Genomic DNA, 55,311 nt, shown 5'->3' with positions numbered 1-55,311 from the left:
GACCCATGGGAGAGCATCAACCGGCCCATCTTCCGCTTCAACGATACGATCGACACCTATGCGCTCAAGCCTTTGGCGCAGGGTTACCAGGCCGTCACGCCACAGTTTCTGGAAGACGGTATCCACAACATGTTTCGTAACATCGGTGATGTTGGCAACCTGGCCAACGATGTCCTGCAGCTCAAGCCTCGTGCTGCCGGGGTCGATACCGCACGGCTGATCTTCAACACCACCTTTGGCCTTGTCGGTTTCTTCGATGTGGGCACCAAGATGGGGCTGGAGCGCAACGATGAAGACTTCGGCCAAACGCTGGGTTACTGGGGCGTAAGCAGCGGCCCATACGTCGTATTGCCATTCCTGGGCCCAAGCAACGTCCGTGATGCCATTTCCAAGTACCCGGACACTTACACCGAACCCTTCCGTTACATGGGCCATATCCCGACCCGTAACACCAGTATTGGCGTTGATGTAGTGGATACCCGTGCCAGCCTGTTGTCAGCCGAGAAGATGATTCGTGGCGACAAGTACACCTTCATCCGCAACGCCTACCTGCAAAACCGTGAGTTCAAGGTCAAGGATGGGCAGGTCGAAGACGACTTCTGATCCGCAGAAGCGCTAAAAGGCGTCCCGGCCGCCGTCGGCCGATACGCAGCGCGTGCATCGCTGGCAAGACCCGCTCCTGCACCGTGGGAGCACGCTTGCCTGTGATGGTATCGCTGCTGCTTAGCAAGCGTGCACCTCTTTCCTGGGCGTGGCTCAGTGCATTTCGATGATGCGCAGGCCCAGTTTCTGCTGGCCTTCGGCCTGATCGGCGATCCACACGACCCGGGTACTGGCCTCCAGCCCTTTGAGGGCGGGGTGATCAGACTCGATACGCACCTCAAGCGCGTCACCGACCTTGAACGAGCGGGGGGCCTGAACCTGCAGGCCGCTGCTTGAAAGATCCAGACATACAGCGGCGATGACCTGGTCGGCGTGGATCAGGCTGACATCCTTGTCCACTTTCATTCGAATGAAATCGCGCTTTTCGCTGTAGTCTGCGTGGATTCGACTCATACCTGCATCCTTCCATTGGGTTGCGGTCAAAGCCGTTTTTATAACTCCCGGCTCTTTGCGCTGTAAAGAGCGTCAGCGACCATCGGCGTGAGCTTGAAACACCCGGCAGATGGGAGTACCGTCTGCGCCTTACAGGGCACCTCTGATATTTGCTGGGCAGGTCATCTTGTCCTACAACTCATAGAAGAGAGGCTAGAAGTGAATCCAGTAAGTGCGCTCCGGCCCGACCGAGCCGCCTACCCCAACCTATTTCTGGCGCCGTTTGCCCACATGCAGAAAACCAGTGCAACGCTGCTGATAATCGACGATGACGACGTAGTACGTGCCAGTCTCGCCGCCTACCTCGAAGACAGCGGTTTCAATGTCCTGCAAGCGAGTAATGGCCAGCAGGGTCTTCAAGTCTTCGAGCAGAACCAGCCCGATCTCGTGATTTGCGACCTGCGCATGCCGCAGATGGGTGGCCTGGAGCTGATTCGCCAGGTGACTGAGCGCACGCCTGATCTGCCGGTCATTGTGGTGTCTGGCGCCGGGGTCATGAATGACGCCGTCGAAGCGCTGCGGCTGGGTGCTGCCGATTACCTGATCAAGCCTCTGGAAGACCTTGCAGTACTTGAGCACTCGGTGCGTCGAGCACTGGACCGTGCGCAACTGGTACTGGAAAACCAGCGCTACCGGGAGAAACTTGAAGCGGCCAACCGCGAACTGGAAGCCAGCCTGCACCTGTTGCAGGAGGACCAGACAGCGGGTCGTCAGGTGCAGATGAACATGTTGCCGGAAAGCCCCTGGGTGGCTGGTGGCTTTTCATTCGAGCACCAGATCATTCCGTCGCTCTATCTCTCGGGCGATTTTGCCGATTACTTCCGTGTCGACGAGCGCCGTATTGCCTTTTACCTGGCGGATGTTTCCGGCCATGGGGCGTCGTCCGCCTTCGTCACGGTGCTGCTCAAGTTCATGACCACGCGCCTGTTGTTCGAGTTCAAGCGCAGTGGCACCCTGCGTGATTTCAAACCCTCGGAAGTGCTCGGGCACATCAACCGAGGGTTGATCAACTGCAAGCTGGGCAAACATGTCACTATGGTAGGTGGCGTGATCGATGAAGACACCGGTCTTCTGACCTACAGTATTGGCGGGCACTTGCCGTTGCCGGTGTTGTATACCCCAGGCCAGAGCCGCTACCTCGACGGTCGCGGGCTGCCGGTGGGGTTGTTCGAGGAAGCCACCTACCAGGACCTGGTCATGGAGTTGCCACCAGCATTCAGCCTTACGCTGCTATCTGATGGCATTCTGGACCTTTTGCCTGGCAGCACACTCAAAGATAAAGAAGCCGCCTTGCCGGAAATCGTCAAGGCAGCGGGCGGCAGCCTGGATGGGCTGCGGCAACGATTCGGATTGGCTACGCTTGGGGAGATGCCGGATGATATCGCCCTATTGGTGTTGAGCAGGAACCTTCAATGAGTACTGGTAGAATCCAGTTCGCCGAGCAGAATGGCACCTTCGTTCTGAAGTTCGTCGGTGAAGTACGCCTTACCCTGTGTTCGGCGTTGGATGCGACTATTGAAAAAATCTTCACCGCGCTGAATTTTTCGGCGATCGTGATTGATTTGACCGAAACCCAAAGCATCGACAGCACCACCCTGGGCCTGTTGGCCAAGCTGTCGATTCTCTCGCGGCAGAAGGTTGGGCTGCTGCCGACCGTGGTCACCACCCACGCCGACATCACCCGGCTGTTGCAGTCGATGGGTTTCGATCAGGTATTCAACATCGTCGACCGGCCGATCCCGTGCCCGGAATGCCTCACCGACCTGCCGTCTCAGGACCAGAGCGAGGACGTGGTACGGGCCAAGGTACTTGAGGCGCACAAGATCCTCATGGGCCTGAACGATTCCAATCGCGAAGCTTTCCACGACCTGGTCAACGCCCTCGAGCGAACCTGATCGTGCCCAGGGGCGCGTTTCTGCGCTCCCTGGTAACTTCCCTGACTACTGGCGTTGCCCGCGAGGAAACTCTGTGGGCGGCGAGCCGTCTGCGTTGAGCTGGAAAACTCGCTCCGGCTGCCCCTGCGCGTTGAAAAACACCTGACCCAGGCCTGCGCTGTTCCACAGTCGCTCGCCAGCCTTGCTGTGTGTCGGGGTGCGCGGAATGACTTCCATACGCCGACGCTTGGTCAGCCAGTTCAGTGGCGAACGGGGTGAATACAGCCAGCGGTTGAGGCGGTCGAAGGTCTCCAGCAGGCGCCGTGGAAACTGGTTCTTGATACCGCTGCTGGTGATCTGCCAGAGGTGTGGGCTGCGTTGGCGGTGACGAATCAGCACTTCGTAGACAAACGAGTAATGCACATCACCCGAGAGGATCACGTAATGCCCGGGTGTGCGTGAGTGGCGGAAAATATTCAGGATCACCTGCGCTGCCCCCCGATGAGCCATCCAGTTCTCGGCATCCACCAGCAGCGGATAGCCTAGCCAACTGAATACCCGTTGTACGGTTTCAATCAGCTTGACGCCGAAGATCGGCGCCGGCGAGACGATAATCGCTGAAGGGTGGTCAAGCAGGGCCTGTTGCAGTTCGCTGAGGGCTTCCCAGTCAAGCAAGCCTGAAGGGCGCTTGAGGTTGCTCTCGCTGCGCCAGCGGCGGGTGCGGGTGTCGAGTACCAGCAGCGCTGGGGTGCTGGGCAGCGCATAGTGCCAGTTCTGGAAACGCAGCAGCTCACCGATCAGCGCATCCTGTTGCGGTCTGTTCAGGTAGCGGTCGTTCATGGCGCCGTCGGCCAGGCCCTGCCAGCTTGCCAGTAACCGCGTGAATGCGTCCGGATTGTTGCCCCAGCCCTGGCAAAGCAGGTAACCGATCAGTGCATTGCCGATGATGCGTCGCGAGAAGGGGTGGCCATAGGCACTTTCCTCCCACTGCGCCGACAGGTTCCAATCGTCGGTAATGTCGTGGTCGTCAAAGATCATCAGGCTCGGCAGGTGCGCCAGCACGCGGGCAACCTGGCCAAGGCCTGCGACGAACCTGCGAATCACGGCTTGCTCATCGTCGTAACGTTGTTGGCGCTCAGGCGTCAGTGCTGGCGGTTGCGGATCGATCAGCGTCCAGCAGACGGGCGACCACACCAGCAGGTACATGGCCATGACTTCAGCGAAGGTGACCAAGTGATTGTCGGCATTGCTGCTGGTGAAAATAGGTTTGCTGGCACCGCCGAAAAACCGCTCGCGCAGGGTTTCGTTGCTCTTGATTTCAGGCAGCAGGTCAGCGCGGTGGTAGTAACTGGCAGGGTGCTCGTACAGCGCGGTGCTGTCCTCGACCACAGCGCCCTCCAAACGCTCCTCGAACAGCGCCAGGCGAGCAATCAAGGCATGGATAGCACGCAGCATGGGCCCAGCGACATCGTCGGCGTAGATCTGGTCGCCGCTCATCATCAGCAGTGCCGGGCGTGCCTGCGCAGTGTGCTCGGTCGCCAGCAGTCGGTCGGCGCAGAGCAGGCCGTCTGCCGCGTCGAAGTGCGGTTTACGGCAAGAGCCATGCAGCACGTTGTCCAGTTGTGCACGCAAAACGAAGTCAGGGCGTTGCTTGCCGTCATACAGCAGGTGCGGTGCCCAGTCGGCGATACGCTGCGGCTCGCTGGCGCCGTGAATGATCAGGTCATAGCCGATCGCTTCATCGACGGGCAAGGGGGTGTCCAGCTTCACGTCGATCAAGTGCACAAAGGCATGGCGGCCAATTGGCACAATGCGACAACGCTCGCCTTCCAGGGGCAGTTCAATGGGGGCTGTCCCCGTGCAGTACAACAACAGATCAGGCTGTAGCGGCTGTGAAGCGACCAGCCACATCACCAACCGCGAAGGTTCCAGGCGGCGTAACAACGGGCCAGCCAGCACCAGCGGCAAGGTAGGGTTTTCGGGCATCGGCAACTCAGGTCAACTCAGGCGGGGAGTGGCATGCGCGGGGAGGGCGTCGAAGCAGGCGAACCTGCTTCGGCAGCGCATTGCCTCAGGCTTTTGCGGCCAGCAAGGCTTCAAGCTTTTCCTGGTCGCGGGCGAACTGGCGAATGCCTTCGGCCAGTTTTTCGGTGCCCATCGCGTCTTCGTTCATGGCCCAGCGGTACTGGCTCTCGCTCAGGTGCTGGCGCGGCTCGCCAGCATGGCCCGGGCTGAGTTTACGCACCAGTTCGCCTTGGTCGTCGGTCAGTTGCTGCAGTAGCTCCGGGCTGATGGTCAGGCGGTCGCAGCCGGCCAACTGTTCGATCTGGCCGATATTGCGGAAACTGGCGCCCATGACCACGGTGTCGTAGCCATTGGCCTTGTAGTAGTTGTAAATGCGCGTGACCGACTGCACGCCCGGGTCTTCGGCACCGACATACTCCTTGCCGGTGGACTTCTTGTACCAGTCATAGATCCGGCCTACGAATGGCGAGATCAGGAACACCCCGGCATCGGCGCAGGCCACAGCCTGTGCGAAAGAGAACAGCAGGGTCAGGTTGGTCTGGATACCTTCGCGTTCGAGCTTTTCGGCAGCGCGAATACCTTCCCAGGTCGAAGCCAGCTTGATCAGTACGCGGTCACGGCCAACGCCGGCCTTGTCGTACAGCTCGATCAGTTGGCGCGCCTTGCTCAGCAGGGCCGGCTCATCGAACGACAGGCGTGCATCCACTTCGGTGGAAATACGCCCTGGAATGACTTTCAGGATACCGCTGCCGACGGCCACCGCGAAGGCATCGCAGGCCAGCCCCAGGTCGCCTTTGCTGTTACGCACGGCCTGGTCGAGCAGCTCGGCGTAACCGGGCATCGCCGCAGCCTTGAGCAGCAGCGACGGGTTGGTGGTGGCATCGACGGGCTTGAGGCGGCTGATTGCATCAATATCGCCGGTATCGGCAACCACGGTAGTGAACTGCTTGAGTTGGTCCAGCTTGGAAGTCATGAGCGTGCTCTGTCCTGTGCGATTCCTACGACATTACCCGAGCCCTGCCAGCCGCTCAAGGGCCGTGCTGGCAGGCAGGAGGTCGATAACCCTTCGAGTCGTAAAACGTTTACAGGTTCCCGGCTTAGCGCCCTTGCAAAAGCTGGCTGGCCTGATCGAGCAGGCCTAGAGGATCCTGGGTCTTGTGGATGTCCACCGACAGCAACTGGCGGAACTTGCGCGCCCCCGGGAAACCTTGGCCGAGGCCGAGAACATGCCGGGTGATATGGTGCATCGCACCACCTGCCGCCAGGTGCGCCGCGATGTACGGACGCAGCTTGGCCAGCGCGTCACTGCGCGAAATCACCGCAGCCGTGCTGCCGAACAACTGTTGATCGACTTCGGCCAACAGGTAAGGGTTGTGATATGCCTCGCGGCCCAGCATCACCCCGTCGAACGTCTGCAGGTGCACCTTGCACTCATCAAGCGTCTTGATCCCGCCGTTGAGGATCAGCTCCAGGTCGGGGAAGTCCTGCTTCAACTGCGCCGCCACGTCATAGCGCAGTGGCGGGATCTCGCGGTTCTCCTTCGGCGACAGGCCTTCGAGAATCGCGATACGGGCATGCACGGTGAAACTGCGGCAGCCGGCCTCACGCACCTGGCCGACGAAATCGCACAGCTCGGCATAACTGTCGCGGCCATTGATCCCGATACGGTGCTTGACCGTTACCGGAATATCCACCGCATCGATCATCGCCTTCACGCAATCGGCAACCAGCGCCGGATGCCCCATCAGGCAGGCGCCGATCATGTTGTTCTGCACACGGTCGCTCGGGCAGCCGACGTTCAGGTTCACCTCGTTATAGCCCGCGCCCTGCGCCAGGCGCGCACAGGCCGCCAGGTCCGCCGGAACACTGCCGCCCAACTGCAACGCCAACGGGTACTCAGCCTCGTCATGACGCAGAAAACGCTCCGCATCACCGTGCAGCAACGCACCGGTGGTGACCATCTCGGTGTAGAGCAGGGCGTTTTGCGACAGCAGCCGCAGGAAGAAACGGCAGTGGCGGTCAGTCCAGTCCATCATCGGCGCAACAGAAAAGCGCCGAGAAGGCTCTGATGTAATGGTTTTGGCGGTGTTCGAGGGCATTGGGAGTGTCTGTAGAGGTACGATTGGGGCGATTGCGGCTGTCGTGGAGTTTATCAGGAAAAGGGTGGTTTCGGCTGCGCAAGGGCTGTTTTAATAATCGGCGTGCGATGAACTCGACCAGAAACACGCGACTACATTCAGACCATCCCTATACCTCAACGCCAACGAATAACTTCAAGTCGGTTGGGAGTTTCTGACCTAAAATTTCTGAAATCCGTGCTACCTGCTCACTAGTTAACAGCCATTCGCCTTCTGCCATTGCGTTAATGCTTTTATGACCGAGAGCTTGAACGATTTGATCGTTAAAAGAATGATCTACATCAAGCTCAAACTTAATCAAGTCATCCTCTGGATCGTTAGGTAAAAAACCACTGATACACAGGTACATACACACTCCTATTTTTCTACTTTTCGGCCCGGTTTTGCAGGTTTTGTTTGCTCGCCAGTTTCAGGGTCAAACTCACCTAAATGCTTGCCTTGCTTATCGTAAATTTCAACGGCTCCATGCTGACTGTCCCATTCATAAATACGACCCTTACGGTCCTTCCAACGCCTACGAATTGCTCCCCCGCCATGCACTCTGGTTTTAGCATCTGCTTTTACAGCATCAGGGAACGCCGTCAGCCCTTTAGGTGGTGGATGATAGCTATGGTCACCACCAAGCGGTTTTGCGTACACCACATACAGCGACTTCAGGCCAGTATCAGCAGGAAAGACCAGAATACATTCGTCGGTTGTAATGTCATCGCCGGGAAGACCTTCAAGCTGACTGTCCGTGTTCTCCGGGATCGGGTGTACGAGGATGGTGTCCAGTTGCTTGCCGCTTTCGTCAGGGTAAGTCAGTGGAGGCATTCTTGACGAGCTGTGTGGTGGCGTCCAGAGGATGGTGATCCCATTTAGTTCGGCCTCCAACGCAGTCTTGGTTGCGTTCCACTTCACCTGCACGATGCGTACTGAGTCATCACCTGACGCGCCGGTGTGAATGCCGTAAATCTGTAGTACGCCTTCGGCATCACGTCGGAACTGAAAGCGCACCCGTGTTGTGGCCTTACTCATGCTCCGCAGTTGCTCGTCAGTATGGAGTGTGCCGTCCCCCATTTTCGTGGGGAGCATGCCCAAGATAAAAACGCTAACCGGTCCTCCCGTGCCCCGTATTGCCCAGGTCATACGTTTTTGCATAATACCGCCACCCGCAACACGGGCGAGTCCGGCATCAGCCCCGATGGCCATTGCAATGGCATCTGACGCGGAAGGCAAAAGCATGGAAGCGACCACCATGACGTTGCCGAAGTTGGAGGCTGGCTCGGTGGCCGTCCCCGCATCTGTGTTGCACCAGTTTTCAGCAACGCAGGATTTGGCGAAGACCAAGTCAGTACGTTGCTTGGGAGGTGGCCACTCATCTTTTGGCATGTACACCGGCTCTGGCGCAGCCGGTTTTTGCCATGCAGCCCATGAGGCACCACCGTTTGGGCGTTTCGGTTTCCAGGATGGCTCGAAAAAAGGGTCGTCTTTACCGTCCTTCTTCATGGGAAGTGCCTGTCAGTTAATTTGAAGCATGAAGGTTGCAGCTGAGTCTGAGGCCTGGTCAATTTGACCTCTTAACCGTGTATTTTTGTGGGTGGATTGCAACAGGGTATTTAGGTCATGCGGCTCGGCAGGCTATGGCATGCCTTGAGCAGCGCCAAGGCGGTTGTTGGCGCGTTAGGCTGTGTGCCTTGCATTTATAACAAAGCACACAGTGTGTAAGTATGTGGCTAGGCTTTTTCTAAAATATCCAGTACTTGAGATACTGTGTCGTCGATGCCTTGATCGATGTTGTTTAGTTTTTTAACTACCTCTTCGTTGTCCAGAATTTTCGTGGCTGGAAGTTTTTGCTTGGCGTGCCAGGCGACGATAATGTAGTTGACGACGCTGCCCCGTGATTTTAATTTTGCATGTTCGCGCGCGGTGGCGATTGTTGTTTTTACAAAGTTCTGGCGTTCTTCAGTGTTCACGCCATTGAATGTGCTTGGAGCTGCTCTGTAAATATCTGCCGAAAATATCATTGCTTCGTTTTTCAGGCCTTGTTCAAGTACAGATTTTTTGCTGGTGACCGTTTTTTCGAGTGTGCTGTATAGTTTTTCGCCCGCTGAAATTTGTTTGGGGGTCATAAGGCTTTTTAGAAAGTCTGTAGTGTCTGCATTGTTGTTGAATATTTTTGTCCAGGCGTAACTCGCGGCCAAATCACCTTTTTCTTCGTAACGAAAGGCTAGTGTTCTTTGTGCCTCGGGGTCTCCAAGCTTGGCCGAACGTTCTAGCCATCGCAGTGCTAGTGTTTCATCACGCTCTTGGCCGCGTTGGCCGTATAGATAGGTCTGGTACATGCCGTACGCTGCGCATGAATCATTTTTTGATGCGGAGTAAGCCATGTAGTTGAATGCTTTAGTGTTTCTTTCGCTTTCGGGTTTTGATTGGTCTTGCTCGGCCATGCTAGATAAATAGCAAAGTGCTCTTTTGTGTTTGGGTGCGGCCATAATAAGGCAGCTTTCGGCTAGTGCATATATTTTGGCGTCGTATAAGAATTGGCCGGTTCCATAGAGGATGTCGCTATCCATCGTGCTGTTGCAGTAATCGTTAGGTGCTGCGGTAGGGAGTAATGTTTGTAGCGATAGAGTGGGGAGTGTGCTGTTCAGGTCGGGCTCATCTGGTGTTGTTGAGCAGCCTGTGAGCAGCGTTGCTGTGATTAGCAATAGGAGGTTGTGGTTTTTCAAGTGGTATCCCAGGTCGGTGTTGGTCTTATTGTTGGTTGGTTTTTAGTGTGTCGTTGAGTGATTGAGTTGTCTGGAGGTACTACTAGCAAGTGCTGGGGGGCTGACTTGTATGAAAGTTTCCGATTTTTACACAGTGTACTCACCTCGGCATTCGTCAGTTTCCGCACTTCGCGTCAGGAATTTCACAGTCTGCTGTAGGTTTATTGCTTAATGCTTTGTAGTATTTTTCTGTAGCGACCTGGATGCTCTTTGTCACGCTGCACCATCCCTTGTGCAGCATGTGCGGTCATGGCGAGGTGTGCAGAACCCCAGCTGTAAACCGGGTTGCAGCCTGCGGTCAGGCTCGGTATGGTTCGCCCGTCGCTGACTCGTCAGCGAAAGTCACGGTCAATCCCGTGGCCGGGCGTAGGAACCCGTTGGATAACTTGGCGCACATCGCGTCTCCATAGCGATTGCACGCATCTTTTTTGAGCGTGTGGTTCGCGTTATGGCGGCTGTGTGTGGGCAGGCTTCGGCCTGGCCGGGTTCCAAGTCTCCCGGTATTCCTACCCCATGCACAGCTGCCACCCAATCCCGTAGGAAGGATCGTGGCAGCTCCAGAGCAAACTTGGAGCCCATCATGCAGATATTCAGCCTCTCCCATCCCCACACCCTCATGCCCAACGCTTGCCCGCCAGCCAGGCAAGGCGGTGCCCAATGACGCCTGAAGAGCGGCAGAGGTTCGTTATTAGTACCGGCCGAGGTGCGTTGTTTCATGGCACTGGCGACGCAGCAAAGCAGGGCAAGTTGTTCGCTGTTGTGCCCGGTGTCGCCATGCCTGATGCGCTGGAGAGTGTGTCTGAATTGCTCGGTACGATGCAGGGCGTGCTGTATGACGCGGCGATGGGCGACGTGCCGCTGCAGGGCAATGCTGCCTGGCTGCTTCGGCATACCTTGAGCAGCGCCAAGGCGGTTGTGGATGCGTTGATCGAGGGTTGCGGCGAGGCTTTTTAAGCCAAAGACAGTGCATGTTGCCAACGATGCAGGCGCTGCGAACGCACTGATACTCCACCGACGCCATCGCAGGCAAGCCAGCTCCAACAGAGCCCGCGCCAGCTGTAGGAGCCGGGCTTGCCCGCGATGCAGGCGCCGCGCACTCACGGACACCGCACCGAGGCCATCGCAGGCAAGCCAGCTCCAACAGGGTCCGCGCCAGTTGTGGGAGCGGGTCTTGCCCGCGATGCAGGCGCCGCGGGCTCACTGACGCCCCACCGACGCCATCGCAGCATCTGCATACCTAATCCAAACGGCCGTGTTTTGATCGCGGTACGGCGCCGTATCATGGCACGCTAAAGCGAGCGGCTTTAGGCGGTTATCGGTATGGTGGCGATAAGCCAAAAGGGAGTTGAGCTATGAAGCTTGGTCGGATGCAACGCGCTGTTCGTGTTCCTCTCGTGTGTGCAGTGCTGGCATTGATGATGCCGAGTGCTGCATTCAGCAGCCCACCCACCTCCAATGCGCTGGAGAGTGACCCAGCCAAAATGGGCTGGATGGTCGGGTCGCCACCCCCACCCGAGCGTATTATTCGCTTCGAAGATGGCAGTTACTTCCAGTATCCGCAGTGGCGTTGGAGTGTCGCGCACTTCAGGGAGTTGATGCCGACGATTAATGTGTCGCGTGGCATTGGTGCACCCAACACGCTCGAGCGTGAGCTGCAGGCGGGCATTGATGAGGTGAGTTTTGTCCCGATGGGCGGCGACCGCTCGATGACCTGGCGCGATTCGTTGTTGGCGAACTACACCGATGGCATCGTCGTGCTGCACAAAGGGCGCGTCGTGTACGAGCGCTATTTCGGCGTATTGAAGCCCGAAGGGCAGCATGCAGGGATGTCAGTGACCAAGACGTTCATCGGCACGCTGGCGGCGATGATGGTGGCCGAGGGCACGCTTGATCCTGAGCGCAAGGTGGTTGAGTACGTGCCAGAGCTGGGCAAGTCGGCGTTTGGCAGTGCGACCGTGCGCCAGTTGATGGACATGACCGCGGGCATACGCTTCAGCGAGAACTACGCCGACCCCAAGGCTGAAGTGTGGGCGCATGCTGCCGCCGGTAGCCCTCTGCCTAAGCCGAAAGACTACACCGGCCCGCGTTCGTACTATGAGTTCCTGCAAACCGTGCAGCCAGAAGGTGTTCACGGTGAGGCGTTCCATTACCGCACGGCCAATACCGATGCCTTGGGCTGGGTGTTGGCGCGGGTGAGTGGTAAAAACGTCGCGCAGCTGCTTTCCGAGCGTATCTGGAGCAAGCTTGGGGCGGAGCAGGATGCCTACATGACGGTCGACTCGACGGGTACGCCGTTTGCGGGTGGTGGTTTCAATGCGGGGCTGCGTGATTTGGCCCGGTTCGGTGAAATGATCCGCAACGAAGGGCGGTACAACGGGCAGCAGGTCGTGCCTAAGGCTGCCGTGGATGACATTCGCCGCGGTGCCAGCAAGGAGGCCTTTGCCAAGGCCGGCTACGCCACATTGGCCGGCTGGAGCTACCACGACATGTGGTGGAACACCCATAACGAGCATGGTGCCTTCATGGCGCGAGGAGTCTATGGCCAGGCACTCTATGTTGATCCAAAGGCCGAGGTGGTGATCGCACGGTTCGCCAGCCATCCCGTCGCCGCCAACGCGGCCAACGATGCGACATCGTTGCCGGCCTACCATGCCGTGGCCAAGTACCTGATGAGCCGGTAGCGCCAGACCGCTATTCAATTGACGCTGCACCCTCTGTTGGGCAGTCTGGTGTCAGCGCCGTTGAATAACTCATAACACGTCGGAGCCCATTACCCCTCATGCCCGTTACCAGCCCCTCTCTCACGCTCGCCCTGCTACAGGCCCGCGAAGCAGCCATGGCGTTCTTTCGGCCATTGCTCAACCAGCACGGTTTCACCGAGCAGCAATGGCGGGTCATCCGCATTCTGCGTCAGCAGGGCGAGATGGAAAATTATCAGTTGGCGGAGCAGGCCTGCATTCTCAAGCCGAGCATGACCGGGGTGCTGGGGCGTCTGGAGCGCGACGGTATCGTCAGCCGGCGCAAGCTTGCCCATGATCAGCGGCGGGTCATGATCAATCTGACGGCAAAGGGGCAGCAGTGCTTCGTGTCCATGATTGACGAGGTGGAGGCGAACTATCGGCGCATTCAGCAACAGATGGGCGAGGAGAAGCTGCAGCAACTGCTTGGCTTGCTGGAAGAGCTCAAGCAGATCAAGCCCTGAGTGTGTCGCACCTGCCCAGGGTTGCGGGCAGGTGCGCGTCAAGCTTAGAACAGTGCCAGCGTGTAGCCGAGGATGATGCGGTTTTCGTCGATTGCGGTTTTCAGGCCGTCACCGGAGCGGAAGGTCGCGTTACGCAGGCGTATGTTCAGGCCTTTCAGTGAGCCGTCCTGGAAGGTGTAGACCAGGTCGGTATCGCGTTCCCACTCTGTGCCGCCCTGCACGGCGGCAGTCTCGACGTTCTTGGCGTTGACGTAGCGGGTCATGAAAGCCAGCCCGGGAATGCCCAGGCCCGCGAAGTCATAGTCGTAACGGGCTTGCCAGGCGTCGGTCTCGGCTTTGGTGAAGGCGTTGTAGGTCACCAGGTTGACCGAGTACGGGTCTACGCCCGGGAACGCGAAGTCGCCATCTCCCGACAGGTTCTGGTAGCCCAAACCGAATTTATGCGCACCCACCGCCAGGGTAGTCATGCCGTTGAAGAAGCGGTTGTCGATGTGCCCGCCATTGACCCGTGCCGCACCGCGAAAGCGTTTCTCGCCGTCTTCGCCGGTGCTGAAGTAGCGCAGGTCGGTTTTCAGGCTGACGCCTTCGCCCAGTTTCCAGGTGTGTACCAGGCCGGCGAAGTGCTGCTGGTAGATGTCTTCCATCTTGGCGAAGTAGTAGCTCGCCGTCAGGTTCGGGGTGAGGTTGTAGCTACCGCCGGCCAGGTCGAGGTGATCGCTTTCCACGCCGCCGTAGTTCATCTCATCGTTGCTCGATGAGTCGCGCAGGTTGATCTTGTCCAGGCGCCCGGCGTTGAGGGTCAGGCCGTCGATTTCCTGCGAGGTCAGCAGGCCGCCGGAGTAGGTGGAGGAGAGCAGGCGCGTGTCGTTATACGAGACTACGGGCAGGAGGGGCTGCAACGTCCCCACCTTGAGCACGCTTTTCGATACCCGCAGTTTTGCGGTCATGCCCAGTTCGCTGTAGTTGTCTTCCGGCTCCAGGCTTTGCCGGCCATAGGGCAGCAGGCCGGTATTACGGCGGTCACTGCTGGAGTCGAGTTTGATCCCGACCTGGGCGAGTGCATCCACCCCAAAACCCACCGTGCCTTCGGTGAAGCCTGACTCGAAGCGGCCGGTCAAGCCTTGTGCCCACTCTTCGGCTTTGGCCTGAGGGGCATTGTCCTGACGGAAGTCGCGGTTCATGTACATGTTGCGCGCTTCGATGCGTACGGTGCTGTCACCGATGAAATCGGCCAGTGCGACGCCGCTGAAACTGCTGGCGATGGCACAGGAGAGCAGGGGCAGTGAGCCCAATTTCCTTATCATTATTGTTATCTCTAGGCATTTTTGTTTTTGGAATGAAGGCCCCTTTGCGCGGCAGGGGCTTGCAGCTGAAAGTTAGCTACTTGTTAAGCTGTTAACAACATTTTTTTAGATTTTTAGCCGAAGGAGCTTCATTTGAAAAGCTGAGTAATCAGGCTAATTCACTGATTTTTAAGAGTTATTAAATTTTTTGTCGGGATTTTTGGTAGCTTCAGCTCATTTTCAGGCGTGACGAGCTGGTTGATAAAATTAACCTGTTAACGTATCAATGCCTCCCATGCCGGCGCGAACCACGGCTGCGCACACGACTACAAAAACAAAACGGAGCTACCACAATGAAGAAAATCAAAGCTGCCGCCCTGTGCATGGCGATGACAGGTGCCCTGTCTGCTCATGCCGAGACCTACACCCTCAAGGTCGCGCATTTCCTGCCGTCCACCTCCAACGTTCAGGTCAACATCATCCAGCCGTGGTGCGATCAACTGCGCCAGGAATCCCAGGACCGCCTGCAATGCCAGCTCTATCCGTCGATGCAGTTGGGCGGCACACCGGCCAAGCTCGCGGATATGGCCCGTAACGGGGTCGCCGATATCGTCTGGACCGGCCCGTCGTACTCCGCCGGCAAGTTCCCGCGGGTCGAGGCGCTGGAACTACCTTTCGTGCTGCCTTACGGCGGCAAGGTTGGTAACCAGATCATCTGGGATTACTACGAGCAGTACGCCAAGGACGACTTCAAGGACTACAAGGTGCTGGTGATCCACGGTGACGGCGGCATGAGCCTGCACACGCGCGGCAAGGCGGTGCAGAACCTGGCGGATCTGACAGGCCTGAAACTGCGCGCTTCCAGCCGTACCGCCGCCAAGACCATCGAAAGCCTGGGCGCTACGCCGGTGAGCATGCCGCCCGCGCAGATGACTGAAGCCATTTCCAAAGGTGTGGTGGATGGCGCCCTGGCGTCCTGGGAAGTGGTGCCGGCGACCAAGCTCAATGAAGTGACCCAGTACCACAGCGCCACGCCGGCCGGGCAGCCGGCCTTCGGTTACACCGTACTGGCCATGCTGATGAGCCAGCGCAAGTTCGACAGCCTGCCTAAGGACCTGCAGGCGATCATCGAGCGCAACAGCGGCAAGGCGTTGTCCGAACGCTTTGCCAACTCCTGGGACAACGCCATGGACCGCGCCCACGACGCTACCCCGGCTGAAGGCCTGGTCGAAATCAATGGTGCGGCCTACGCCGACATGCAGGCGGCGGCTGCGCCGGCGGTCGATCAATGGGTCAAGGAAGTGGCCGGCAAGGGGCTCGACGGCCAGGCGCTGGTGGACGGCGTGCGTAAGCTCTCCCGCGCAGCGCAGTAACCGCCCATGAACGAATCCTTGGACTTCAACGTCGCCTCGGACGTAACACAGGGGAGTGGCCGAAGGGCCTTGATGCAGCTGGCCCAGGGCTTTGCCCTGGCCGGCGGGCTGACGTTCATGGCATTGATCGGCATGTCGCTGGTTTCCATTGTCGGGCGCAAGCTGTTTTCGGCGCCGATCCGGGGGGACATGGAGTTGATGGAGGTGGGTGCCTCCTTTGCCATCGCTGCGTTCCTGCCGTTGTGCGAGCTGCGCGGTCAGCACATCAAGGTCGATGCGCTGACCCAGTGGTTGCCAGCACGGGTGCGTGACCTGCTGGATGTGTTGGCACACCTGCTGTGCTGCGCCGTGGCGTGGATTATGGCCTGGCGCACCACACAGCAGATGTTCGACAACCATGAGAACGGCGATGTCACCACATTGCTGTCGTTCCCGCTGTGGATTCCGTTAATGCTGATCGTGCCTAGCCTGGTGCTATTGGGTGTGTGCGCGCTGGCGCGTATTGCCGACATTTTCCACCGTATGGGAGGTCGCGCATGAGCGGTCTGAGCCTGGGTCTGATTGCGCTGTCCATTACCATGGTGCTGTTGTTGCTGCGGGTGCACATTGGCATCACCATGCTGATCGGTGGCGCGGCCTGTTTCTGGGCGGTGAACAACGGCGATCTGTCGAGCCTGTTGTTCACCCTCAATGATCTGGCCTATTCGCGCCTGTCCAACTACGACCTGGCAGTCATCCCGCTGTTTGTGATGATGGGCCAGTTCGCCACCCACGGTGGCCTGTCACGTTCGATCTTTCGCTGTGCGTCGGCGTTCATCGGCCACTGGAAGGGCGGCATGGGCATGTCGGCGATTGGTGCTTGCGCGGGTTTCGGGGCGATTTGCGGGTCGTCCCTGGCGACGGCGGCGACCATGAGCCATGTGGCATTGCCCGAGCTGCGCCGGCACAACTATTCCGGTCGTCTGGCGACCGCGACCGTTGCTGCCGGTGGCACCCTGGGTATCCTGATTCCGCCGTCTGTGCCGTTGATCATCTATGCCGTGCTGACCCAGGAATCGATCGCCAAGCTGTTTGTGGCGGCGATCGTGCCGGGGGTTGTTGCCATCATCGGTTACATGATCGTGTTGCGGATCATGGTCTCCCGTGACGAAAGCCAGGCCACGGTGTCGCCGAAGGCAACGCGGGTGGAGCGGCTCAAGGCACTGGTTCAGGTGTCGCCAGTGATTGGCGTTTTCCTGGTGGTGATCGTCGGCATCTATGGTGGTTGGGCCAACCCCACCGAAGCGGCTTCGATCGGTGCGGCGGCCTGCGGCATCCTTGCGGTTCAGCAAGGTGGCATGCGCTGGGACGGTATTCGGGCGAGCCTGTTGGGTACGGCAGAAACCTCGGCGATGATTTTTCTCGTGCTGCTGGGCGCAGACCTGCTCAACTCCGGCCTGGCCCTGACCCAGATGCCCACGGAGTTGGCCGCGTGGGTGATCAACAGTGGTCTTGCACCGATGCTGGTGCTGGTCGTCATCCTCGGCCTGTACCTGCTGCTGGGCTGTGTGATGGATTCGTTGGCGATGATTCTGCTGACCATCCCGATCTTCTATCCGATGATCATGGGCCTGGATTTTTATGGCCTGGACGCCTCGGAAAAATCGATCTGGTTTGGCATTCTGGCCTTGATGGTGGTGGAGATCGGGCTGATTCACCCTCCGCTGGGCATGAACCTGTTCATCGTCCAGCGCACCGCGCGCGACGTGCCTTACAGTGAAACCGCGATAGGTATCGTCCCGTTCCTGTGTTCGGACCTGCTGCGCATTGTGTTGCTGGTCGCGTTCCCCGCTCTCAGCTTGTGGTTGTTGAGTTTCTAACGGCTACCTGTTGGCGCAGGCTTGCCTGCGATGGCGTCGGCGGGGTGCCAGTGAGTGCGCGGTGTTTGCATCGCGGGCAAGCCCGGCTCCTACAGCTTTGCGCGGGGTCTGTTGGAGCTGGCTTGCCTGCGATGGCGTCGGCGGTGTGTCCGCAAGTTCGCGGCGTCTGTATCGCGGGTAAGCCCGGCTCCTACAGCTTGCGCGGTCTTTGTTGGAGCAGGCTTGCCTGCGATGGCTTCGGCGGGGTGTCAGTGAGTTCGCGGCGCCTGCATCGCGGGCAAGCCCGGTTCCTACAGCTTGCGCGGGCTTTGTTGGAGCTGGCTTGCCTGCGATGGCGTCGGTGGGGTGTCAGTGCGTTCGCGGTGGCTGCATCGCGGGCAAGCCCAGTTCCTACAGCTTGCGCGGGCTTTGTTGGGGCAGGCTTGCCTGCGATGGCTTCGGCGGGGTGTCAGTGGGTTCGCGGTGGCTGCATCGCGGGCAAGCCCGGTTCCTACAGCTTGCGCGGGCTCTGTTGGAGCTGGCTTGCCTGCGATGGCGTCGGTGGGGTGTCAGTGCGTTCGCGGTGTTTGCATCGCGGGCAAGCCCGGCTCCTACAGGCTGCGCGGGCTCTGTTGGAGCAGGCTTGCCTGCGATGGCGTCGGTGGGGTCTCAGCGAGTACGCGGTGGCTGCATCGCGGGCAAGCCCGGCTCCTACAGCTTGTGCGGGCTTTGTTGGAGCAGGCTTGCCTGCGATGGCGTCGGTGGGGTGTCAGTGGGTTTGCGGTGTCTGCATCGCGGGCAAGCCCGGCTCCTACAGCTTTGCGCGGGGTCTGTTGGAGCTGGCTTGCCTGCGATGGCTTCGGCGGGGTGTCAGTGGGTTCGCGGTGGCTGCATCGCGGGCAAGACCCGCTCCTACAGCTTTGTGCGGGGTCTGTTGGAGCTGGCTTGCCTGCGATGGCTTCGGCGGGGTGTCCGTGAGTTCGCGGTGTTTGCATCGCGGGCAAGCCCGGCTCCTACAGCTTGTGCGGGCTTTGTTGGAGTAGGCTTGCCTGCGATGGCGGCGCCGGTATCGTGATCAGAAGGCCAGTTTGTAGCCAATCAGCAGCAGCATGCAGGCCAGGCAAGGGCGCAGTACGTTGTCGGAGATACGGCCGGTCAGGTGGCTGCCGATGTAGATCCCGGGCAGCGAGCCAAGCAGCAGGTAGCCCAGCAGGGTCCAGTCCATGTTGCCCATGCTGGCGTGGCCGAGGCCGGCGACCAGGGTCAGGGGCACGGCGTGAGCGATTTCGGTACCGACCAGGCGACGGGTAGCCAGGTACGGGTAGAGCAGGAACAGTGCCACGGTGCCCAAGGCGCCAGCGCCGATGGACGTCAGGGAAACCATGATGCCAAGCACGATGCCGGTGATCACGGTCAGGATGTTCAGGGTCTTGTCGCTGAGGTGGTAGTGGTCGCTGGCGTGTTTGCTGGCGAAGGCCTGCAAGCGGCTTTTGAACAGAATCGCCAGTGCCGTCAGTACCAGTACCACGGCCAGACCCTGCTTGATCACCGCGTTCAAGGCCTGGGTGTCAGTGTGCAGGGTGGTGAGGAACCAGAGTGTCAGCGCTGCGGCTGGAACACTGCCGAGCGCGAGCCAGCCGGTGATTTTCCAGTCGATGTTCTTGTTCTTGCCATGAACCCAGACGCCACTGCCCTTGGTGATGGCAGCGTAGAGCAGGTCGGTGCCTACCGCCGTAGCCGGGTTGATGCCGAACCAGAGCAGGATCGGAGTCATCAGCGATCCGCCACCAACGCCGGTCATGCCGACGATGAAACCGACAACCAAGCCTGCAACGGAAAAACCTAAGTAACCTGCATCCATAATCTATCTAAGCACCAGACGAGCTGTGAGCGGGGCGCGAGAAGCATAACGGCTTTTTTTATAGCCAAATATAATTATGTGCTATTAGGTTATAACCAGATGTTGAGTGGGGCATTGGAGTCAATGCCCCTGTTGCTGCGTCAGGTGATGGCCGCGGCCGTTACCACAGCGCGATGCTGTAGCTCAGGATCAGGCGGTTCTCGTCCAGCTTGTTGCCAAAGTGGCTGGTACGCACGGTAGCGTTGCGCCATTTGATGCCGAAGTTTTTCAACGTACCGCTCTGGACCACATAGCCGATATCGGTATCGCGCTCCCATTCCTTGCCTTCAGGCTTGCCGGCGCCGAGGTCGATGTTGTCGCCCTGCAGGTAGCGGGTCATGAAGGTCAGGCCGGGAATGCCCACGCTGGCGAAGTTGAAGTCGTAGCGCGCCTGCAAGGACTGTTCGTCCTTGTTGGCGAAGTCACCGATCTGTACGAAGTTCACCAGGTACGCGTCGGCGCCGTTGATGTAGGCAAAGCCGGTGTCGCCGCTCATGCGCTGGTAACCCAGGCCAAAGGCGTGGCCCTGGATACCGTAGGTGAACATCGCGCCAAATGCCTTGTTGTCGACGTTGCTGCCACCCTCATCAAGGGAGCGGGCGAAACGCAGGTCGCTTTTCAGCGATTGCCCTTCACCCAGTGCCAGTACGTGGTTCAGGCCAAGGAAATGCTGGCGGTAGAAGTTGTCCAGCCCGCCGTAGCCATAGGTGGTGTTCAGGCTGTCGCTCCACTTGTAGGTGAGGTTGGCGAAGTTGAACTGGTCGCTGGTGGTGCTGCGGGCCTTGATGTTCTTCGCCCCACCGGTGGTGATGGCCATGTCTTCATAGTCGGTGGAGTCGCGCTGGTTCACCTGGCGCACCTGACCGAGGTCGACGTTCAGCTTGTCGATTTCCTGTGAGTTCAGTTGCCCGCCCTCGAAGGTTTGCGGCAGCAGGCGGGAGTCGTTGGCCATCAGCACTGGCAGTTTGGGTAGCAGCGTACCGGCTTTCAGTACGCTCTTGGAGACGCGTACTTTGGCGGTCATGCCCAGTTCGCCGTACTCGTCCTGAGCGCGGCGTGGTGCTTCGCGGTCACGTTGCAGCAGGCCGCTGCCGCTGCGATCCGGGCTTGAATCGAGTTTGACCCCGAGCAGGCCGATGGCATCGACGCCGAAGCCGACCGTGCCTTCGGTGAAGCCGGACTCATAGCGCAGCAGAAAGCCCTGGGCCCATTCCTCAGCCTTGTTCTGAGGCGCGTCGTGCTGGCGGAAGTCGCGGTTGAAGTAGAAGTTACGCAGCTCCAGGTTGGCTTTGCTGTCCTTGAGAAACTCTGCGTTGGCAGGTGCGCAGAGGCCGGCCAGCGTTGCCGAAACCAAAAGGCGGGTAGCGATGGGATGCGTGCGGTACATGGTAAAGCCCTTTTATTGTTATTGAATGGGGGACGGCATGGCCTGCACCGGTCGCGGTTGCGATCGGTGCAGGTGGTTGCAGGTGATGCGGTCAGCGGTTTACGCGGATCAATGGGCGACTGCCGTGGCGGCACCCAGGCCGGTTTGGGCACGTACGAACTGGTCGTCGAATGCGGCACGTTCGCGGGCGGCTTGCGCACTGCGGTCGAGCTTGGACACCAGCACGATCACCAGGAAGGCCAGTGGCATGGAGAACAGTGCCGGGTGGTCATACGGGTAGATCGCCTGCGCATTGCCAAGCACCGACACCCAGACCGCAGGCGACAGGATCACCAGGGTCAGGGCGGTGATCAGGCCGACGAAGCCACCGGCCAGGGCACCCTTGGTGGTCAGGTCTTTCCAGTACATGGCCATGATCAGTACCGGGAAGTTGGTGGAGGCGGCGATGCCGAAGGTCAGGCCAACCAGGAAGGCGACGTTCTGCTTCTCGAACAGGATGCCCAGCAGGATGGCGATGATGCCCAAGCCGACCGTGGCGATACGGGTTACGCGCATCTCGTCTTTTTCGCTGGCGGTACCTTTCTTCAGTACGGTGGCATACAGGTCGTGGGAGATCGCCGACGCACCGGCCAGGGCCAGGCCCGACACGACGGCCAGGATGGTGGCGAAGGCCACGGCCGAGAGGAAGCCGAGGAACAGGTTGCCACCCACGGCCTTGGCCAGGTGCATGGCAACCATGTTGCCGCCGCCGATCAATGCGCCTTTGAGGTCGCCGCCGACATAGAACTGCGGGTCAGTGCCGACGATCACAATCGCGGCATAACCCAGCACCATGACCACGAGGAAGAAGAAACCGATGAAGCCGGTGGCAAAGAACACCGACTTGCGGGCTTCCTTGGCGTTCGGCACGGTGAAGAAACGCATCAGGATATGCGGCAGGCCGGCAATACCGAACACCAGGCCAAGCGACAGCGAAGCCGCGTTGATCGGGTCGGCGAGCATCGAGCCGGGGCCCATGATGTTCCAGCCCGTAGCGTGGGCTTCAACCGCGCGGGTTGCCAGGGTTTCAAAGCTGAAGCCGAACTCGGCCATGGCCAGCAGGGCCAGGGTCGTGCCGCCAGCCAGCAGCAGTACAGCCTTGATGATCTGTACCCAGGTGGTGGCGATCATGCCGCCGAAGATCACATAGACCAGCATCAGCACGCCAACCACCATCACGGCAGTGGAGTAATCCAGGCCGAACAGCAGTTTGATCAATTGACCCGCGCCGACCATCTGCACGACCAGGTAGCAGCACACCACGGTGAGCGAGCCGAAGGCTGCGAAGGTGCGGATTTTGGTCTGGTCCAGACGGTACGAGACGATGTCGGCGAAGGTGTAGCGCCCCAGGTTGCGCAGGCGCTCGGCCATCAGAAAGGTGATGATCGGCCAGCCGACGAAGAACGCCACCGTGTAGATGAAACCGTCATAGCCTTTGGCGAAGACCAGGCTGGACAAGCCCAGCAGGGTGGCCGCCGACATGTAGTCACCGGCAATCGCCAGGCCGTTCTGGAAACCGCTGATGCCGCCGCCAGCGGTGTAGAAGTCCGAGGTCGACTTGGTTTGCCGTGCAGCCCACCAGGTGATCATCAAGGTGCCAAGGACGAACACGAAGAACATACCGATGGCGTGGAGGTTGATCGGCTGTTTTTCCGCCACGACGAGGGGGGCGGCAAAGGCTGCGGCCGGTGCCAGCAGCAGGCTGGCAAGGCCAAGGGAGGCGAGGCGACGGCTCATTTCAACTCCTCCAGCAGGTCGGCACTCAGTGCGTCGAAGCGGGTGTTGGCGCTGCGCACGTACCAGCCGGTGAGCAGCCAGGACAGCACGATGATCGCCGCCGCGACCGGGATCCCTACCGTCAGTTGGCGGCCTTCGGCCAGAGGGGCATGCAGCACGTGCGGGTAGAACGCGACCACCAGCATGAACAGGTAGTAGGCGCCCAGCACGGCGGCACTCAATGACCAGGCCAGGCGCGAACGGCTGCGAACCAGGCGTTGGAATTTGGGGTTGGCGCGGATGCGGTCGCAACTCTGCGCATGGGACAGCTCAGCGTTTTTCATCGGTGTGGCTCCTTGTTTTTTTTATTGCCTGGTGTGCCCTGCAGCCGTTTTTTGGGTGCACGGCGTCGTGGCGATGGGCAGCAGCCTTTCGCCAGGAAAAACGGGTAAGCGTCGAGTGCTGTGTTACGCCGGCGGAATCATGTCGCGCAGCGTTTCAGCTCACTCGGAATCGACTGATCAAAACGGGGGAATGTGGGAAAAGCCGGCGCCAGGTTCGCTCGGGTAGAGCGTATTGAAGGTAATAAGACGCGCGCGTGCAGGGACTGGTCCCTGTGTGAAGATCGACATAACTGGCACCCGGTGGCTGATTATTAGCTCTTGATGTTTGCTGCACCCTTGTCGGTGGGAAGCAGCGCAGATGGCTCCGCGCACCTTATATAACAATGTCGGTCAATTATGGAAGTACTACCTGCGTTGTATAGTATTAGTACTATATATTTTGCCTCGAAAATTCAGGGTTTACGGCTTCCGCCCGGCACGTGCTGTCTTGCTGCAAACACATGGGCTTGCTGTTGTCTCACATACAGTGGATCAACAAGGTGTCGCCGGTTACACAGGCATTCGATCGTTTTGTTTGTATAAGTTATTGATAATAAAGAACTAAGTAGCTGGCATGGTTTGTGAGACGTACTCGGCAAGAGCGCCTGATGTGGCGTAGAACCTGTTGCGTACTGGAGAACCCCCATGCCCCGTGAAATTCGTTTGAATGCTTTTGAGATGAACTGCGTCGGTCATCAATCTCCTGGCCTGTGGGCGCATCCCCGGGACCGTTCCTGGCAGTACAAGGACCTGGAGTATTGGACCGACCTGGCCAAGTTGTTGGAGCGCGGCCGTTTCGACGGCATTTTCATCGCGGATGTCATCGGTATCTACGATGTGTTCAACGGCAATGGCGATGCGGCGATCCGTCAGTCGACCCAGGTACCGGTCAACGATCCGCTGGCGCTGATCACCCCGATGGCGCTGGTGACCGAGCATCTGGGTTTCGGTCTGACCGCGTCGTTGAGTTTCGAGCACCCCTATCCGTTTGCCCGCCGCCTTTCCACCCTCGACCACCTGACCAAGGGGCGTATTGGCTGGAACATTGTCACCTCGTACCTGGACAGCGGTGCGCGTAACCTCGGGCAGAAAGCCTTGAGCGATCACGATGCCCGTTACGACTATGCCGACGAGTACCTTGAAGTGCTCTACAAGCTGTTTGAGGGCAGTTGGGAGGAGGGTGCGATACAGCGTGATCGTGAGCGGCGTATCTTCAGTGACCCGAGCAAGATCCATGGCATCAAGCATGCCGGCAAGCATTTCCAGGTTCCGGGCATTCACCTCTGCGAGCCGTCGCCCCAGCGCACCCCGGTGTTGTATCAGGCGGGAGCCTCCAGCCGTGGCAAGCAGTTCGCGGCGGAGCATGCTGAATGTGTGTTTGTTGCATCTCCGTCGAAAATCTTGTTGAAGAAGACCGTGGCGGACATTCGTCGACGTGCTGCCGAAGCCGGTCGCGATCCGCGCAAGGTGCTGGTCTTCAACCTGCTGACGGTGATCGTCGGCGAAACCGATGCCCAGGCCCAGGCCAAGTGGCAGGACTACAAGTCGTACACCAGTTATGAAGGCGCTTTGGCCCTGATTTCGGGCTGGACCGGCATCGACTTTTCCGAGTACCAACCGGATCAGGTCCTCAAGCACATCCATACCAACGCTATTCAGTCGGCGGTCGAAACGTTCTCCACGGCCGACCCGAACAAGCAATGGACCGTAAAAGAGTTGGCCGACTGGGTGGGCATTGGCGGCTTTGGCCCGCTGTTGGTGGGCAGTGCGCAAACGGTGGCGGACGAGTTGCAGGCATGGGTTGAGGAAACCGACGTGGATGGTTTCAACCTGGCCTATGCCCTGGCTCACGAAACCTTCGCCGATGTGGTCGAACTGTTGGTGCCAGAGTTGCAGAAGCGCGGTGTCTACAAGACGGAGTACGCCCCTGGCACCTTGCGCGAAAAACTCTTCGGCGAAGGCCCGCGCTTGCCACAGAATCATCCTGCTGCCGATTACCGCGATCTCGCCGCGTTGGCAGCACGTGAAGAAGACACTTCAGTACTGGCCTGATCCCGGCGGGATAACAGGCCACGATGATTGAGCCGCCCCCTCGTCGATGTGACGAGGGGGCGTTTGCATTAGCCCTGTTTAGCACCACCACCGATCTGCCAGACATACGGTGGTTCGGTGCCGTTGATCTCCCAGTCACCGATGATCCGTTCCTTGTAGATCAGTGGGTTGTGCGAGGCGGCGGTGCGGGCGTTGCGCCAATGACGGTCGAGCAGTTTGCTGGTGCTGGTGGCCGAAGCGCTGAGGGCGTTGAACAGGTCGCTGGTGGCGCGCAGGACCAGCTCGGCAATGACGACCTGGCCTTGAGCCGACTCCAGCTCGGCGGCGATGTTGGCTGCGCGCTCAGCTTCAGCATCATTGCCAAAGTGGCTCTCGTAGGCGCGCTGCGCGGCAGCGGCAGCACGCAGTGCCGTGGCTTCGGCGGCATAGGCCTGGGCCGAAGCCTTGCCGACCACCTGCTGAACCTGGGCATCGTCACTGGCCGCTGCAGCATTGCCCGTGCTGAAAATGCGCGTGCGTTTGCGCACTTCTTCGGCGATGTCGCGTACGGCTGCGCGACCGGAGCCCGCCAGTACCGCCAGCAGTACCAACTGATAGAACGCTGTCTGGTACTTGAAGCGGGTGGCGAAGTCGAACAGGTTTTCGTCTTCGACCACAACGTTATCGAACACCGAGGTGCCGCTGCCAGTGGTGCGCTGGCCAAAACCGTCCCAGTCGTCGCTGAGGGTAATGCCGGGTTGCTGGACACGAACCGCAGCGATTACATCGCCGCCAGTGTCGTCACGTTGGGCATAGAGGTCGATCCAGTCGGCAAAGATACTGCCGGTGCTGTAGTACTTGGTGCCATTGACCCGCCACTGATCGCCTTGGCGCGAGACGCGGGTAATCACCTGTCCCAGTTTCACGGCGCCTACTTCGGTCCAGGCATTACCCACCAGATCACCGTCCAGAAAGCGTTTGAACCAGACGTCCTGTGGCGTGTTGGCGTGAGCGTTGAGGCGATCTTCGACAAAGGCGAAGTGGCCGCGCAGGGCTTGCGGCAGGTTGGAGTCGGCTTCGGCCAGTTCGATCAGCAGTTGGAACAATTGTGGCAATGAGGCGCCGGCGCCGCCGTATTGCACCGGTACGCGCACGGCGCCAAAGCCGGCTTCCTTGAGCCATTTCACCGGCTCATAGGGCAGGCTGCGGGTGCGCTCGCGTTCGAGGGCGCCAGCGGCGATGCGGGTGAAAATCGGCCGGAATCGCGCGGCCAGTTGTTCATAGTCGGTTCCGGTGGAGAGGGGGTGCGGAATGTGCTGTTGCTGGGCAGTCATGCTGTCGCTCCTGTGAGGGCATTAAACAAAGCCGCGAACCGGTCTGGTCGCTGTCTTACGGTGTAATGCACAGGCCATGCCCAGCATGGAAGGCCCCATAATCCGTGGTGTCTGGCACGTTTTGGCTGCTTTTTGATGTCGGCTGGCGGGCACGTTGTGGAACTGCTGCTGCCCAGGCAACAGCTGTGGCAGGAGGCTGTGCAGGCATGACTGCCGTGGCCTGCTGCGCGCAAGTGTTTGCCCTGCAACAGATGATCAGCAGCTTGCCTGCTGCGGTACATCGAGCGATGTTCGCTGATTTATGTTAAGTCATTGAAATATAAGAAATTAATACAGTGGCACAGTTGCTGCTATAGCCCTTGTGTGGATGCCGCGGTGGCATGTCCAGGCAGGGGTCGATCAATGAGCAGAATACTGAAAGTCGTCGCAGTCTCGGGGAGCGTGCAACAGCCCTCACGCACCTTGGTGCTGCTTAACGCGCTGGTGGCAGAGCTGGCGCAACAGGTGCCCATTGAGCTGCAACTGATTGAGCTGGCCAAGGTCGGCCCGCAATTCGCCGGTGTGCTGCGCCGTGAGGATTTGCCCCGCCGCGGTACAGGCAGACCTGCAGGCCATCGAAAGCGCCGATTTGCTGATTGCGGCAACCCCGGTGTACCGCGCGTCCTATACCGGCCTGTTCAAGCACCTGTTCGACTTTGTTCATCACGAGGCCTTGAAGCAGGTCCCTGTGCTGTTGGCCGCCACCGGTGGTTCGGAGCGCCATGCCCTGATCATCGACCATCAGCTACGACCGTTGTTCGGCTTTTTCCAGGCGCTCAGCCTGCCAGTTGGCGTGTACGCCGCAGAAGCCGATTTCGATAACTACCACATCAGTAACACGCAGCTGCGCGAGCGTATCGAGCGGGCGGTCGAGGCTGCGGTCGCAAGCCTCGGCCCACGTTTTCAGCGCAACGCCAGCGCAGCCTGATTCAGCCCTTTCAACTCAATGGAGTACCTGCAATGAGCCAAGAACAGATCAAGTTTGCCTATTGGGTGCCTAACGTCAGCGGTGGTCTGGTGGTCAGCAAGATCGAACAGCGCACCAGCTGGGACATCGACTACAACCGCAAGCTCGCGCAAATCGCCGAGAACGCCGGCTTCGAGTATGCGCTGTCGCAAATCCGCTTCACCGCCGGTTATGGCGCGGAGTACCAGCATGAATCGGTCACCTTCAGCCATGCACTGCTCGCCGCCACCACGCGCCTGAAGGTGATTGCTGCGGTACTGCCAGGGCCTTGGACTCCGGCGTTGTTGGCCAAGCAGATTGCGACCATCGACCACCTGACAGGTGGGCGGGTGGCCATCAACGTGGTGTCGGGCTGGTTCAAGGGTGAGTTCACCGCGATCGGCGAACCGTGGCTGGAACACGATGAACGCTACCGTCGTTCGGAAGAGTTCATCACTGCACTGAAAGGTATCTGGACCACCGACAACTTCACCCAGCGCGGTGACTTCTATCGCTTCCATAACTACACCTTGCAGCCCAAGCCACTGCAGCAGCATCCAGAGATCTTCCAGGGTGGCAGCTCGCGGGCCGCTCGCGATATGGCGGCACGGGTGTCTGACTGGTACTTCACCAACGGCAATACCGTCGAAGGCATCAAGGCTCAGGTGGATGACATCAAGGCCAAGGCTGCGGCGAATAACCATACGGTCAAGGTCGGTGTGAACGCATTCATCATCGCCCGCGACACTGAGGAAGAGGCCCGCGCGGTACTCGCCGAGATTATCGACAAGGCCGATCCGGAAGCGGTCAACGCCTTTGGCGATGCGGCGCGGCAAGCCGGCAAGGCCAGCCCGGAAGGCGAAGGCAACTGGGCCAAGTCCAGTTTCGAGGACCTGGTGCAGTACAACGATGGCTTCAAGACCAACCTGATTGGTACGCCGCAGCAGATCGCCGAACGCATCGTCGCCCTGAAAGCCGTGGGGGTGGATCTGGTGTTGGGTGGTTTCCTGCACTTCCAGGAGGAAGTCGAGTACTTCGGGCGTAAGGTACTGCCATTGGTCCGTGAACTGGAAGCCCGACGTTTGGTCGACAAGGCCGTTGCCTGAAGCGGGAGTCGTTATGGTTCAGTTTGCGCAGCACAGCCCAGATGCCCCTGGCACCTTGCCTGAATGGTTGCAGCGACAGGCGGCTGACCACGGTACACGTCTGGCCCTGCGGCACAAGCATCTGGGTGTCTGGCAGGTGCGTACCTGGCAGCAGTTGGCGGATGAAGTCCGTCGCTTGGCCTCGGCGCTTCAACTGCGTGGTTTTACCGAGGCGAACACCCTCGTGGTGTTGAGCCGTCCACGCCCGGAAGCCCTGATCGCAGCACTCGCTGCGCAATGGTTGGGCGGTGTCGCGGTGTTGTTCGATCCGTTGCAGGGCGGTGCTGCTCAGGTTGAGTTGTTGCGTGAGCTGAACCCGGGTTACTTCTTTGCTGAAGGCGCTGAGGAACTGGCGCAGGTCGGTGCGGCGAATCTGAATGCTGCTCTGCTGTTTTATGCCGATGGTCGAGGCTTGGCCGCCGAGCATGCAAAAACAGCGCTCGATTATGCCGTGCTTGTGGCACGGGCGGCCGACCCGGCGCTCAAGCTGAAGGCGCGCACGGAGCGCAGCGCCTTCATCTTCTACCGTTTGCATGAGGGCCAGCACATCGAATTGCAGCGCATCAGCCATGCAGAGCTGGTGCGCGAAGGGGCGCGTCTGGTGCAGCTCGAACACCTTGGGCCGGGCGAGGAAGCACTGGCTGCGCGGGCCTTTGCCGCCAGTGGTCAGGCGCGCTACTTGCTGGCGCCTTGGCTGATTGCCGGGTTTCGCCTGAATTTCCCCGAGAGCCTGCACACCCGTGACCGCGATCGCCGTGAGCTGGGGCCAACCTTGGTGGCCGGGACCCGGGAGACCTATGGCCGCTTGTACCAGGAGGTGCTGGCACGCCTGCCGGATGTGGGCACTTGGCAGCGGCGGCTGGTGGATTGGGCGCTGGCGGCGCAGCCGGGCGTACTCAGGCGTGCGCTCGGTTACTGGCTGGTGCGGCGTGCGCTGCGCGACATCCTTGGCTTCAGCCGCATACAGGCACCGTTGTTGGTCGGGGAGCCGTTGGCAGAACCAGCGCAGGCCTTTTTTGCCGCGCTGGACATTCGTGTGCGGACCTGGCCAGACCCCGCACGTTGGCAGGTGGCGCCGAGTGAGCCTGCCAGCCGTATCAGTGGTTGGATTGACGACCATCCACAATTGGCTTGATGAGGAGAGCGAACGATGTCCACAAGCCACTCTGCTGTTCCGGCGCCGCTACTGGCGCTGGACAATATTTCCCTGTCCTTCAAGGGCGTCAAGGCGGTTACCGGCATCAGCTTTTCGGTCGCGCCCGGTGAGATCTGCGCCTTGATCGGGCCTAACGGTGCCGGCAAGAGTTCGTTGTTGAATGTGATCAACGGTGTGTACCAGGCACAGGAAGGCCACATTCATTTTGCCGGCCAGGTGCGGCGCCGCATGCGTCCTCACGACGCGGCGCAACGCGGTATCGCCCGGACCTTTCAGAACATCGCGCTGTTCAAGGGCATGACGGTACTCGACAACGTCCTGACCGGGCGCAACCTGAAACGGCGTAGCACTTGGTTGGAGCAAGTGCTGCGGGTGGGGCGAGTCGCGGCTGAAGATGACCTTCAGCGCGCTGCGGCAGAACGGGTCATTGCGTTTCTGCAGATCCAGCCGTGGCGTGATGCGATTGTCGGCACCTTGCCCTACGGTTTGCAAAAGCGGGTTGAGTTGGCCCGTGCCTTGGCCGCGGAACCTACCTTGCTGTTGCTGGATGAGCCAATGGCCGGAATGAATGCCGAAGAGAAGGCGCAGATGAGCCGTTTCATCGTCGACATCAACCGCGAATTCGGTACCACCGTGGTCTTGATCGAGCACGACATCGGCGTGGTCATGGGCATTTCGCACCATGTGGTGGTGCTGGACTACGGCCGCAAGATTGGCGATGGCCCGCCGGATCAGGTCCGGCAAGACCCTGAGGTCATTGCTGCTTACCTCGGTACCCGACACTAACGCGCGTTTACGTGTTTGCCGTCCTGCGTTGGGCGGTTGGCTTCGTATTGCCCGAAAAGCAGGAAACGACATGGATTTTTTCTTTGAAGTACTGATCGGCGGTTTGCTGGCCGGGGTGATGTATGCCCTGGTGGCCATCGGGTTTGTGCTGATCTACAAGGCCTCCGGCGTGTTCAATTTCGCTCAGGGCGCGATGGTGCTGTTCTCCGCGCTGACCTTTGTCAGTTTGCTGGAGCGCGGGTTGCCGTTCTGGTTGGCGTTTGTGGTGACCCTGGCGGCGATGGTGCTGTTGGCCCTGGCGGTTGAGCGGGTGGTGCTGCGGCCGTTGGTCAACCGCTCACCGATCACCCTGTTCATGGCCACGCTCGGCCTGTCGTACATGATCGAAGGTTTTGCCCAGGCGCTGTGGGGCGCGCAGGTGCACGGCCTTGACCTGGGCATCAGTGATGAGCCGTTGGCGTTGGGCGGCATGTTGCTGTCTTCGTTCGACCTGTTTGCGGCAGCCACGGCAGCGCTGCTGGTACTGGTGCTGTCATTGCTGTTCAGCAAGACCCGTATTGGCCTGTCGTTGCGGGCCGTGGCCGACGATCCCGTCGCAGCCTTGGCCGTGGGCATTCGCTTGCAGCACATCTGGGCCGTGGTGTGGGCCGTGGCAGGGTTTGTCGGCCTGGTCGCCGGGCTGCTCTGGGGCGCTCGCCTGGGCGTGCAGTTCTCCCTTTCGCTCATCGTGCTCAAGGCCTTGCCGGTGCTGATCATTGGCGGGTTCACCTCGATCAGTGGGGCGATTGTCGGCGGCTTGATCATCGGCGCCAGCGAGAAACTTGCCGAGGTCTACCTCGGGCCGTTCGTGGGCGGGGGGATCGAGAACTGGTTCCCCTATGTCCTGGCGTTGCTGTTTTTGCTGGTGCGTCCAGCCGGATTGTTTGGCGAACGTGCCATTGAGCGGGTTTGAGGGAGAGTGCCATGTTGTACAACGAAGCCGGTCAGTTCAGTACCCGTTACGCCCAGGATCGTCGAGTGTTCCGCTTGCGTCAGGATCGCCATGCATTGCTGGCGCTGCTGCTGTTTGCCTTTGTGGCGGTGCCTTACCTGGGCAATGACTACTGGTTCAGTGCCATCCTGATTCCTTTTCTGGTGTTGTCGCTGGCCGGGCTTGGGCTGAATTTGCTGACGGGCTATGCCGGGCAACTCTCCCTCGGTTCGGCGGCCTTCATGGCGGTAGGGGCCTTTGCTACCTACAACATCGAACTGCGAGTACCGGGTTTGCCGCTACTGCTAAGCCTTGTGCTGGGCGGCGTTTGTGCGGCCCTGACGGCGTTGCTGTTCGGTTTGCCCAGCCTTCGCATCAAAGGCTTCTACTTGCTGGTGTCTACCCTGGCTGCGCAGTTCTTCGTGCAATGGGCGTTGACCAAGTTCAGCTGGTTTTCCAATGACAGCGCCTCAGGGGTGATCAGTGCGCCGCCGCTACACCTCATGGGGGTCGATTTCAGTTCGCCGGCGGGCCGTTACCTGTTCACGCTTGGGGTGGTCGTGGTGCTGTTCTGGCTGGGCAAAAACCTGGTGCGCAGTGAGTTGGGGCGTAACTGGATGGCGGTGCGCGACATGGACACTGCCGCTGCAGTCATCGGTATTCCGCTGCTCAAGACCAAGCTGCTGGCCTTTGCCATCAGCGGCTTTTTCCTCGGCATTGCCGGCGCACTGTGGGCCTTCACCTACCTGGGTACGGTAGAGCCGCATGGCTTCGACCTGAACCGCTCATTCCAGGTGCTGTTCATCATCATTATCGGTGGCTTGGGCAGCTTGCTCGGCAACTTCCTCGGTGCAGCGTTCATCGTGCTGTTCCCGATCCTGCTCTCGAACCTGGCCGGGCTGTTGCCTGCGGGCCTGATCGATGCCGGGCAGGTCGAGAACCTGCAAAAGATGGTGTTCGGCGCACTGATCATCCTTTTCCTGATCAAGGAACCAGAGGGGCTGGCGCGCCTCTGGCAACGCTTTCGCGAGCGCGCACGGCGATGGCCGCTGCGCTACTGAGCGAATCCCTGCAGGCGGAGCGTGCTCCGCAGTTCACCCTTCAGGCGCAAGCCATAGCTCAACGATTCGACAAGGAAACACGCGATGTTCAAACGATCTTTGCTCAGCAGCCTCGCGCTGGCCGTGAGCTTGAGTGCCACTGCCTTCATCGCCAAGGCCGATGGCGAGCAGTACTTCCCGCTGCAAAGCTACCGTGTTGGCCCTTACGCGGCAGGCGGTACCGGGTTCTTTGGCGGGTTTATCGATTACCTCAAGTACGTCAACGCCAATGGTGGGGTCAATGGCGTCAAGTTGACCTGGAGCGAGTGCGAAACCGAGTACGTGGTGGAGAAGGGCGTTGAGTGCTACGAACGCCTGAAGAACGGTTTGAACGGGGCGCCGGCCGCTGCGACCAACCCGCTCTCGGTAGGTATTGCCTACGCCACCCTGGACCGCTCGACGGCAGACAAATTGCCCTTGATCACCATCAACCACGGGCGCACGGACTCTACCGATGGCAGCGTGTTCCCCTATGCCTTCCCGTTGCAACTGAACCCGTATTCCGAAGTGTCGGCGATCATCAACTACATCGGCCAGCAGTCGGGTGGCCTGGACAAGTTGAGTGGCAAGAAGATCGTCACGCTCTACCATGGTTCTCCCTATGGCAAGGAAACCAATGAGGTGCTGCAGGCGTTGGCCGACAAGTATGGCTTTACCCTGACCTTGCTGGAGGTGCCGCACCCTGGCAACGAACAGCAATCGCAGTGGCTGAACATCCGTCGCGCCAAGCCGGACTGGGTCATTCTGCGAGGCTGGGGTGTCATGAACCCGGTTGCCTTGAAGAGCGCGCAGAAGGTCGGCTTCCCGGCGGACCGAATCATCGGCAACATCTGGAGTAACTCCGAGGAAGACGCCGCACCGGCAGGGGCTGCAGCCAAGGGCTTTATCTCGATTACCACGCACCCGTCCGGGACCACGTTCCCGGTGACTCAAGGGATCAAGAAGGACGTTATCGATGCCGGTCATGGCGACCTTGCCGATCCAAAACGCTTCGGTACCGTCTACTACAACCTGGGTGTGGTGAACGGCATCCTCAACGTCGAGGCGGTACGCCTGGCGCAGGAAAAGTACGGCCACAAGCCATTGAGTGGCGAGCAGGTGCGCTGGGGCTTTGAGCACCTGAAGCTGGATGAGGCGCGGCTCAAGGAACTGGGCGCGCTAGGCCTGGTGCAACCCCTGCAACTGTCCTGCTCCGACCATGAGGGCGGCGGTGCCGTGCGCTTCCAGCAGTGGGATGGGGAGAAGTGGAACCTGATCAGCGATTGGGTGCAGGCCGACCGCGCACTGTTGCGGCCAATCATCGAAGCCTCTGCACAAAAGTACGCGAAGGAGAAAGGCATCACCCCGCGCGACTGCAGCAAAGACTCCTGATGCTGCCTCGACACCGGGGCACATGTGCCCCGGTGTTGTTCCGGTGGTGTTGTCCCGGTGTTGTCTGGGGCAACGACCGGGTCGCCGTTGATGAACCGCTGCGAGGACGCGAGGCCACCACCCTAGGAGTAGAACGTCGGGGTTGGCAGTTGAGCATTCAGCGCCCAGTCACCCAGCTCTTGCAGTTTGTAGTCCACAGGATCATGCAGAGACTGTGTGCGCAGGTTGCGCCAGTAGCGGTCGAGGCGCAGGGCCGCGTGGGTGGAACGGGCACCGGTCACTTCAAACAAGCGGCTGGTCAGGTCCAGGCCGATGCGTGTTGCCGCCACCTTGGCGGTTGCGATGGCGACGGCCAGTTCACCGCGTTCTTCGCTATGCAGTTGATGCTCCTTGCGCCAGGCCTGATCGAGCAGCGCGTTCGCCCGTTCGGTGAGCAATCGCACGCTTTCCAGGCCGACCCAGAACTCGCCATAGTGGCCCAGGATGTAAGGGTCTTCGTTGGCGTGTTCAACCTTGGCCTTGAACCACGGGCGGGTTTCCTTGAGGGTGTAGTTGCGGGCTTCGACGAAGGCGCCTTCGGCAATGCCAAGGAACATGTTGACGAAGGTGAGCTGCGCGATCAGCGGGCGCAGGCAGGCGAAGGGCGTACTCAAGGGGCCGGGTTCGAGCAGCAACTCGTTTTCCTCGACCCGTACCCGTTCAAAGGTCGCACTGCCACTGTCGGTTTGCCGTTGACCAATGTTGTCCCAGTCTCCGTGCAGGGTAATGCCGGTGCGCCCGCTTGGGATGGCGGCAATCAGCAGTTTGCCCTGGGTGGACTCATCCAGCGCCGAGGCAATCAGCATTTCCGAGTCGGCCGAGCCCGAGCAAAAGCTTTTACGCCCTGAGAACTCACGCCAACCGGCGAGTTTTTTCGAGACGGTACGGGTATCCAGCGGGTTGAGGGCGTTGCCCCAGAACCAGTTGTTGCGTGCTGTCAGCTCGAACCACGGTTGCCATTGGTCTGGCCGGGAGAACAAGCGCACAGTAGCCAGCATCAGGTGCTGGAAGCCAAAGACGTGAGCGATCGAGCTGTCGACCTTGGCAAATTCGCGAACGATGTTCAGCGTCTCTGTCCAGTTGGCGCCCAGGCCGCCGTATTGCGTCGGAATGATCAAGCCCAGCAAGCCGCTCTGGCGCAGCGCATCGCGCTCGGCTTTCGGTGTGCCGCCGAGGCGGTCACGTTCCGCGGCGCTTTCGGCGAAGGTGCTGGCCAGCGCTTGGGCAATCTGCAGTGGCGTCAGGCGTGCGGATTGATGAATAGCAGTCACAGGCTGTCCTCATCGGGGGGGTAGGGTGGCTTGAGGCGCGTCCATCAGGCTGGTTGCGCTGTTGCCTGGGTGGGCAGCACGTCGTTGGCGATCATTTCGCCAAAGGGGCCTGAGAGGTTGGTGACACCGCGGCCTGCCAGGCTCGCATAGGGTTCCGGCAGCAGCGGAAAGACCAGTTCGGCAAAGCGATAGGCCTCTTCCAGGTGTGGGTAGCCGGAGAAGATGAAGCTCTCGATGCCGAGGTCGGCATATTCCTTGATCAGCCCGGCCACTTGTTGCGGGTCACCGACCAGGGCCGTGCCTGCACCGCCACGCACCAGGCCAACGCCCGCCCAGAGGTTCGGGTAGATCTCCAGTTGGTCACGCCGACCACCATGCAGTGCGGCCATGCGCCGTTGCCCCTCGGAATCGAAACGCGAGAAGGACTGCTGCGCGGCGGCAATGGTTTCGTCGCTGATGTTGGCGATCAGCTTGTCGGCTGCTTGCCAGGCTTGTTCGGCGGTCTCGCGGACAATCACATGCAAGCGAATGCCGAACTTCACGGTGCGCCCGTGTTTGGCTGCGCGGGCACGGACATCGGCGATCTTTTCGGCGACAGCCGCCGGTGGCTCGCCCCAGGTCAGGTAGACATCCACCTGCTCGGCGGCCAGCTCGTGGGCCGCGTCGGAAGAACCGCCGAAATACAGCGGTGGATAGGGTTTTTGCACGGGAGGGTAGAGCGCCTTGGCGTTTTGCACTTGAAGGTGCTTGCCGTCATAGTCCACGGCTTCGCCCTGCAGCACACGCCGCCAGATATGCAGGAACTCGCCACTGGCCTCATAGCGTTCACTGTGGCTGAGATGCAGGCCGTCTCCACGGTTTTCGTCCGGGTCACCGCCGGTTACCACGTTGATCAACAGGCGGCCTGCGGACAAGCGATCAAGGGTCGCGGCCATGCGTGCAGAGACCGTCGGCGAAATGATCCCGGGGCGGATCGCTACCAGGTAACGCAGGCGTTCGGTCAGCGGTACCAGGGCAGAGGCCACCACCCAGGAGTCCTCGCAAGAGCGTCCGGTGGGTATCAGTACACCGTAGTAACCGAGGCTGTCGGCGGCCTGGGCCACCTGTTTGAGGTAGGGCAGGGTGACGGGGCGGGCGCCCTGACTGGTACCCAGCAAATGACCGTCGCCGTGGGTGGGCAGAAACCAGAAAACATTCATGTCGGCGCCTCAGGCAATTTTACGTAGAACAGCGCGGTGGCCGTTGAGCTGCTCGGCGGCTTTTTCCCCGGCCAGGCGGATACGTGCCTGCAGGGCCGTGCTGGTGATCTGGTAGTTGCTGAAATCGGCTTCGGCGGCGTAGACCCCGATCGGCAGGGTGACCGACTGGAAGAAGCTGAACAGGGGGCGAAGTTGGTGGTCGATGACCAGCGCATGGCGTTCGCTGCCACCGGTTGCGGCGAGCAGTACTGGCGTATCAATCAAGGCATCCTGGCCAATCAGATCGAACAGGTGCTTGAACTGGCCGGGGTAGGTGCCACGGTAGACGGGGGCCGCGACGATCAGCAGGTCGGCGGACTCGATTGCGCGCAGCTCATGCTCTACGGTTTCCGGCAGCTCTTTACGCGAGAGTGCGCCACCCAGTGGGCGGACGATATCCCCAAGTTCAATGACCTTGCTCTCGATGGGTAGTTGTTGCGCCAGTTCAGCCAGGATGGCCTGGGTCAGAACCAGTGTGCGCGAAGGGCGGAACGTGCCACCGGAAACGGCGACGACTTTGATTGGAGTGCTCATGGCTACAGGCCCGTTGCTGTTGAAGGTACAGGGGCAGGAGCAAGAGTTGTTCCATGTGTGAAAAGTCTTTATTTATCAGATTGTTATGAGCTTTTTGCGGGGTACTCAAGTGTTGCTTGAAGTGCGCCCTGTTGAATGGCTGTTGCTGGGGCAACAGTTTCGCTGCTGTTGTTGGCGCAACAGTGGCTGCGCGGGCGGCTGCAGTATGAGGTGTGAAGCCACTGAATTTTTACGGATTCTTTACGCGTCTGTGTGCTGCGCTATAACGATACTTGCGCGCGCCATTCAGTCAGAGCCCGTACATGTCACTTGCCAGAATCCGCTTGATTGGTTTCATCCTCGGTGTCTTCCTCATCACCCTTGCGGTGAGCATGACGATCCCTCTGTTCACCTTGATGCTTTATGAGCAGCAGGACGGGCTTTCTGCATTTGTCCGTTCAGGTGTCATCACCTTTCTCACCGGTATTGCGCTGGTCGCACAAGGGCGTCCCGAGGACGCTCATTTACGCCCGCGAGACATGTATTTGCTGACGACGGCCAGTTGGGTCGTGGTCTGTACCTTTGCGGCGCTGCCGATGGTGTTCATACGGGATATCAGCTACACGGATGCGTTTTTTGAAACGATGTCGGGTATCACCACCACCGGCTCGACCGTGCTGACCGGGCTGGACACCGCGTCCCCAGGCTTGCTGATCTGGCGCTCGATGTTGCATTGGTTGGGCGGCATCGGCTTTATCGGTATGGCGGTAGCGATTCTGCCGTTGCTGCGCGTCGGGGGGATGCGCTTGTTCCAGACCGAGTCGTCGGACTGGTCGGACAAAGTGCTGCCGCGCTCCCATGTCATGGCGAAATACATTCTGCTGGTCTATGTCGTGTTGACCGGGATTGGCTACCTGGCGTTCTGGTGGGCCGGGATGACGCCGTTCGAGGCGATCAACCACTCAATGTCGCTGATATCCACCGGTGGCTTCTCGACCTCGGACAGTTCGTTGGCGCACTGGTCGCAGCCGGCCATTCACTGGGTCGCGGTAGGGGTGATGATCCTCGGCAGCTTGCCCTTTACGTTGTATGTGGCGGTGCTGCGAGGCAATAGAGGCGCCTTGTTCAAGGATCATCAGGTACGTGGCTTCATTGGCTTTCTGGTGTTGACCTGGTTGCTGGTCGGCACCTGGCTGCATTTCAACGGGCCATACGGGTGGTGGGAGGCGGTGCGCCTGGTGGCGGTCAACGTCACGTCGGTGGTGACTACAACGGGCGTTGCGCTGGGTGACTACACCCTGTGGGGCACATTTTCGGTGTTGTTCTTCTTCTACCTGACGTTCGTCGGTGGCTGTTCGGGCTCAACCGCCGGTGGTTTGAAGATCTTTCGTTTCCAGGTCGCCGGCCAGTTACTGCATGGCAGCCTGTCGCAACTGATTCACCCGCGCGCAACGATTCGCAGCAAGTACAACGGCCATCCGCTGGATGAGGACATTGTGCGTTCGCTGCTGACCTTCTGCTTTTTCTTTACCACCACCATCGCCGCCATTGCGCTGGGGCTGGCCCTGATCGGCCTGGACTGGACCATTGCACTGACCGGTGCGGCGACGGCCGTCTGCAATGTGGGGCCGGGGTTGGGGCCGGTGATCGGGCCGGTCGGTAACTTCTCCTCACTGCCCGATGCTGCGAAGTGGCTGCTGACCGTCGGCATGCTGCTGGGGCGTCTGGAAATCCTCACCGTTCTGGTGCTGTTCACACCGTCGTTCTGGCGCTTCTAGAAACGCGGGGCGCTGCCAAGCCTCAGCCCCCATCCGGGGGCTGAATCAGATATACTCCGCGCCCCTAAAATGGGGCAGCGCTGTTTAGCGATAAGCCTGTCTGCTTGCTGTTGCTGGCGTTAACGCCTGGACAGGGCCATATCGACCGCCGCGATCAGCTTTCCCAGGTCTTTTGGGGGGGCTTTGTGTACGACGTTGAACAGATAGGCTCTTTGCTCGTCTTCATCGCCCAACTCCGAGAAAAAAGCTTTCAGCTTTATACCCAGCACTTCGGCAAATTTGAACAGTGCTTCAACGCTTGGGGTGTAGGAGCCGGTTTCAAAGCGGCTGATGGTTTTGGGATCAAAACCGGTTTTCTCGCCGAATTCAGCCTGAGTAAGCCCTGCCACCTTGCGGTAGCGCTTTATGGCTGAACCCAAACCTGAAATTGTCATCGCTTAATTCCCATTTAGAATCAAGAACTTAACGGTATTTGGTCGAGCTAGGCAACGCCAGATTCTGTAACATTACTGTCATAAACGTGATGTAATTCGTAGAATTGGATTGTCAGACAAAAGTCTGAATGCCTGGTTCAACATGGACTGGATCCAGGATTACGACCGCCACTAACGGAGTTCTAACGTGCGTCTCAATTTGCCGGTAACCTCTGTCGAACAGACGTTTCCGGAACATCAACGCCTTGTTTCCGCAACCGATACCACCAGTAAGATCACTTACTGCAATGCCGAATTCGCCGCCATGAGCGGCTTCAGTCAGGCAGAACTTATCGGTAGTACCCACAACCTTGTACGTCACCCGGACATGCCGCCAGAGGTGTTCCAGCAGATGTGGCAGTACCTCAAGGCCGGCCAGAGCTGGATGGGGATCGTCAAGAACCGCTGCAAGAACGGCAACTTCTACTGGGTCAGTGCCTACGTCACGCCGGTGCTCGAGGACGGGCGCCTGGTGGGGTACGAGTCTGTGCGGGTCAAGCCAACCCGCGAGCAGGTGCAGCGTGCCGAGACGCTGTATGCGCGTTTGCGTGAAGGCAAGCCCGCCGTGCCAGTGCTGCGCCGCGCTGCGGTGATCGGCAAGGTACTGGCGTTGCCGGTGCTGGCTGCCGGGGTTTCCATTGTGCTAAACCAGGCCGCTCCCGGTCTGCTTGGCCAGGGCGCCACGCTTGGGCTTTTCGGGCTGGTTGGTCTTTATGGCCACAGCCGCCTTGGGCGCGAGCTTAAACAGATCGTGCAGTCTACGCCCAATACCTTTGCTGACCCGATCGTTGCTATGACCTACACCGATGCCGTGGGGCCGAGTGCTCAACTGCAGATGATCCTGATCAGTGAAGAGGCGCGGTTGAAAACAGCCCTCACACGCTTGAGCGATCTGGCCAGGCAGATGGCTGAGGCAGCGACCGATTCCAGTCGGTTGTCCAGCAGCACGGAGTCGGCGTTGCTCGAACAGCGTGCCGAAACCGACATGACGGCAGCGGCGATGACTGAGATGGCCGCGTCCATCGCTGAGGTCGCCCAGCATGTGCAGCAAACGGCAGGCGAAGCGCAAACCGCCAACCTCCTGGCCGATCAGGGCAGTCAGGTGGCCGGTACTACCCGCGAAGCGATCCAGTTGCTGGCCAGTACGGTCACCCAGATCAACCAGGCAGTCGGAAACCTGGCCGGGCAGACCCAGGACATCATGATGGCTGCGAGCGTGATCCGCTCGATTGCCGAACAGACCAACCTGTTGGCGCTCAACGCTGCCATTGAGGCCGCTCGCGCCGGCGAACAAGGGCGCGGCTTTGCGGTGGTGGCTGACGAAGTGCGGGCATTGGCCGGCAAGACCCGTCAGTCGACCCTGCAAATTCAGGGCGTCATTGAAAGCCTTCGTACGGGTGCGGAGGAGGCCGTGAGCATCGCCAACCTGGGTATTCAGGAAGCAGAGCAGGGGGTTGCGCAGGTGCTGGAAGCACAGCGTGCCTTGCAAGGTATCCGCGAAGCCGTAGAGCGTATCAGTGACATGAGCCATCAGATGGCTGCTGCTTCTCAGGAACAGTCAAATGTCGCCGAAGATGTCTCGCGGCAGATCAATACGGTGGCCAGCACGGTGCAGAAAACCGCGCAGAATGCCAATGCCGCGGCGACACGGGGCGGTGAATTGGAGCGCATTTCTTCGAGCCTGCGCGCTCTGGTCGAGCGATTCAATCGATAGCCGGCAGGGTGTAGAGGACGTCATGGACGATAACTACCGCGCGGCCGTCGATGCGGCCGCGATTTTTTCCGAAACCGATTTGACGGGTCGGATTACCTACGTAAACCAACAGTTTTGCAGCATTTCCGGTTACAGCCGCGAAGAGCTGCTTGGGGCCAATCACCGCATCCTCAATTCGGGCCTGCATGATCCGGAGTTTTTCCAGGAGATGTGGCGGTCCCTGGTGATGGGCAAGGTCTGGAAAGGCGAGATCTGCAACCGCGCCAAGGACGGCTCGTTGTACTGGGTCGACAGTACGATGGTGCCATTGATGGACCCATTGAGCGGGAAGGTACGCAAGTATGTCTCGATTCGTTTCGATGTCAGCGAGAAGCGCCAGTTGCTGCGCACCTTGCAATGGCGGGTCAGCCACGATGTGCTGACCGGCCTACCCAACCGGGCCTACCTGTCTGACCTGTTGACGCAAGCTCTGGATTTTTCCCGGCAAGAGGGCACCCAACTGGCGGTGTGCATGCTTGACCTGGATGGTTTCAAGGCGGTGAACGACGGCTATGGTCACGCCAGTGGCGATTTGTTGCTGGTCGAGGTGGCCGCCCGTCTCAAGGGCATCCTGCGCGGCGGTGATGCCGTGGCGCGGTTGTCAGGCGATGAGTTCGTGCTGATTCTGCGTGACGTTCACGACCACTATCGTCTGCACATTGCCCTGCAGCGGGTACTCGCCGCCGTTGCATCGCCTTACGCCATCAACGGTCAGGACTTGAGCGTCAGCGCGAGCATCGGGGTGACGCTGTTTCCGCTCGACAATGACGATGCCGACACCTTGCTGCGCCATGCCGACCAGGCCATGTATGTGGCCAAACAAAGTGGCCGTAACCGCTACCATGTGTTTGACGTCTCGCTGGACAAGGAGGTCAAGGCCACCCACCAGACCGTTGAGCGCTTGCGCCAGGCGTTGGCCAAGGGTGAGTTGCGCCTGTACTACCAGCCTAAGGTCAATATGCGCACCGGTGCGGTGATTGGCTTTGAGGCGTTGTTGCGCTGGCAGCATCCGGTCAAGGGGCTGGTGCCGCCGGTGGAGTTTTTACCGTTGGTAGAGCAGACTGACCTGATCGTCGATATCGGTGAATGGGTGATCGATCAGGCCATGGCGCAAATGCATCAATGGCAACTGCAGGGTTTCTGTTGGTCGGTGAGCGTGAACATTGCGGCCCGGCATTTCCAGCGTTCGGACTTTGTCGAGCGGTTGAAACGACTGCTGGCCCGCCACGCAGCGGTGGCGCCAAGCATGTTGGATCTGGAAATCGTCGAATCGGTGGCCATCGAGAACATTCAGCGGGTCAGCCAATGTCTGGATGCCTGTCAGGAGCTGGGCGTGCAATTCTCCCTTGATGATTTCGGCACAGGTTACTCATCGCTGAGTTACCTCAAGCGGCTGCCAACCCAGACAATCAAGATCGATAAGTCGTTTGTTCGTGACATCCTCCACGACCAGGATGACCTGGCCTTGACCCGCGCCGTGATTAGCCTGGCGCGGGCGTTCGGCCGTCAGGTGATCGCCGAAGGCCTGGAAACGGTTGAACATGGCCAGTTGCTGATGGACTTGGGCTGCGACATGGCGCAAGGCTACTGCATTGCCCGGCCAATGCCCGCTGCCGATGTGACGCTGTGGGTCGAGGGTTATGCGCAGCCCGCGGAGTGGGCTGCACGGGCACCGCTGACGGTATAGGCGTCAGCGGTGTTGACGATGCAGGCGCCGATGGCATCGCCTGCATCACGGGTGCCTAGAGTTGGGTTGCGGTGTTTTTCACCACGGCCAGCTCTGGGTGCGCGACCAATTTGTCGATGTGCAGTTCGTCGTTGTTCATCCAGGTCTCGGTCAGCACCCGGTAGTGCTCCATGTCCCGGCAGCGCATGCGCAGGCTGTAATCGAAGTGGCCGCTGATCAGTTGGCACTCAAAAACCTGTGGGCAAGCCCGAACGCAGGCCTCAAACGCGCGTTGCGCTGCGCGCCCGCTCTGGTTGGAGAGGGCAACCAGCACCAGCAGCGACAGCCCCGGTGAAACCATCTGCACGTCGATGATCGCGCCGTAGCCTCGAATCACGCCGCGCCTTTCCAGCTTGCGCACCCGCTCAAGGCACGGGCGAGGCGTCAGATGCACCAGTGATGAAAGCTTCTCATAGGTGATCCGCCCGTTATGGCGCAGTACATCAATGATGGCTTCATCGATCCGGTCCAGAGGGGGCGCGCAGTGGGGGCTGTTGGCCTTGTTTTCCATGCGGGTCTGCTTCACTTCAAACGGTTGGATAGAAATTGCTGCAGGCGCTCGCTCTGCGGGTGGTCGAGTATCGCGGCGCTGCCTTGTTCCTCGACCCGGCCCTGATGCAGGAACAACACCTGGCTGGACACCTTCCGGGCAAAGCCCATTTCGTGGGTGACCATGAGCATGGTACGACCTTCCTCGGCCAGCGTCTGTATGACTTTGAGCACCTCGCCCACCAGCTCTGGGTCGAGCGCCGAGGTGGGTTCATCGAAGAGGATGATTTCCGGCTCCATGGCCAGTGCGCGGGCGATGGCAACCCGTTGTTGTTGCCCGCCAGAGAGAAACGCCGGGTACTGATCGGCTGCGCGCGATGGCAGCCCAACCTTGTCCAGGTAGGCGCGAGCGCGGGCTTCGGCGTCCTGTGCGCTGACACCAAGCACACGGCGAGGGGCCAGGCAAATGTTCTCCAGCACAGTCATGTGGCTCCACAGGTTGAAGTGCTGGAACACCATGGCCAGACGCGTACGCAGGTTCTGCAATTGGGCAGGGTGCGGTGCGCGCACGCCTGCGCGACCCTGGCGCATCTCGATGGTTTGGCCATCGAGGGTAATCGCGCCCGCGTCGGGTTGTTCAAGGAAGTTGATGCAGCGCAGCATTGTACTTTTGCCCGAGCCGCTGGCACCAATCAGGCTGATGACATCGCCTTTGCGCGCTTGCAGCGAGACGCCTTTGAGTACCTGATGATCGCCGTAGTGTTTGTGCAGGTCTTCGACGGTCAGTTTGACCGCCGCTGTCTGGGCGACGTTGGCCTGACGTGCTGTCGTAAGTGGCTCAAGCAGTGGCTCGCGATGGGACGACAAGGCGTGTGCAGAAAGGGTCATGGTTTAGCCTCGGACAGGAACAAGAAAACGCATCCAGCGGCGTTCGGCAAGGCGGAACAGCCCGACCAGCACGAAGGACAGCAGCATGTACAGCAGGGCCGCGACACCGAAGGCCTGGAAGGTCAGGAAGGTTGCGGCATTGGCGTCGCGCGCGACCTTGAGGATGTCGGCGATGGTTGCGGTGAAGGCCAGGGAGGTGGCGTGCAGCATCAGGATCAGTTCGTTGCTGTAGGCCGGCAGCGCACGGCGCAGGGCGGCTGGCAGAATCACGAACAGGTTCAGGCGCCAGCCATACAGACCATAGGCCTGGGCCGCTTCAATTTCGCCGTGGGGGATATTGCGAATCGCCCCGGCGAAGATCTCCACGGTGTAGGCGCAGGTATTGAGGACGAAGGCCAGCAGGGTGCAGTTCAGCGCGTTGCGGAAGAACGCGTCGAGCAAGGCGTTGTCGCGAACGACTTCCAGCCCGTACAGGCCGGTGTAGCAAATCAGCAGTTGGATGTAGAGCGGTGTGCCGCGAAAGACGTAGGTGTAGAACTCCACTGGCCAGCGCAGCCAGCGCTGGCGTGAAACCCTGGCCAGGGCCAAGGGTAGCGACAGCAGGAAACCCAGGACGGTCGTCACGATAAACAACCACAGGGTCATCGCCAGCCCGGAAAAACCGGCGCCATCACTGTAGAGGTAGGCCAGGCCATATTGCTCAAGCAGTTCGATCATGATGCCAGCCCCTTGATGCCCGTGTTGTAGCGCCGTTCCAGGCGTTTAAATAGCCGGTTTGAAAGGGTTGTGATCACCAGGTAGACCAGTGCGGCGAGGATCAGGAAATACAGGGTGTTATTGGTGGTCTTGCCGGCGTTCTGCGCGGCTTTGACCAGGTCGGCCAGGCCGATGATCGAGACCAGTGCCGTGGACTTGAGCAGTACCAGCCAGTTGTTGCCCAGCCCTGGCAGGGCGAAGCGCATCAGTTGTGGGAACAGTACCAGGCGAAAACGCTGGGCGCGGCTCAGGCCGTAGGCGGTAGCAGCCTCAAGCTGGCCTGCCGGTACGCTGAGAATGGCACCGCGAAAGTTCTCGGTGAAGTAGGCACCGTAGATGAAACCCAGGGTGATCACACCGGCCATGAACGGGTCGATCTCGACGTAGTTCCAGCCCAGCATTTCGGTGAAATCGTTGAGCCACAATTGCAGGGTGTAGAAGATCAGCAGGATCAGTACCAGGTCCGGCACGCTGCGTATCAGCGTGGTGTAAAGCGTGGCCGGAGCGCGCAGCAGGCGTAGCGGTGAGCACTTGGCGCAGGCGCCGATCAGGCCCAGGCTCAGGCTTAATGCCAGCGACAGCAACGCCAGTTTCAGGGTCATCCAGGTCCCTTGCGCCAACAGCGGGCCAAAGCCCTGCAGGCTCAGGGCCTGCAGGCCGATTGAGTGGAGGAGGTCATTCACGGGAGAGTCTCGTCAGAAGCTGGAGTGGAGACCGCTGCGGCCAGCAGGATGGCTGGCCGCAGACAGATTTACTCGTTGTAGATATCCAGGTCGCCGACGTACTTTTTCTGGATTTCGGCGAAGGTCCCATCGGCAAGGACCTCAGCGATGCCTTTGTTCAGCAAGGCCTTCAGTTCGCTATCGTTCTTGCGCAAGCCCATGGCGATGTCCAGCGGCAAGGTGGGGTCCTTGATGGCTGGGCCGGTCTTGAAGTCGGCACCTTCGGGTTTGGCCAGGAAGTTCAGTTGGGCTTCCAGCTTGTCGGTCAGGGTGGCGTCGAGTCGGCCGTTCATCAGGTCGGCATAGTTCTGGTCCTGGGCCTGGTAGGCCTTGACCTGTGCGCCCAGCGGCGCCAGCTTGGCGCGGGCGTAGGCCTCTTGCAGAGAGCCTTGCAGCACGCCGACCTGCTTGCCCTTGAGCGATTCCGGTGTGTCGCCGAAATCAGCACCTTTGCGGGTGATCACGGATGTCGGGCTGAGGAACAGGCGGTCAGTGAAGTCGATCTGCTTCTGCCGTGCCGGGGTCACGGCCATGGAGGACATGATCGCGTCGAACTTGCGCGCACGCAGTGCCGGAATCATGCCATCGAACTCGTTGTTGACCCAGGTGCACTTGACCTGCAGCTTGGCGCAAATGGCATTGCCCAGCTCAATGTCGAAGCCTTGCAGGCTGCCGTCGGCTGCTACCGATTCAAACGGCGGGTACTCAGGGTAGACACCAAAACGGATTTCTTTCCATTCTTGAGCCTGAACCGCGCTTGCGCACAGCGCAAGGAGCAACACGCTAAGGGGCTTTCGAAACGAAGTCATGAGGGTATCCCTTGGTTTTGTAATTGATTTAGGGCAGTAAAAAATCGTGAGGCTGTTTGGGTCTTGAAGTGACTCTTCGGTCTGGCCTCAGAATGCGCGATGAGCGGTTTTTTTTTGTGTCGTTTCAGCCGGCCGTGGCGACCGTAATTTGCTGTTAACGGTTGCCGTGCAGCCGATTCGGCTGTGGTGTTGCCTGTTTTGGCTTTTGCACAGCCGTTTCCGACCTGCCGCGCCTGGGCGCAGCAGGTTTGGCGGATTCAGGCGCGTTTTTTTGCCAGGGTTTCGGCAGGGTTGCGCAGCAGGGCGAAGAGGTCTTTCGGGTTGCTGAGTTCGGGCACCAGCTCGATCTGGCGGCCTATCCCGAGTGCCGTGGCCTCGTCCAGTACATAGCGCAGGGCCGAATAGTCCTCTAGGGCAAATCCGACGGAGTCGAACAGGGTCACCTGGGTGTCATTTTCGCGGCCTGCTGCCTGGCCGTTCACGACTTGCCAGAACTCGGTGGTCGGTGAGTCGGCCGGCATCTGCTGGATCTCGCCTTCGATACGGCTTTGTGGCTCGTACTCAACAATCACTCGGGCGTTTTCGACGATGTTGCGGTGCAGCTCAGTCTTGCCTGGGCAGTCGCCACCGACAGCGTTGAGGTGCATGCCTGGCTCGATCATCTCCGGGGTGAGGATGGTGGCGTAGGCCTTGTCGGCGGTGACTGTGGTGATGATATCGGCGCCGCGAACGGCGTCGGCCACAGAGCTGGCCTGAATCAGTTTCAGTGCCGGGAAGGTGCTGAGGTTGGCGATCAGCTTGGCGGTCGCCTGCGGATCGAGGTCGTACAGACGGATCTCTTCGATGCCCAGCAGGGCATGGAATGCCAAGGCTTGAAATTCACTCTGCGAGCCGTTGCCGATCAGCGCCATGCTGCGGCTGCCCGGGCGCGCCAGGTAGCGTGCGGCCAGGGCCGAGGTTGCGGCGGTTCGCAGGGCGGTCGTCAGGGTCATCTCGCTCAGCAGTACCGGGGCGCCCGTATCGACATCGCCAAGCGCGCCAAACGCCATGACGGTGAGCATGCCGCGCTGGGTGTTCTTGGGGTGGCCATTGACGTACTTGAAGGCATACAGGTTCGCATCGGATACCGGCATCAATTCGATGACACCATCGGGCGAATGGTTGGCCAGGCGCGCGCACTTTTCAAAGTCGTGCCAGCGCAGATAGTCCTGGCGGATGTACTCGGCCATCTCGCGCAGGCAGGTGCTCAAACCTTTACGAGTGACCAGGTGGCTCAGGTCGGTGACATCCAGATAACGGGTCATGCTGTTCTCCTTCTTATAATCAGTTTAGTTGCGCACGGGCAGGTGGACTTCGGCGAGCATGCAGCGGGCGCTGCCACCGCCAATGCGTTCGATGTTGTCGATGTTCACCACCACCGGGCGGCTGTGCTGTTCGACCTGTTCGCGTTGGTCGGGCTTCAGCGAAGCCCAGGCGCTACGCGACATCACCAGCAGCGGCTGGCCCTGCTTGTCGTGGACTTCGAGCATGTTGCCGGCGAAGCCTTCAAGCTGGTCGAAGTCCAGTGCCAGGATGTCTTTGCCGGTGTCGCGCAGGGAGCGCTCCAGTGCCTGCCGCTCGCTCGCATCGGGCAGGGCTTGCAGGCACACCACCGAGAGCTCAGTGCCAACGCTCATCATCACGTTGCTGTGGTAGATCGGCGCGTGGTGCCGGTCGACGGCATGGAACACGCATAGGCGGTAATCAAGTTGTTCGGCGAACTGGCGCAGCGCTTCGGTGTGGGTTCGCCCGGAGTGGCAGGCGTAGCTGATCCGGTGCTCGCGGTCCAGCACCATGCTGCCGGTGCCTTCGAGGAACATGCTGTGCTGCTCCAGCGGGCTCAGGTCGATGGTGGTGTTAATTGCAAAGCGCTCTTCCAGAACGCGCAGTACGCCTTTGTTGCGCTCCAGGCGACGGTTCTGGCCCTCCATCGGATACAGCACCAGGCTGCCGTCCGCGTGGCTGCTCCACCAGTTGTTGGGGAAGATCGAGTCCGGGGTGTGAGGGGCAGGGGTGTCCTGCACCACCAGTACGTCTACGCCGTGCTGGCGCAGGGTGTCGACGTAGCCATCGAACTCTTCCAGCGCTTTCTGCTGTGCCTGTTCGGGGGCGAGAAAGGGTTGCTGAAAGCGGTTGTTGAAGGCCGTGTCCGGGTTGAAGGCGAACCGCGCCGGGCGGATCATCAAGACGGTATTGGTGGTTTGCATTGAGGCACGCATCCAGGGTGGCTATGTGCCTATTGTCCGTGGGATGCCGTGTAAATCCCGGCTGAAGCCGGTGTGGCGCTCAGCCGGGAAAGCTGAATGCGGTCGTGATGCAGCGGAATCGGCTGTGATGATGGGGGCGAGCGGGTTTGAAGGGCGATCAGGTTTTTCGGGCGCCAACAAAAACGGCACCTTCGCAGGTGCCGTTCTTTCAGTTGCCTGATGCCTTATTTGTGCAGCGTTTCTGCCGCATACAAGGTGTTCTCCAGCAGGCAGGCACGGGTCATCGGGCCTACACCACCTGGAACCGGCGTGATCCAGCCTGCGCGTGGCAGGGCGGTTTCATAAACCACATCGCCGACCAGCTTGCCATCTTCCTGGCGATTGATGCCGACGTCGATGACGATCGCGCCTTCCTTGATCCACTCACCCTTGACCAGGCCTGGCTTGCCGGCGGCAACCACGACCAGGTCGGCACGGCCGACGTGGCCTGCCAGGTCCTTGGTGAAACGGTGGGTGACGGTCACGGTGCAGCCTGCCAGCAGCAGCTCCATGGCCATTGGGCGGCCAACGATGTTCGAAGCCCCCACCACCACGGCATTCATGCCGTACAGGTCCTGACCGGTGCTCTGCAGCAGGGTCATGATGCCTTTCGGCGTGCAAGGGCGCAGCAGGGGAATGCGCTGAGCCAGGCGACCGACGTTATAAGGATGGAAGCCGTCGACGTCTTTGTCTGGGCGGATGCGCTCAAGCAGCAGCGATGCATCCAGGTGTGCCGGAAGCGGCAACTGCAACAGGATGCCATCGATGTTCGCGTCGTTATTAAGGCGATCGATCAGATCGGTCAGGGCTTGCTGCGTGGTATCGCTGGGCAGGTCAAAGGCCTGGGAGATAAAGCCGACCTCTTCGCAATCCTTGCGCTTGTGCGAAACATAGACTTGAGAGGCGGGGTCGTTGCCGACCAGGATCACTGCCAGGCCAGGAGTGCGCAGGCCTTGCTGGCGGCGCTCCGCGACACGTTGGGCGATCTGCTGGCGCAGGTTGGCGGCGATCGCCTTGCCGTCGATAAGTTGTGCAGTCATGACGCGTGATTAACCATCGAGAGGGAATAAAATGAGCGCGCATTCTCGCATGACACAGCCCTAGGGCAAAGGCGCTTGGTCTGGCAAATGCTCTAAGCCCTTAAATAAAATGAATTTTTTTCAAAAAAGAGTTGACGACCCTGCCACTCGTCTATAACATTCGTCGCACTTGTCGGGCAGAGCCTAGCACTGGTTAGCAAGGTCAGGCAGAATGAGCAGATTTTAAGCTCGTTTGGCGGGACTGAAAAGTTAGTTTGTAATCTTAAACGAAAGCAGATTAAATATGCGCCCGTAGCTCAGCTGGATAGAGCATCCGCCTTCTAAGCGGATGGTCGCAGGTTCGAGTCCTGCCGGGTGCGCCATTAAGGCAGCTTTGGCACAAGTGAAGCAGTAACGTAATATGGTGGGCGTAGCTCAGTTGGTAGAGCACAGGATTGTGACTCCTGTTGTCGTGGGTTCGATCCCCATCGTCCACCCCATATTCTAAAAGGCGCCCGATGAATAGTCCGGCGCCTTTGCTTTAAACGCTTTACGCGGACGTGGTGAAATTGGTAGACACACTGGATTTAGGTTCCAGCGGCGCAAGCTGTAAGAGTTCGAGTCTCTTCGTCCGCACCATCTAAGCGTTTGTTTTTAAAGGCGTTTTTCAAGATTTCCCTTCAAATGGGAACGTTTTGTGAACACTTTGGGAATGAACAGGCGAAAAGGGCAGCCCATGTGGCTGCCCTTTGTCGTTTCTGACTGCTGTTTTTTACCTCTGAGTTTGATCTGTGCCGAATCAGTCTCGACGCCAGTCCACGCTGAGGTAGAACTCGCTGTCGCTGTAGCGATAACTGGTGTCTCCGTCATAAGCAGCTTCCAGGTCGTGGCCGATGCGATTGGCCAGGTGCAGGCCGGTCGTGGTAACCAGAACCTCATCGCCATCCTCTGTTACATCAATCAGTCGTTCCAAGGCGTGCTCGGCCTTTTCCCTTGCTTCTGTATTGCGGACAAGATGAACAAGTTCTTCGCGGTGCTTTTGCAGAAATGCTCCTGCCAGCCGCACCTGGCCCGCTACTGCGCGATCGGCGATACGCCTGCAGGCCGGGCAGACAAAATTTTCGACTGAAACGTGGGATGCGTCAGCATGCCATGACCACTCACCTGCATGGTATTTGGCGCCACATTCCGGACATTGCGCTGAGCCACCAGGTCGGTGCGCTTCCAGGTATGGATCTGTTTTGTCTGTTTTGAACAGCTTGTCTTTCTGGCTGTGCTGGTATTTGTCCATTGCTGCTCTCCGATGCGTACTGAGGTGCAGCGGTCGGTGACGCATCAAGAATCAAGGTGGTTGCCCTGTTAGGGTCTGTGGCATTTTTCCAGACGCCCCTTGCCGTGGGCGCGACAAGGGGCAAGGGTGCAGCATCAGCTGCTTTTAATGGGTACGACCTTTTCTGGCTTGATGGCTTCAGGCTTTTTCGGTAGCGATATGGTCAATATGCCTTTACTGAAGCTGGCTTCGATTTTGTCGGCGTCGACCTCTTTGGGCAGGTTGAATACCCGTTCAAACGAGCCATAGTGGCGCTCGGAGAGGTAGTAGCCCTTTCTTTTCTCTTCCTTGTCTTCTTTCTTTTCGCCTTTGATGATCAGGCTGCCATTGGACAGTTTGACCTCGATGTTTTTTTCATCCATGCCGGGAAGTTCGGCCGTGATTTCGTAGCTTTTTTCTTTATCGGAAATGTCCACGGCGGGTACATTGCGGCTGATCAGTTCCCTGCGCCAGAAGGGTTCGGCGTCAAACAGGCCTCGGCCGAATGGGGTGGAAAGCGAGCCTCGGTTGAAATCCTCGAACAGGTGATCAACCTGCTGACGGAGTTTTTCGAAGGGGCGCCACATATCTGAGGTGGCCAAGTGCTGGCCGGGTTTTTCTTCTTGCTGGACCGGCATTTTTTTTACGGAGTTAGCCATTTTCATATCTCCTTTACAGTGATTTTCGACAGTTGTTGTCTTTGTTTGCGCGGTGATTTGCCCGGAATATGGAGGGCGAGCCAAGCACTGGGGTTGGTGTGCGAGGGGCTGTCTTGATGCTCAGGTTTCAATTGAATCGCAAAAGGCCTGGCCGGGTTTGATCTGGATCAGATGAGCACTATCTGATCGTCGGCGTCGCAAAGACCCGTGGCGTCAAGGTGTTCAGCGTGCGCACGGGTGGTGACAATGGCCTGAAAGCTGATAGATTTCAGCCGGTTGAGGTAGTGGTCGAGCTGTCGGCTGCAGAAGGAAGAACTATATGATCGCAAAAGAGTTCCGCCAGGCGGTTGCCCTGGAGCGTTTCGCCGAGGCCAATCCGCAGTTGCTGGCTGAAATTGCCCAGCTTAGCGAGCATGATCAGGCGCAACAGATCCAGTGGGCGTTCGAAGATGAAGCCGAGACGCAGGGGCTCCAGCCTTGGGAGCTGGCGCTGCAGCTGATTGCAGCATCTCCCGAGGAATTGCAGGCCATGCGCCTGGAAGTGCATCGTGAAGTGGCCGAGGCATTGGGCATGAGCTGGGAAGAGTACTGCGGGCTCAATGAGCTCGATGAAGCCGCGCCGTGATGAGCGTCGTGTAGTGTTTTGAAAAGATTTGCCAAGGGTGTGGGCACAATCGAGCACCGTCTCGTAGTGCCCGGCGCGCCTTGGTTTGCGGGTGTCTGGCCATTTTGGCCGGTACCCCTTCATATAAAAGGACCGGTGTGGTTTCCCGTCGTCTTGAACGGGGTGACTTCTGGTGTTTGAGCTACTAGAATGCTTGCCCTTGATTCTGGAGTCGGGTATCGCCGGCTAACGTCTGTGCAACGAGGAATATCCATGCAAGTTTCTGTTGAAAATACTTCCGCTCTCGAGCGCCGCATGACCATCGGCGTTCCGGCCGAGCGCATCGAGACCGAAGTCAACAAGCGTCTGCAACAGACTGCCCGTCGCGCCAAGGTCCCAGGCTTCCGTCCTGGCAAAGTGCCTATGAGCGTGATTCGTCAGCGTTACGAAGACGCAGCCCGTCAGGAAGCCCTGGGCGACCTGATCCAGGCCACGTTCTATGAAGCTGTGGTTGAGCAGAAGCTGAACCCTGCCGGCGCCCCTGCCGTCGAGCCAAAAGTGTTCGAAAAGGGCAAGGACCTGGAATACATTGCCACCTTCGAAGTATTCCCTGAGTTCGCCGTTGCCGGTTTCGAGTCGATCGCCGTTGAGCGCCTGAGCGCCGAAGTGGCTGACGCCGACCTGGACAACATGCTGGAAGTACTGCGCAAGCAGAACGTCCGTTACGAAGTGGCAGAGCGTGCTGCTCAGAACGAAGACCAACTGAACATTGATTTCGTTGGCAAGATCGATGGCGAAGCCTTCGCCGGCGGTTCGGCCAAGGGCACTCAGCTGGTGCTGGGTTCCGGTCGCATGATCCCAGGCTTCGAAGAAGGTCTGGTCGGTGCCAAGGCCGGTGAAGAGCGCGTTCTGAACCTGACCTTCCCTGAGAACTACCAGAACCTGGATCTGGCCAACAAGGCTGCCGAGTTCACCGTTACTGTTAACAGCGTTTCCGAGCCCAAGCTGCCTGAGCTGACCGAAGAGTTCTTCGCCCAGTTCGGTATCAAGGAAGCCGGTGTCGATGGTTTCCGCGCCGAAGTTCGCAAGAACATGGAGCGTGAGCTGCGTCAGGCGATCAAGACCAAGGTCAAGAATCAGGTAATGGACGGCCTGCTGGCTGCCAACCCGATCGAAGTACCAAAGGCCCTGCTGGAAAACGAAGTGAACCGCCTGCGCGTTCAAGCCGTTCAACAGTTCGGTGGCAACATCAAGCCAGAGCAACTGCCTGCTGAGCTGTTCGAAGAGCAAGCCAAGCGTCGCGTCGTGCTGGGCCTGATCGTCGCCGAAGTGGTCAAGCAGAACGAGCTGAAGCCGGACGAAGACCGCGTACGTGAGCTGATCCAGGAAATGGCTTCGGCCTACCAGGAGCCTGAGCAAGTCGTGGCGTGGTACTACAAGAACGACCAGCAACTGAACGAAGTCCGTTCGGTTGTGCTGGAAGAACAAGTTGTGGATACTGTTCTGCAGAAAGCGACTGTGACCGATAAATCGGTCTCTTACGAAGAAGCTGTCAAGCCGGCGCAAGCACCAACTGCCGACTGATTTCCTTCTCTCGTAGGAAAACACCATAAGCCAGCCTTCGTGCTGGCTTATGCGTATTCAAGACATGACTATTTGGGAGTGAGTGCAGGACATGTCCCGCAATTCTTATTATCAGCAGAGCTCTGACATCCAGGCCGCAGGCGGCCTGGTCCCGATGGTTATCGAGCAATCCGCTCGTGGCGAACGTGCCTACGATATTTATTCGCGCCTCTTGAAGGAGCGGATCATCTTCCTGGTTGGCCCGGTAGAGGACTACATGGCTAACTTGGTAGCGGCGCAGATGCTGTTCCTTGAAGCGGAAAACCCGGACAAGGATATCCATCTCTATATCAACTCGCCGGGTGGTTCGGTGACTGCGGGCATGTCGATCTACGACACCATGCAGTTCATCAAGCCAGACGTCTCCACCATCTGCATCGGCCAGGCCTGCAGCATGGGTGCGTTCCTGTTGGCCGGTGGTGCCAAGGGCAAGCGTCATTGCCTGCCGAACTCGCGGATGATGATTCACCAGCCGCTGGGTGGTTTCCAGGGTCAGGCGTCGGACATCGACATCCATGCCAAGGAAATTCTTTCGATCCGTTCGCGTCTGAACGAACTGCTGGCGTTCCACACCGGTCAGTCGATCGAAACCATCGAGCGTGACACCAACCGTGACAACTTCATGAGCGCTCAACGCGCTGCCGAGTACGGCCTGATCGACTCGGTGTTCGACAAGCGTCAAATGACTGCTTGATCGACTCAAAAGCAGGTGCTGGGCCCGCCCAGCCACCTGCGGACTTGAAAAAGCCCGCAATTGCCTTCATCTTGTGTTGCAAGCCTACCGGATTGGATCGATCGAATGACTGACACCCGTAACGGCGAGGACAACGGCAAATTGCTCTATTGCTCCTTCTGCGGCAAAAGCCAGCATGAAGTGCGCAAGTTGATTGCCGGCCCCTCGGTATTTATCTGCGACGAGTGCGTCGACCTGTGCAACGACATCATCCGTGAGGAGGTGCAGGAAGCCCAGGCCGAGAGCAGTGCGCATAAATTGCCTTCGCCGAAAGAAATCAGCGCCATCCTGGACCAGTACGTCATTGGTCAGGAGCGCGCGAAAAAGGTCTTGGCCGTAGCGGTGTACAACCACTACAAGCGCCTGAACCAACGCGACAAGAAAAACGACGACGTCGAACTTGGCAAGAGCAACATCCTGCTGATCGGCCCGACTGGTTCGGGCAAGACGCTGCTCGCTGAAACCTTGGCGCGCCTGCTGAATGTGCCGTTCACCATCGCCGATGCCACCACGCTGACTGAAGCGGGCTATGTCGGTGAGGATGTCGAGAACATCATTCAGAAGCTGTTGCAAAAGTGCGACTACGACGTCGAAAAAGCCCAGATGGGTATTGTCTACATCGACGAAATCGACAAGATTTCGCGTAAGTCGGACAACCCGTCGATTACCCGCGATGTGTCGGGTGAGGGCGTGCAGCAAGCGCTGCTCAAGCTGATCGAAGGCACGGTCGCTTCCGTTCCGCC

At 59.4% G+C, this 55,311-nt stretch carries 50 protein-coding genes, 3 tRNA genes and 2 pseudogenes (2 of these 55 running past the window's edge); 28 read left to right on the top strand and 27 right to left on the bottom strand.

Annotated features, from left to right (window positions below; translation table 11 throughout):
• Positions 1-603, top strand: the 3' portion of a protein-coding gene (locus ACZ9H3_RS07935) for an MlaA family lipoprotein (protein ID WP_099775388.1). 102 nt of this gene lie to the left of the window's left edge; 603 of the gene's 705 nt are visible here — the last part of the coding sequence; its start codon lies off the left edge, out of view; its stop codon occupies positions 601-603.
• A gap of 153 nt (positions 604-756) precedes the next feature.
• On the opposite strand, the gene ACZ9H3_RS07930 is transcribed toward ACZ9H3_RS07935, so the two are convergent.
• Positions 757-1,056: a PilZ domain-containing protein gene (locus tag ACZ9H3_RS07930; protein WP_099775387.1), complete on the bottom strand. Its 300-nt coding sequence runs from the start codon at positions 1,054-1,056 to the stop codon at positions 757-759.
• Positions 1,057-1,326: 270 nt separating this feature from the next.
• Between ACZ9H3_RS07930 and rssB the strand changes: the two genes are divergently transcribed.
• Together rssB and rssC are read left to right on the top strand one after the other, a co-directional pair.
• Complete coding sequence (rssB, locus tag ACZ9H3_RS07925) at positions 1,327-2,511, top strand: two-component system response regulator RssB (protein ID WP_476220257.1); 1,185 nt, start codon at positions 1,327-1,329, stop codon at positions 2,509-2,511.
• Positions 2,508-2,990 (top strand): anti-sigma factor antagonist RssC, encoded by a 483-nt coding sequence (gene rssC / locus ACZ9H3_RS07920; RefSeq protein ID WP_065758484.1) that lies wholly within the window; start codon positions 2,508-2,510, stop codon positions 2,988-2,990. The genes rssB and rssC overlap by 4 nt, the downstream gene beginning before the upstream one ends.
• Positions 2,991-3,035: 45 nt before the next feature.
• Here rssC and ACZ9H3_RS07915 read toward each other — a convergent pair whose 3' ends face one another.
• The 6 genes from ACZ9H3_RS07915 to ACZ9H3_RS07890 all read right to left on the bottom strand — a co-directional run bounded on the left by ACZ9H3_RS07915 (position 3,036) and on the right by ACZ9H3_RS07890 (position 9,843).
• Complete coding sequence (locus ACZ9H3_RS07915) at positions 3,036-4,955, bottom strand: alkaline phosphatase D family protein (protein ID WP_476220255.1); 1,920 nt, start codon at positions 4,953-4,955, stop codon at positions 3,036-3,038.
• Positions 4,956-5,040: 85 nt separating this feature from the next.
• Entirely contained in the window at positions 5,041-5,967 is a 927-nt protein-coding gene (gene tal / locus ACZ9H3_RS07910) for a transaldolase (RefSeq protein ID WP_065758486.1), read from the bottom strand.
• Positions 5,968-6,091: 124 nt separating this feature from the next.
• Positions 6,092-7,093 (bottom strand): tRNA dihydrouridine(20/20a) synthase DusA, encoded by a 1,002-nt coding sequence (gene dusA, locus ACZ9H3_RS07905; RefSeq protein ID WP_476220254.1) that lies wholly within the window; start codon positions 7,091-7,093, stop codon positions 6,092-6,094.
• Positions 7,094-7,241: 148 nt separating this feature from the next.
• Positions 7,242-7,481 (bottom strand): pyocin S6 family toxin immunity protein, encoded by a 240-nt coding sequence (locus tag ACZ9H3_RS07900; RefSeq protein WP_065758488.1) that lies wholly within the window; start codon positions 7,479-7,481, stop codon positions 7,242-7,244.
• Positions 7,482-7,489: 8 nt separating this feature from the next.
• Positions 7,490-8,620, bottom strand: coding sequence for a colicin E3/pyocin S6 family cytotoxin (locus tag ACZ9H3_RS07895; protein ID WP_330522907.1), 1,131 nt, complete (start codon positions 8,618-8,620; stop codon positions 7,490-7,492).
• A gap of 227 nt (positions 8,621-8,847) precedes the next feature.
• Positions 8,848-9,843 (bottom strand): tetratricopeptide repeat protein, encoded by a 996-nt coding sequence (locus tag ACZ9H3_RS07890; RefSeq protein WP_330522906.1) that lies wholly within the window; start codon positions 9,841-9,843, stop codon positions 8,848-8,850.
• 696 nt (positions 9,844-10,539) lie between these two features.
• On the opposite strand from ACZ9H3_RS07890, the gene ACZ9H3_RS07885 reads away from it, so the two are divergent.
• The 3 genes from ACZ9H3_RS07885 (at position 10,540) to hpaR (ending at position 13,084) form a co-directional block, all read left to right on the top strand.
• The gene (locus ACZ9H3_RS07885) at positions 10,540-10,836 is read left to right on the top strand and encodes a DUF3077 domain-containing protein (protein ID WP_330522905.1); all 297 of its coding nucleotides are present in this window, start codon (positions 10,540-10,542) and stop codon (positions 10,834-10,836) included.
• A gap of 398 nt (positions 10,837-11,234) precedes the next feature.
• Positions 11,235-12,563, top strand: a complete 1,329-nt coding sequence (locus ACZ9H3_RS07880; protein ID WP_476220253.1) for a serine hydrolase domain-containing protein — start codon at positions 11,235-11,237, stop codon at positions 12,561-12,563.
• A gap of 98 nt (positions 12,564-12,661) precedes the next feature.
• Positions 12,662-13,084 (top strand): homoprotocatechuate degradation operon regulator HpaR, encoded by a 423-nt coding sequence (gene hpaR / locus ACZ9H3_RS07875; protein WP_102051772.1) that lies wholly within the window; start codon positions 12,662-12,664, stop codon positions 13,082-13,084.
• 44 nt (positions 13,085-13,128) lie between these two features.
• Here hpaR and ACZ9H3_RS07870 read toward each other — a convergent pair whose 3' ends face one another.
• Positions 13,129-14,388: an OprD family porin gene (locus tag ACZ9H3_RS07870; RefSeq protein ID WP_476220252.1), complete on the bottom strand. Its 1,260-nt coding sequence runs from the start codon at positions 14,386-14,388 to the stop codon at positions 13,129-13,131.
• A 332-nt stretch (positions 14,389-14,720) separates the two neighbouring features.
• On the opposite strand from ACZ9H3_RS07870, the gene ACZ9H3_RS07865 reads away from it, so the two are divergent.
• From ACZ9H3_RS07865 to ACZ9H3_RS07855, 3 genes are read left to right on the top strand one after another with little or no spacing between them, the layout of a single operon-like run.
• Positions 14,721-15,740, top strand: a complete 1,020-nt coding sequence (locus tag ACZ9H3_RS07865) for a TRAP transporter substrate-binding protein (protein WP_454242014.1) — start codon at positions 14,721-14,723, stop codon at positions 15,738-15,740.
• Between the two features lie 6 nt (positions 15,741-15,746).
• On the top strand, positions 15,747-16,280 hold the full coding sequence (locus tag ACZ9H3_RS07860; RefSeq protein WP_065761740.1) for a TRAP transporter small permease: 534 nt from the start codon (positions 15,747-15,749) through the stop codon (positions 16,278-16,280).
• The gene (locus ACZ9H3_RS07855) at positions 16,277-17,599 is read left to right on the top strand and encodes a TRAP transporter large permease (RefSeq protein ID WP_065761741.1); all 1,323 of its coding nucleotides are present in this window, start codon (positions 16,277-16,279) and stop codon (positions 17,597-17,599) included. Before ACZ9H3_RS07860 ends, ACZ9H3_RS07855 begins: the two co-directional genes overlap by 4 nt.
• 1,054 nt (positions 17,600-18,653) lie before the next feature.
• On the opposite strand, the gene ACZ9H3_RS07850 is transcribed toward ACZ9H3_RS07855, so the two are convergent.
• The 4 genes from ACZ9H3_RS07850 to ACZ9H3_RS07835 form a co-directional block, all read right to left on the bottom strand.
• On the bottom strand, positions 18,654-19,439 hold the full coding sequence (locus tag ACZ9H3_RS07850; RefSeq protein WP_330522901.1) for a sulfite exporter TauE/SafE family protein: 786 nt from the start codon (positions 19,437-19,439) through the stop codon (positions 18,654-18,656).
• A 160-nt stretch (positions 19,440-19,599) separates the two neighbouring features.
• Positions 19,600-20,865 (bottom strand): OprD family porin, encoded by a 1,266-nt coding sequence (locus tag ACZ9H3_RS07845; RefSeq protein ID WP_454242012.1) that lies wholly within the window; start codon positions 20,863-20,865, stop codon positions 19,600-19,602.
• A gap of 108 nt (positions 20,866-20,973) precedes the next feature.
• Positions 20,974-22,641: a cation acetate symporter gene (locus ACZ9H3_RS07840; protein WP_409279217.1), complete on the bottom strand. Its 1,668-nt coding sequence runs from the start codon at positions 22,639-22,641 to the stop codon at positions 20,974-20,976.
• Positions 22,638-22,964 carry a DUF485 domain-containing protein gene (locus tag ACZ9H3_RS07835; RefSeq protein ID WP_065760128.1) on the bottom strand — a complete coding sequence of 109 codons (327 nt, stop codon included), beginning with the start codon at positions 22,962-22,964 and terminating at the stop codon, positions 22,638-22,640. Before ACZ9H3_RS07835 ends, ACZ9H3_RS07840 begins: the two co-directional genes overlap by 4 nt.
• Positions 22,965-23,648: 684 nt before the next feature.
• On the opposite strand from ACZ9H3_RS07835, the gene ACZ9H3_RS07830 reads away from it, so the two are divergent.
• Positions 23,649-25,055, top strand: coding sequence for an LLM class flavin-dependent oxidoreductase (locus ACZ9H3_RS07830; protein WP_476220251.1), 1,407 nt, complete (start codon positions 23,649-23,651; stop codon positions 25,053-25,055).
• 68 nt (positions 25,056-25,123) lie between these two features.
• Here ACZ9H3_RS07830 and ACZ9H3_RS07825 read toward each other — a convergent pair whose 3' ends face one another.
• Positions 25,124-26,368: an acyl-CoA dehydrogenase family protein gene (locus ACZ9H3_RS07825; RefSeq protein WP_065760126.1), complete on the bottom strand. Its 1,245-nt coding sequence runs from the start codon at positions 26,366-26,368 to the stop codon at positions 25,124-25,126.
• 402 nt (positions 26,369-26,770) lie between these two features.
• Between ACZ9H3_RS07825 and msuE (ACZ9H3_RS07820) the strand changes: the two are divergent.
• The 7 genes and pseudogenes from msuE (ACZ9H3_RS07820) (at position 26,771) to ACZ9H3_RS07790 (ending at position 33,881) form a co-directional block, all read left to right on the top strand.
• Positions 26,771-27,335: pseudogene (gene msuE, locus ACZ9H3_RS07820) on the top strand (FMN reductase).
• A 32-nt stretch (positions 27,336-27,367) separates the two neighbouring features.
• Positions 27,368-28,459, top strand: coding sequence for a dimethylsulfone monooxygenase SfnG (sfnG, locus tag ACZ9H3_RS07815; RefSeq protein ID WP_065760124.1), 1,092 nt, complete (start codon positions 27,368-27,370; stop codon positions 28,457-28,459).
• A 13-nt stretch (positions 28,460-28,472) separates the two neighbouring features.
• The gene (locus tag ACZ9H3_RS07810) at positions 28,473-29,633 is read left to right on the top strand and encodes an AMP-binding protein (protein ID WP_476220250.1); all 1,161 of its coding nucleotides are present in this window, start codon (positions 28,473-28,475) and stop codon (positions 29,631-29,633) included.
• A gap of 15 nt (positions 29,634-29,648) precedes the next feature.
• Positions 29,649-30,440, top strand: coding sequence for an ABC transporter ATP-binding protein (locus ACZ9H3_RS07805; protein ID WP_065760122.1), 792 nt, complete (start codon positions 29,649-29,651; stop codon positions 30,438-30,440).
• 70 nt (positions 30,441-30,510) lie between these two features.
• Entirely contained in the window at positions 30,511-31,392 is an 882-nt protein-coding gene (locus ACZ9H3_RS07800) for a branched-chain amino acid ABC transporter permease (protein WP_065760121.1), read from the top strand.
• An 11-nt stretch (positions 31,393-31,403) separates the two neighbouring features.
• Positions 31,404-32,471 (top strand): branched-chain amino acid ABC transporter permease, encoded by a 1,068-nt coding sequence (locus ACZ9H3_RS07795; RefSeq protein WP_065760120.1) that lies wholly within the window; start codon positions 31,404-31,406, stop codon positions 32,469-32,471.
• An 84-nt stretch (positions 32,472-32,555) separates the two neighbouring features.
• A complete protein-coding gene (locus tag ACZ9H3_RS07790) occupies positions 32,556-33,881 on the top strand; it encodes an ABC transporter substrate-binding protein (RefSeq protein ID WP_330522896.1) in 1,326 nt (441 codons plus the stop codon).
• A 122-nt stretch (positions 33,882-34,003) separates the two neighbouring features.
• Here ACZ9H3_RS07790 and ACZ9H3_RS07785 read toward each other — a convergent pair whose 3' ends face one another.
• The 3 genes from ACZ9H3_RS07785 to msuE (ACZ9H3_RS07775) are packed head-to-tail and all read right to left on the bottom strand — an operon-like array spanning position 34,004 to position 36,963.
• Entirely contained in the window at positions 34,004-35,191 is a 1,188-nt protein-coding gene (locus ACZ9H3_RS07785) for an acyl-CoA dehydrogenase family protein (RefSeq protein ID WP_065760118.1), read from the bottom strand.
• A 44-nt stretch (positions 35,192-35,235) separates the two neighbouring features.
• A complete protein-coding gene (gene ssuD, locus ACZ9H3_RS07780) occupies positions 35,236-36,390 on the bottom strand; it encodes an FMNH2-dependent alkanesulfonate monooxygenase (RefSeq protein ID WP_330522894.1) in 1,155 nt (384 codons plus the stop codon).
• A gap of 9 nt (positions 36,391-36,399) precedes the next feature.
• Positions 36,400-36,963, bottom strand: a complete 564-nt coding sequence (gene msuE, locus ACZ9H3_RS07775) for an FMN reductase (RefSeq protein ID WP_065760116.1) — start codon at positions 36,961-36,963, stop codon at positions 36,400-36,402.
• 302 nt (positions 36,964-37,265) lie between these two features.
• On the opposite strand from msuE (ACZ9H3_RS07775), the gene ACZ9H3_RS07770 reads away from it, so the two are divergent.
• Positions 37,266-38,720: a TrkH family potassium uptake protein gene (locus ACZ9H3_RS07770; protein WP_330522893.1), complete on the top strand. Its 1,455-nt coding sequence runs from the start codon at positions 37,266-37,268 to the stop codon at positions 38,718-38,720.
• A gap of 119 nt (positions 38,721-38,839) precedes the next feature.
• Here ACZ9H3_RS07770 and ACZ9H3_RS07765 read toward each other — a convergent pair whose 3' ends face one another.
• The gene (locus ACZ9H3_RS07765; RefSeq protein ID WP_099775367.1) at positions 38,840-39,154 is read right to left on the bottom strand and encodes a helix-turn-helix domain-containing protein; all 315 of its coding nucleotides are present in this window, start codon (positions 39,152-39,154) and stop codon (positions 38,840-38,842) included.
• Between the two features lie 304 nt (positions 39,155-39,458).
• Between ACZ9H3_RS07765 and ACZ9H3_RS07760 the strand changes: the two are divergent.
• The 3 genes and pseudogenes from ACZ9H3_RS07760 to ACZ9H3_RS07750 form a co-directional block, all read left to right on the top strand.
• Positions 39,459-39,623: pseudogene (locus tag ACZ9H3_RS07760) on the top strand (PAS domain-containing protein); the annotation flags it as partial.
• A 159-nt stretch (positions 39,624-39,782) separates the two neighbouring features.
• Positions 39,783-40,907, top strand: coding sequence for a methyl-accepting chemotaxis protein (locus tag ACZ9H3_RS07755; protein ID WP_476222728.1), 1,125 nt, complete (start codon positions 39,783-39,785; stop codon positions 40,905-40,907).
• 22 nt (positions 40,908-40,929) lie between these two features.
• Entirely contained in the window at positions 40,930-42,633 is a 1,704-nt protein-coding gene (locus ACZ9H3_RS07750; RefSeq protein ID WP_476220249.1) for a putative bifunctional diguanylate cyclase/phosphodiesterase, read from the top strand.
• Between the two features lie 55 nt (positions 42,634-42,688).
• On the opposite strand, the gene ACZ9H3_RS07745 is transcribed toward ACZ9H3_RS07750, so the two are convergent.
• From ACZ9H3_RS07745 to folD, 8 genes are all read right to left on the bottom strand, one after another.
• Complete coding sequence (locus ACZ9H3_RS07745; RefSeq protein WP_065760110.1) at positions 42,689-43,183, bottom strand: Lrp/AsnC family transcriptional regulator; 495 nt, start codon at positions 43,181-43,183, stop codon at positions 42,689-42,691.
• Positions 43,184-43,194: 11 nt separating this feature from the next.
• Complete coding sequence (locus ACZ9H3_RS07740) at positions 43,195-44,049, bottom strand: ABC transporter ATP-binding protein (protein WP_330522891.1); 855 nt, start codon at positions 44,047-44,049, stop codon at positions 43,195-43,197.
• Between the two features lie 3 nt (positions 44,050-44,052).
• A complete protein-coding gene (locus tag ACZ9H3_RS07735) occupies positions 44,053-44,766 on the bottom strand; it encodes an ABC transporter permease (RefSeq protein ID WP_102051758.1) in 714 nt (237 codons plus the stop codon).
• Positions 44,763-45,488 carry an ABC transporter permease gene (locus ACZ9H3_RS07730; protein WP_065760107.1) on the bottom strand — a complete coding sequence of 242 codons (726 nt, stop codon included), beginning with the start codon at positions 45,486-45,488 and terminating at the stop codon, positions 44,763-44,765. Before ACZ9H3_RS07730 ends, ACZ9H3_RS07735 begins: the two co-directional genes overlap by 4 nt.
• Positions 45,489-45,556: 68 nt before the next feature.
• The gene (locus ACZ9H3_RS07725; RefSeq protein ID WP_065761829.1) at positions 45,557-46,336 is read right to left on the bottom strand and encodes an ABC transporter substrate-binding protein; all 780 of its coding nucleotides are present in this window, start codon (positions 46,334-46,336) and stop codon (positions 45,557-45,559) included.
• A gap of 257 nt (positions 46,337-46,593) precedes the next feature.
• The gene (locus ACZ9H3_RS07720; protein ID WP_330522889.1) at positions 46,594-47,640 is read right to left on the bottom strand and encodes an ornithine cyclodeaminase; all 1,047 of its coding nucleotides are present in this window, start codon (positions 47,638-47,640) and stop codon (positions 46,594-46,596) included.
• A gap of 24 nt (positions 47,641-47,664) precedes the next feature.
• Positions 47,665-48,582, bottom strand: a complete 918-nt coding sequence (gene ctlX, locus ACZ9H3_RS07715; protein WP_476220247.1) for a citrulline utilization hydrolase CtlX — start codon at positions 48,580-48,582, stop codon at positions 47,665-47,667.
• 224 nt (positions 48,583-48,806) lie between these two features.
• Positions 48,807-49,661, bottom strand: coding sequence for a bifunctional methylenetetrahydrofolate dehydrogenase/methenyltetrahydrofolate cyclohydrolase FolD (gene folD, locus ACZ9H3_RS07710; RefSeq protein WP_065761832.1), 855 nt, complete (start codon positions 49,659-49,661; stop codon positions 48,807-48,809).
• A 285-nt stretch (positions 49,662-49,946) separates the two neighbouring features.
• Here folD and ACZ9H3_RS07705 point away from each other — a divergent pair.
• The 3 genes from ACZ9H3_RS07705 to ACZ9H3_RS07695 all read left to right on the top strand — a co-directional run bounded on the left by ACZ9H3_RS07705 (position 49,947) and on the right by ACZ9H3_RS07695 (position 50,279).
• Positions 49,947-50,023: transfer RNA gene (locus tag ACZ9H3_RS07705), tRNA-Arg, on the top strand.
• A 41-nt stretch (positions 50,024-50,064) separates the two neighbouring features.
• Positions 50,065-50,140 (top strand) — tRNA-His (locus ACZ9H3_RS07700).
• Between the two features lie 54 nt (positions 50,141-50,194).
• A tRNA-Leu gene (locus tag ACZ9H3_RS07695) sits at positions 50,195-50,279 on the top strand.
• Between the two features lie 160 nt (positions 50,280-50,439).
• On the opposite strand, the gene ACZ9H3_RS07690 is transcribed toward ACZ9H3_RS07695, so the two are convergent.
• Both ACZ9H3_RS07690 and ACZ9H3_RS07685 read right to left on the bottom strand, forming a co-directional pair.
• The gene (locus ACZ9H3_RS07690; RefSeq protein WP_476220246.1) at positions 50,440-50,931 is read right to left on the bottom strand and encodes a BCAM0308 family protein; all 492 of its coding nucleotides are present in this window, start codon (positions 50,929-50,931) and stop codon (positions 50,440-50,442) included.
• A 134-nt stretch (positions 50,932-51,065) separates the two neighbouring features.
• Entirely contained in the window at positions 51,066-51,608 is a 543-nt protein-coding gene (locus ACZ9H3_RS07685) for an Hsp20/alpha crystallin family protein (protein ID WP_065760262.1), read from the bottom strand.
• A gap of 319 nt (positions 51,609-51,927) precedes the next feature.
• Between ACZ9H3_RS07685 and ACZ9H3_RS07680 the strand changes: the two genes are divergently transcribed.
• The 4 genes from ACZ9H3_RS07680 to clpX all read left to right on the top strand — a co-directional run.
• Positions 51,928-52,233: a DUF6388 family protein gene (locus ACZ9H3_RS07680; protein WP_065761175.1), complete on the top strand. Its 306-nt coding sequence runs from the start codon at positions 51,928-51,930 to the stop codon at positions 52,231-52,233.
• A gap of 252 nt (positions 52,234-52,485) precedes the next feature.
• Positions 52,486-53,796: a trigger factor gene (gene tig / locus ACZ9H3_RS07675; RefSeq protein WP_476220245.1), complete on the top strand. Its 1,311-nt coding sequence runs from the start codon at positions 52,486-52,488 to the stop codon at positions 53,794-53,796.
• 91 nt (positions 53,797-53,887) lie between these two features.
• Entirely contained in the window at positions 53,888-54,529 is a 642-nt protein-coding gene (clpP, locus tag ACZ9H3_RS07670) for an ATP-dependent Clp endopeptidase proteolytic subunit ClpP (RefSeq protein WP_065761177.1), read from the top strand.
• A gap of 105 nt (positions 54,530-54,634) precedes the next feature.
• Positions 54,635-55,311: the 5' portion of an ATP-dependent Clp protease ATP-binding subunit ClpX gene (gene clpX / locus ACZ9H3_RS07665; protein ID WP_065761178.1), read on the top strand. It continues 607 nt past the right edge of the window; only the first 677 of its 1,284 coding nucleotides appear in the window; it begins with the start codon at positions 54,635-54,637; its stop codon lies off the right edge, out of view.

This window comes from Pseudomonas sp. TE3910 (genome assembly GCF_056279025.1).
The sequence above is the reverse complement of the archived record's forward strand: the minus strand, read 5'-3'. Positions and strand labels throughout refer to the sequence as shown.

Bases quoted from the DNA above. Each gene is read 5' to 3' on its own strand.
- ACZ9H3_RS07790 (WP_330522896.1), top strand. From the start codon at position 32,556: ATGTTCAAACGATCTTTGCTCAGCAGCCTCGCGCTGGCCGTGAGCTTG.
- ACZ9H3_RS07765 (WP_099775367.1), bottom strand. From the start codon at position 39,154: ATGACAATTTCAGGTTTGGGTTCAGCCATAAAGCGCTACCGCAAGGTG.
- ssuD (WP_330522894.1), bottom strand. From the start codon at position 36,390: ATGAATGTTTTCTGGTTTCTGCCCACCCACGGCGACGGTCATTTGCTG.
- rssC (WP_065758484.1), top strand. From the start codon at position 2,508: ATGAGTACTGGTAGAATCCAGTTCGCCGAGCAGAATGGCACCTTCGTT.
- ACZ9H3_RS07850 (WP_330522901.1), bottom strand. From the start codon at position 19,439: ATGGATGCAGGTTACTTAGGTTTTTCCGTTGCAGGCTTGGTTGTCGGT.
- ACZ9H3_RS07825 (WP_065760126.1), bottom strand. From the start codon at position 26,368: ATGACTGCCCAGCAACAGCACATTCCGCACCCCCTCTCCACCGGAACC.
- folD (WP_065761832.1), bottom strand. From the start codon at position 49,661: ATGACTGCACAACTTATCGACGGCAAGGCGATCGCCGCCAACCTGCGC.
- ACZ9H3_RS07720 (WP_330522889.1), bottom strand. From the start codon at position 47,640: ATGACCCGTTATCTGGATGTCACCGACCTGAGCCACCTGGTCACTCGT.
- ACZ9H3_RS07750 (WP_476220249.1), top strand. From the start codon at position 40,930: ATGGACGATAACTACCGCGCGGCCGTCGATGCGGCCGCGATTTTTTCC.
- ACZ9H3_RS07810 (WP_476220250.1), top strand. From the start codon at position 28,473: ATGGTTCAGTTTGCGCAGCACAGCCCAGATGCCCCTGGCACCTTGCCT.
- ACZ9H3_RS07735 (WP_102051758.1), bottom strand. From the start codon at position 44,766: ATGATCGAACTGCTTGAGCAATATGGCCTGGCCTACCTCTACAGTGAT.
- ACZ9H3_RS07880 (WP_476220253.1), top strand. From the start codon at position 11,235: ATGAAGCTTGGTCGGATGCAACGCGCTGTTCGTGTTCCTCTCGTGTGT.
- ACZ9H3_RS07870 (WP_476220252.1), bottom strand. From the start codon at position 14,388: ATGATAAGGAAATTGGGCTCACTGCCCCTGCTCTCCTGTGCCATCGCC.
- ACZ9H3_RS07900 (WP_065758488.1), bottom strand. From the start codon at position 7,481: ATGTACCTGTGTATCAGTGGTTTTTTACCTAACGATCCAGAGGATGAC.
- ACZ9H3_RS07685 (WP_065760262.1), bottom strand. From the start codon at position 51,608: ATGGCTAACTCCGTAAAAAAAATGCCGGTCCAGCAAGAAGAAAAACCC.
- ACZ9H3_RS07930 (WP_099775387.1), bottom strand. From the start codon at position 1,056: ATGAGTCGAATCCACGCAGACTACAGCGAAAAGCGCGATTTCATTCGA.
- ctlX (WP_476220247.1), bottom strand. From the start codon at position 48,582: ATGCAAACCACCAATACCGTCTTGATGATCCGCCCGGCGCGGTTCGCC.
- ACZ9H3_RS07770 (WP_330522893.1), top strand. From the start codon at position 37,266: ATGTCACTTGCCAGAATCCGCTTGATTGGTTTCATCCTCGGTGTCTTC.
- msuE (WP_065760116.1), bottom strand. From the start codon at position 36,963: ATGAGCACTCCAATCAAAGTCGTCGCCGTTTCCGGTGGCACGTTCCGC.
- clpP (WP_065761177.1), top strand. From the start codon at position 53,888: ATGTCCCGCAATTCTTATTATCAGCAGAGCTCTGACATCCAGGCCGCA.
- ACZ9H3_RS07740 (WP_330522891.1), bottom strand. From the start codon at position 44,049: ATGACCCTTTCTGCACACGCCTTGTCGTCCCATCGCGAGCCACTGCTT.
- ACZ9H3_RS07680 (WP_065761175.1), top strand. From the start codon at position 51,928: ATGATCGCAAAAGAGTTCCGCCAGGCGGTTGCCCTGGAGCGTTTCGCC.
- ACZ9H3_RS07895 (WP_330522907.1), bottom strand. From the start codon at position 8,620: ATGAAGAAGGACGGTAAAGACGACCCTTTTTTCGAGCCATCCTGGAAA.
- tal (WP_065758486.1), bottom strand. From the start codon at position 5,967: ATGACTTCCAAGCTGGACCAACTCAAGCAGTTCACTACCGTGGTTGCC.
- tig (WP_476220245.1), top strand. From the start codon at position 52,486: ATGCAAGTTTCTGTTGAAAATACTTCCGCTCTCGAGCGCCGCATGACC.
- sfnG (WP_065760124.1), top strand. From the start codon at position 27,368: ATGAGCCAAGAACAGATCAAGTTTGCCTATTGGGTGCCTAACGTCAGC.
- ACZ9H3_RS07865 (WP_454242014.1), top strand. From the start codon at position 14,721: ATGAAGAAAATCAAAGCTGCCGCCCTGTGCATGGCGATGACAGGTGCC.
- ACZ9H3_RS07845 (WP_454242012.1), bottom strand. From the start codon at position 20,865: ATGTACCGCACGCATCCCATCGCTACCCGCCTTTTGGTTTCGGCAACG.
- ACZ9H3_RS07805 (WP_065760122.1), top strand. From the start codon at position 29,649: ATGTCCACAAGCCACTCTGCTGTTCCGGCGCCGCTACTGGCGCTGGAC.
- ACZ9H3_RS07835 (WP_065760128.1), bottom strand. From the start codon at position 22,964: ATGAAAAACGCTGAGCTGTCCCATGCGCAGAGTTGCGACCGCATCCGC.
- ACZ9H3_RS07860 (WP_065761740.1), top strand. From the start codon at position 15,747: ATGAACGAATCCTTGGACTTCAACGTCGCCTCGGACGTAACACAGGGG.
- ACZ9H3_RS07915 (WP_476220255.1), bottom strand. From the start codon at position 4,955: ATGCCCGAAAACCCTACCTTGCCGCTGGTGCTGGCTGGCCCGTTGTTA.
- rssB (WP_476220257.1), top strand. From the start codon at position 1,327: ATGCAGAAAACCAGTGCAACGCTGCTGATAATCGACGATGACGACGTA.
- hpaR (WP_102051772.1), top strand. From the start codon at position 12,662: ATGCCCGTTACCAGCCCCTCTCTCACGCTCGCCCTGCTACAGGCCCGC.
- ACZ9H3_RS07690 (WP_476220246.1), bottom strand. From the start codon at position 50,931: ATGGACAAATACCAGCACAGCCAGAAAGACAAGCTGTTCAAAACAGAC.
- ACZ9H3_RS07795 (WP_065760120.1), top strand. From the start codon at position 31,404: ATGTTGTACAACGAAGCCGGTCAGTTCAGTACCCGTTACGCCCAGGAT.
- ACZ9H3_RS07800 (WP_065760121.1), top strand. From the start codon at position 30,511: ATGGATTTTTTCTTTGAAGTACTGATCGGCGGTTTGCTGGCCGGGGTG.
- dusA (WP_476220254.1), bottom strand. From the start codon at position 7,093: ATGCCCTCGAACACCGCCAAAACCATTACATCAGAGCCTTCTCGGCGC.
- ACZ9H3_RS07885 (WP_330522905.1), top strand. From the start codon at position 10,540: ATGACGCCTGAAGAGCGGCAGAGGTTCGTTATTAGTACCGGCCGAGGT.
- ACZ9H3_RS07855 (WP_065761741.1), top strand. From the start codon at position 16,277: ATGAGCGGTCTGAGCCTGGGTCTGATTGCGCTGTCCATTACCATGGTG.
- ACZ9H3_RS07830 (WP_476220251.1), top strand. From the start codon at position 23,649: ATGCCCCGTGAAATTCGTTTGAATGCTTTTGAGATGAACTGCGTCGGT.
- ACZ9H3_RS07840 (WP_409279217.1), bottom strand. From the start codon at position 22,641: ATGAGCCGTCGCCTCGCCTCCCTTGGCCTTGCCAGCCTGCTGCTGGCA.
- ACZ9H3_RS07725 (WP_065761829.1), bottom strand. From the start codon at position 46,336: ATGACTTCGTTTCGAAAGCCCCTTAGCGTGTTGCTCCTTGCGCTGTGC.
- ACZ9H3_RS07745 (WP_065760110.1), bottom strand. From the start codon at position 43,183: ATGGAAAACAAGGCCAACAGCCCCCACTGCGCGCCCCCTCTGGACCGG.